Annotated in this window: 55 protein-coding genes and 1 pseudogene (1 of these 56 only partly in view); 43 read left to right on the top strand and 13 right to left on the bottom strand. The window is 38.6% G+C overall.

The genetic code is table 11. From position 1 onward, the window contains the following. The 8 genes in view from BTN98_RS12050 to BTN98_RS12015 are tightly spaced (at most 43 nt apart) and all read right to left on the bottom strand, a layout consistent with a single transcriptional unit that may run on beyond the window. Nucleotides 1-773 carry the 5' end (the start) of a glycosyltransferase family 2 protein gene (locus BTN98_RS12050; RefSeq protein WP_060996822.1) on the bottom strand. It extends 916 nt beyond the left edge of the window, so 773 of the gene's 1,689 nt are visible here — the first part of the coding sequence; its start codon is at nucleotides 771-773; the stop codon falls past the left edge of the window. Beyond that, complete coding sequence (locus BTN98_RS12045; protein WP_231730615.1) at nucleotides 770-1,129, bottom strand: ApeI family dehydratase; 360 nt, start codon at nucleotides 1,127-1,129, stop codon at nucleotides 770-772. The genes BTN98_RS12050 and BTN98_RS12045 overlap by 4 nt, the downstream gene beginning before the upstream one ends. 25 nt (nucleotides 1,130-1,154) lie before the next feature. After that, complete coding sequence (locus BTN98_RS12040) at nucleotides 1,155-2,558, bottom strand: AMP-binding protein (RefSeq protein WP_060996820.1); 1,404 nt, start codon at nucleotides 2,556-2,558, stop codon at nucleotides 1,155-1,157. Between the two features lie 39 nt (nucleotides 2,559-2,597). Beyond that, nucleotides 2,598-3,161 carry a COG4648 family protein gene (locus BTN98_RS12035; RefSeq protein WP_060996941.1) on the bottom strand — a complete coding sequence of 188 codons (564 nt, stop codon included), beginning with the start codon at nucleotides 3,159-3,161 and terminating at the stop codon, nucleotides 2,598-2,600. An 8-nt stretch (nucleotides 3,162-3,169) separates the two neighbouring features. After that, on the bottom strand, nucleotides 3,170-3,424 hold the full coding sequence (locus tag BTN98_RS12030; RefSeq protein WP_060996819.1) for an acyl carrier protein: 255 nt from the start codon (nucleotides 3,422-3,424) through the stop codon (nucleotides 3,170-3,172). A gap of 5 nt (nucleotides 3,425-3,429) precedes the next feature. Beyond that, nucleotides 3,430-3,687 (bottom strand): phosphopantetheine-binding protein, encoded by a 258-nt coding sequence (locus BTN98_RS12025; RefSeq protein WP_060996818.1) that lies wholly within the window; start codon nucleotides 3,685-3,687, stop codon nucleotides 3,430-3,432. Nucleotides 3,688-3,730: 43 nt separating this feature from the next. Continuing rightward, nucleotides 3,731-4,513, bottom strand: coding sequence for a lysophospholipid acyltransferase family protein (locus tag BTN98_RS12020; protein ID WP_060996817.1), 783 nt, complete (start codon nucleotides 4,511-4,513; stop codon nucleotides 3,731-3,733). After that, a complete protein-coding gene (locus tag BTN98_RS12015) occupies nucleotides 4,510-5,247 on the bottom strand; it encodes a beta-ketoacyl synthase chain length factor (protein ID WP_060996816.1) in 738 nt (245 codons plus the stop codon). The genes BTN98_RS12020 and BTN98_RS12015 overlap by 4 nt, the downstream gene beginning before the upstream one ends. 255 nt (nucleotides 5,248-5,502) lie before the next feature. Between BTN98_RS12015 and BTN98_RS12010 the strand changes: the two genes are divergently transcribed. Continuing rightward, a complete protein-coding gene (locus BTN98_RS12010; RefSeq protein ID WP_060996815.1) occupies nucleotides 5,503-6,570 on the top strand; it encodes a methyltransferase in 1,068 nt (355 codons plus the stop codon). Between the two features lie 16 nt (nucleotides 6,571-6,586). Beyond that, nucleotides 6,587-7,831: an NAD(P)/FAD-dependent oxidoreductase gene (locus BTN98_RS12005; protein ID WP_060996814.1), complete on the top strand. Its 1,245-nt coding sequence runs from the start codon at nucleotides 6,587-6,589 to the stop codon at nucleotides 7,829-7,831. Between the two features lie 75 nt (nucleotides 7,832-7,906). Here the strand turns inward: BTN98_RS12005 and BTN98_RS12000 are convergent, their stop codons facing one another. Then, the gene (locus tag BTN98_RS12000; RefSeq protein ID WP_060996813.1) at nucleotides 7,907-8,119 is read right to left on the bottom strand and encodes a VF530 family protein; all 213 of its coding nucleotides are present in this window, start codon (nucleotides 8,117-8,119) and stop codon (nucleotides 7,907-7,909) included. Between the two features lie 1,710 nt (nucleotides 8,120-9,829). On the opposite strand from BTN98_RS12000, the gene BTN98_RS11995 reads away from it, so the two are divergent. Genes BTN98_RS11995 through BTN98_RS11955 form a run of 9 tightly spaced genes read left to right on the top strand, consistent with a single transcriptional unit; the run spans nucleotide 9,830 to nucleotide 16,722 of the window. Continuing rightward, nucleotides 9,830-10,228 (top strand): ATP synthase subunit I, encoded by a 399-nt coding sequence (locus BTN98_RS11995; protein WP_060996812.1) that lies wholly within the window; start codon nucleotides 9,830-9,832, stop codon nucleotides 10,226-10,228. Nucleotide 10,229: 1 nt separating this feature from the next. Further along, nucleotides 10,230-10,997 carry a F0F1 ATP synthase subunit A gene (gene atpB / locus BTN98_RS11990; RefSeq protein ID WP_060996811.1) on the top strand — a complete coding sequence of 256 codons (768 nt, stop codon included), beginning with the start codon at nucleotides 10,230-10,232 and terminating at the stop codon, nucleotides 10,995-10,997. Between the two features lie 51 nt (nucleotides 10,998-11,048). Next, nucleotides 11,049-11,285: a F0F1 ATP synthase subunit C gene (atpE, locus tag BTN98_RS11985; protein ID WP_036791577.1), complete on the top strand. Its 237-nt coding sequence runs from the start codon at nucleotides 11,049-11,051 to the stop codon at nucleotides 11,283-11,285. Between the two features lie 52 nt (nucleotides 11,286-11,337). Further along, nucleotides 11,338-11,808, top strand: a complete 471-nt coding sequence (atpF, locus tag BTN98_RS11980) for a F0F1 ATP synthase subunit B (RefSeq protein ID WP_060996810.1) — start codon at nucleotides 11,338-11,340, stop codon at nucleotides 11,806-11,808. A gap of 14 nt (nucleotides 11,809-11,822) precedes the next feature. Continuing rightward, a complete protein-coding gene (locus tag BTN98_RS11975; RefSeq protein ID WP_060996809.1) occupies nucleotides 11,823-12,371 on the top strand; it encodes a F0F1 ATP synthase subunit delta in 549 nt (182 codons plus the stop codon). Between the two features lie 12 nt (nucleotides 12,372-12,383). Continuing rightward, a complete protein-coding gene (gene atpA, locus BTN98_RS11970) occupies nucleotides 12,384-13,925 on the top strand; it encodes a F0F1 ATP synthase subunit alpha (RefSeq protein WP_060996808.1) in 1,542 nt (513 codons plus the stop codon). Between the two features lie 57 nt (nucleotides 13,926-13,982). After that, nucleotides 13,983-14,855, top strand: a complete 873-nt coding sequence (gene atpG, locus BTN98_RS11965; protein WP_060996807.1) for a F0F1 ATP synthase subunit gamma — start codon at nucleotides 13,983-13,985, stop codon at nucleotides 14,853-14,855. A gap of 21 nt (nucleotides 14,856-14,876) precedes the next feature. Next, nucleotides 14,877-16,262, top strand: a complete 1,386-nt coding sequence (atpD, locus tag BTN98_RS11960) for a F0F1 ATP synthase subunit beta (protein WP_060996806.1) — start codon at nucleotides 14,877-14,879, stop codon at nucleotides 16,260-16,262. 16 nt (nucleotides 16,263-16,278) lie between these two features. Continuing rightward, nucleotides 16,279-16,722: a F0F1 ATP synthase subunit epsilon gene (locus BTN98_RS11955; RefSeq protein WP_060996805.1), complete on the top strand. Its 444-nt coding sequence runs from the start codon at nucleotides 16,279-16,281 to the stop codon at nucleotides 16,720-16,722. Nucleotides 16,723-16,946: 224 nt separating this feature from the next. Here the strand turns inward: BTN98_RS11955 and BTN98_RS11950 are convergent. Next, nucleotides 16,947-18,488: pseudogene (locus tag BTN98_RS11950) on the bottom strand (sodium:solute symporter family transporter). Between the two features lie 346 nt (nucleotides 18,489-18,834). Between BTN98_RS11950 and BTN98_RS11945 the strand changes: the two are divergent. The 4 genes from BTN98_RS11945 to BTN98_RS11930 all read left to right on the top strand — a co-directional run bounded on the left by BTN98_RS11945 (nucleotide 18,835) and on the right by BTN98_RS11930 (nucleotide 24,789). Beyond that, nucleotides 18,835-20,124: an MFS transporter gene (locus BTN98_RS11945; protein ID WP_060996803.1), complete on the top strand. Its 1,290-nt coding sequence runs from the start codon at nucleotides 18,835-18,837 to the stop codon at nucleotides 20,122-20,124. A 92-nt stretch (nucleotides 20,125-20,216) separates the two neighbouring features. Then, nucleotides 20,217-21,230 carry a nuclear transport factor 2 family protein gene (locus BTN98_RS11940; protein WP_060996802.1) on the top strand — a complete coding sequence of 338 codons (1,014 nt, stop codon included), beginning with the start codon at nucleotides 20,217-20,219 and terminating at the stop codon, nucleotides 21,228-21,230. A 158-nt stretch (nucleotides 21,231-21,388) separates the two neighbouring features. Continuing rightward, nucleotides 21,389-22,405 carry a LacI family DNA-binding transcriptional regulator gene (locus BTN98_RS11935; RefSeq protein WP_060996801.1) on the top strand — a complete coding sequence of 339 codons (1,017 nt, stop codon included), beginning with the start codon at nucleotides 21,389-21,391 and terminating at the stop codon, nucleotides 22,403-22,405. A 512-nt stretch (nucleotides 22,406-22,917) separates the two neighbouring features. After that, nucleotides 22,918-24,789: an acyltransferase family protein gene (locus BTN98_RS11930; RefSeq protein WP_065190123.1), complete on the top strand. Its 1,872-nt coding sequence runs from the start codon at nucleotides 22,918-22,920 to the stop codon at nucleotides 24,787-24,789. Between the two features lie 143 nt (nucleotides 24,790-24,932). Here BTN98_RS11930 and BTN98_RS11925 read toward each other — a convergent pair whose 3' ends face one another. Continuing rightward, nucleotides 24,933-25,157 carry a GntR family transcriptional regulator gene (locus BTN98_RS11925; RefSeq protein WP_082732095.1) on the bottom strand — a complete coding sequence of 75 codons (225 nt, stop codon included), beginning with the start codon at nucleotides 25,155-25,157 and terminating at the stop codon, nucleotides 24,933-24,935. A 229-nt stretch (nucleotides 25,158-25,386) separates the two neighbouring features. Here BTN98_RS11925 and BTN98_RS11920 point away from each other — a divergent pair, with 229 nt between their 5' ends. The 26 genes from BTN98_RS11920 (at nucleotide 25,387) to BTN98_RS11795 (ending at nucleotide 53,695) form a co-directional block, all read left to right on the top strand. Then, a complete protein-coding gene (locus BTN98_RS11920; RefSeq protein WP_060996799.1) occupies nucleotides 25,387-25,668 on the top strand; it encodes a hypothetical protein in 282 nt (93 codons plus the stop codon). A 153-nt stretch (nucleotides 25,669-25,821) separates the two neighbouring features. Next, nucleotides 25,822-26,034 carry a hypothetical protein gene (locus tag BTN98_RS11915; protein WP_060996798.1) on the top strand — a complete coding sequence of 71 codons (213 nt, stop codon included), beginning with the start codon at nucleotides 25,822-25,824 and terminating at the stop codon, nucleotides 26,032-26,034. Further along, nucleotides 26,035-26,223, top strand: coding sequence for a YadA-like family protein (locus BTN98_RS20840; RefSeq protein ID WP_082732097.1), 189 nt, complete (start codon nucleotides 26,035-26,037; stop codon nucleotides 26,221-26,223). A 614-nt stretch (nucleotides 26,224-26,837) separates the two neighbouring features. Further along, a complete protein-coding gene (locus BTN98_RS11905) occupies nucleotides 26,838-28,301 on the top strand; it encodes an MFS transporter (RefSeq protein ID WP_060996797.1) in 1,464 nt (487 codons plus the stop codon). Nucleotides 28,302-28,547: 246 nt separating this feature from the next. After that, complete coding sequence (locus tag BTN98_RS11900; protein ID WP_060996796.1) at nucleotides 28,548-30,410, top strand: potassium transporter Kup; 1,863 nt, start codon at nucleotides 28,548-28,550, stop codon at nucleotides 30,408-30,410. 93 nt (nucleotides 30,411-30,503) lie between these two features. Beyond that, nucleotides 30,504-31,970 (top strand): sensor histidine kinase, encoded by a 1,467-nt coding sequence (locus BTN98_RS11895; protein ID WP_060996795.1) that lies wholly within the window; start codon nucleotides 30,504-30,506, stop codon nucleotides 31,968-31,970. Continuing rightward, nucleotides 31,963-32,658: a response regulator gene (locus BTN98_RS11890; RefSeq protein WP_060996794.1), complete on the top strand. Its 696-nt coding sequence runs from the start codon at nucleotides 31,963-31,965 to the stop codon at nucleotides 32,656-32,658. The genes BTN98_RS11895 and BTN98_RS11890 overlap by 8 nt, the downstream gene beginning before the upstream one ends. Before the next feature lie 121 nt (nucleotides 32,659-32,779). Then, nucleotides 32,780-33,052, top strand: coding sequence for a hypothetical protein (locus BTN98_RS11885; protein WP_060996793.1), 273 nt, complete (start codon nucleotides 32,780-32,782; stop codon nucleotides 33,050-33,052). Nucleotides 33,053-33,054: 2 nt separating this feature from the next. Further along, nucleotides 33,055-33,240 (top strand): twin-arginine translocase TatA/TatE family subunit, encoded by a 186-nt coding sequence (gene tatA / locus BTN98_RS11880; protein WP_060996792.1) that lies wholly within the window; start codon nucleotides 33,055-33,057, stop codon nucleotides 33,238-33,240. A gap of 250 nt (nucleotides 33,241-33,490) precedes the next feature. After that, complete coding sequence (locus tag BTN98_RS11875) at nucleotides 33,491-33,832, top strand: hypothetical protein (RefSeq protein WP_060996791.1); 342 nt, start codon at nucleotides 33,491-33,493, stop codon at nucleotides 33,830-33,832. A gap of 229 nt (nucleotides 33,833-34,061) precedes the next feature. Beyond that, complete coding sequence (locus BTN98_RS11870; protein ID WP_060996790.1) at nucleotides 34,062-35,777, top strand: NAD-dependent malic enzyme; 1,716 nt, start codon at nucleotides 34,062-34,064, stop codon at nucleotides 35,775-35,777. 313 nt (nucleotides 35,778-36,090) lie between these two features. Continuing rightward, nucleotides 36,091-36,510, top strand: coding sequence for a D-ribose pyranase (gene rbsD, locus BTN98_RS11865; RefSeq protein WP_060996789.1), 420 nt, complete (start codon nucleotides 36,091-36,093; stop codon nucleotides 36,508-36,510). Nucleotides 36,511-36,635: 125 nt separating this feature from the next. After that, nucleotides 36,636-37,958: an L-fucose:H+ symporter permease gene (fucP, locus tag BTN98_RS11860; RefSeq protein ID WP_060996788.1), complete on the top strand. Its 1,323-nt coding sequence runs from the start codon at nucleotides 36,636-36,638 to the stop codon at nucleotides 37,956-37,958. A 53-nt stretch (nucleotides 37,959-38,011) separates the two neighbouring features. After that, nucleotides 38,012-39,028 carry an aldose 1-epimerase family protein gene (locus BTN98_RS11855; protein ID WP_060996787.1) on the top strand — a complete coding sequence of 339 codons (1,017 nt, stop codon included), beginning with the start codon at nucleotides 38,012-38,014 and terminating at the stop codon, nucleotides 39,026-39,028. A gap of 84 nt (nucleotides 39,029-39,112) precedes the next feature. Next, on the top strand, nucleotides 39,113-40,033 hold the full coding sequence (gene rbsK, locus BTN98_RS11850) for a ribokinase (RefSeq protein WP_060996786.1): 921 nt from the start codon (nucleotides 39,113-39,115) through the stop codon (nucleotides 40,031-40,033). 32 nt (nucleotides 40,034-40,065) lie between these two features. Beyond that, nucleotides 40,066-41,076: a substrate-binding domain-containing protein gene (locus BTN98_RS11845; RefSeq protein WP_060996785.1), complete on the top strand. Its 1,011-nt coding sequence runs from the start codon at nucleotides 40,066-40,068 to the stop codon at nucleotides 41,074-41,076. Nucleotides 41,077-41,273: 197 nt separating this feature from the next. Then, nucleotides 41,274-42,209, top strand: coding sequence for an alpha/beta hydrolase (locus tag BTN98_RS11840; protein WP_060996784.1), 936 nt, complete (start codon nucleotides 41,274-41,276; stop codon nucleotides 42,207-42,209). 338 nt (nucleotides 42,210-42,547) lie between these two features. Beyond that, the gene (locus BTN98_RS11835) at nucleotides 42,548-42,844 is read left to right on the top strand and encodes a SemiSWEET transporter (RefSeq protein WP_087820588.1); all 297 of its coding nucleotides are present in this window, start codon (nucleotides 42,548-42,550) and stop codon (nucleotides 42,842-42,844) included. A 209-nt stretch (nucleotides 42,845-43,053) separates the two neighbouring features. Next, nucleotides 43,054-45,495, top strand: a complete 2,442-nt coding sequence (locus BTN98_RS11830; RefSeq protein WP_060996783.1) for a polysaccharide lyase 8 family protein — start codon at nucleotides 43,054-43,056, stop codon at nucleotides 45,493-45,495. A 200-nt stretch (nucleotides 45,496-45,695) separates the two neighbouring features. Further along, a complete protein-coding gene (locus BTN98_RS11825) occupies nucleotides 45,696-46,985 on the top strand; it encodes an anaerobic sulfatase maturase (RefSeq protein ID WP_060996782.1) in 1,290 nt (429 codons plus the stop codon). Nucleotides 46,986-47,055: 70 nt separating this feature from the next. Next, a complete protein-coding gene (locus tag BTN98_RS11820) occupies nucleotides 47,056-48,675 on the top strand; it encodes a sulfatase family protein (RefSeq protein ID WP_060996781.1) in 1,620 nt (539 codons plus the stop codon). A 209-nt stretch (nucleotides 48,676-48,884) separates the two neighbouring features. Continuing rightward, nucleotides 48,885-50,327, top strand: coding sequence for a DUF2264 domain-containing protein (locus BTN98_RS11815; protein ID WP_231730620.1), 1,443 nt, complete (start codon nucleotides 48,885-48,887; stop codon nucleotides 50,325-50,327). Nucleotides 50,328-50,444: 117 nt separating this feature from the next. Beyond that, nucleotides 50,445-51,299 carry a tagatose bisphosphate family class II aldolase gene (locus BTN98_RS11810; RefSeq protein WP_060996780.1) on the top strand — a complete coding sequence of 285 codons (855 nt, stop codon included), beginning with the start codon at nucleotides 50,445-50,447 and terminating at the stop codon, nucleotides 51,297-51,299. Between the two features lie 190 nt (nucleotides 51,300-51,489). Next, nucleotides 51,490-52,470 (top strand): sugar kinase, encoded by a 981-nt coding sequence (locus BTN98_RS11805; protein ID WP_060996779.1) that lies wholly within the window; start codon nucleotides 51,490-51,492, stop codon nucleotides 52,468-52,470. Beyond that, the gene (locus BTN98_RS11800; protein ID WP_060996778.1) at nucleotides 52,457-53,101 is read left to right on the top strand and encodes a bifunctional 4-hydroxy-2-oxoglutarate aldolase/2-dehydro-3-deoxy-phosphogluconate aldolase; all 645 of its coding nucleotides are present in this window, start codon (nucleotides 52,457-52,459) and stop codon (nucleotides 53,099-53,101) included. The genes BTN98_RS11805 and BTN98_RS11800 overlap by 14 nt, the downstream gene beginning before the upstream one ends. 9 nt (nucleotides 53,102-53,110) lie before the next feature. Beyond that, the gene (locus BTN98_RS11795; protein WP_060996777.1) at nucleotides 53,111-53,695 is read left to right on the top strand and encodes a DJ-1/PfpI family protein; all 585 of its coding nucleotides are present in this window, start codon (nucleotides 53,111-53,113) and stop codon (nucleotides 53,693-53,695) included. A gap of 70 nt (nucleotides 53,696-53,765) precedes the next feature. Here BTN98_RS11795 and BTN98_RS11790 read toward each other — a convergent pair whose 3' ends face one another. Then, nucleotides 53,766-54,443 carry a type 1 glutamine amidotransferase domain-containing protein gene (locus BTN98_RS11790; RefSeq protein WP_060996776.1) on the bottom strand — a complete coding sequence of 226 codons (678 nt, stop codon included), beginning with the start codon at nucleotides 54,441-54,443 and terminating at the stop codon, nucleotides 53,766-53,768. Nucleotides 54,444-54,712: 269 nt separating this feature from the next. Further along, on the bottom strand, nucleotides 54,713-55,435 hold the full coding sequence (locus BTN98_RS11785; RefSeq protein ID WP_060996775.1) for a YebC/PmpR family DNA-binding transcriptional regulator: 723 nt from the start codon (nucleotides 55,433-55,435) through the stop codon (nucleotides 54,713-54,715). Between the two features lie 327 nt (nucleotides 55,436-55,762). Here BTN98_RS11785 and BTN98_RS11780 point away from each other — a divergent pair, with 327 nt between their 5' ends. Beyond that, nucleotides 55,763-56,491, top strand: coding sequence for an IclR family transcriptional regulator (locus tag BTN98_RS11780; protein ID WP_060996774.1), 729 nt, complete (start codon nucleotides 55,763-55,765; stop codon nucleotides 56,489-56,491). A gap of 45 nt (nucleotides 56,492-56,536) precedes the next feature. After that, a complete protein-coding gene (locus BTN98_RS11775; protein ID WP_060996773.1) occupies nucleotides 56,537-57,517 on the top strand; it encodes a formimidoylglutamase in 981 nt (326 codons plus the stop codon). Nucleotides 57,518-57,671 lie beyond the last annotated feature (154 nt).

Here is a 57,671-nt window from a genome sequence, read left to right as displayed (position 1 = left end):
GTGCCACGTTCGCTATTATTTGACCAGTGCAGTGAGCGTGAACGGCGACGTTTTAGTAACCTTGGTATACGCGGCAACATACCGCAGAATAATTTGGTATGCATCCAACTGATTTTAACGTTATCCCATAACGCATCAAAATGAGAAATTCCTCCTTTAGGATAGATAACTTTAGTATCTATAAACTGAATCTCGCCATTATTCCAATAGAAATACACCATTATTTCAGTATCAAATTCCATTCTCTGACTAAAATGACGCTGTGCTAACAGTGGGATTATTGGCTCGATAGGATAACTACGAAAGCCACACATACTGTCTTTAATATCGAATGATAGAGTTTCAACCCATACCCAAAAATGGGTGATATAGCGACCGTATAAGCGTGATTTAGGCACTGAATCGTCGTAAATCGGCCTACCTGAAATAATAGCGTTAGGGTGTTGATGCGATAGATGAAGTAGATCTTGTAATGCTTCAAGATCATGTTGTCCATCAGCGTCTATCTGAATCGCATGGCTATAATTATGCTGATGGGCATGGTGTATCGCTGCGATGACTGCACCACCTTTACCGCGATTTTTGGGTAAAGTAATGACAGTGACATTATTACGCTGTGCCTGTTGAGTAAGGATATCTTTGGTCGGCTGGTTACTGCCATCATCAATAATAATAATGGGATAAGCAAACGTGTCTAATGCATCAATAATAGCAGGTACAGTTTGGCCGTGGTTATAACAAGGGATAATAAAACAGGGATGAAACCAACTCATGCTGCAGCTCTCATGCTTATTCTGCCAGAAGAGTGAATGACTTGTTCGTTTTCAGGCGTTGTAGAACTAAAGCTAAAATGTAATTTTTGTTTGTCAACGATCCAATCAAGCGTCAGGTTGATGGTGCTGTTGGGTAAAATGGGTTGTTGAAATTTAATCACATCCATTCCTCCAAACGCGGTTGGCATATTTTGAAAACAATCCCGTGCAAAATGGACCGCCCAGTCAAGCTGGCTAACACCAGGTAACAACGCAAAGTTTGGAAAGTGGCCCTTAAAATCATCTAATTCACTATCGACACATAAAGTCATAACAGCATGATGGTCAACAATATGACGGTCAACTAAAGTCGGCATTGGTCTATTCATTGGTCGTTATTACTTATTGATTAGGAATGTTAAACAGATTTTCAAGATCACGAATCAGTCGTTTGCCTTGGCTATTTAAGGGAATTTCAGTCACTGGGCGAAAATGACGAGGAATAGCGATAGGCTCTATCCATTGGCGTAATTGTTGACGTAACAGTAACCAAAATTTACCTTTTCCCATCTGCTCTAGTTGCTCAACACCTTGTACAGTTAGAGTGATCACCGCACCAATGTGTATTCGTTGCTGATACTCTAACGGTAGGACTGCTGCTTCGTTGATCGATTCAAGTTGGCACAATCGCTGTTCAATTTCAGTGAGCGATATGCGTTTTTCTTCAATTTTAATGACGCGATCAGTGCGGCCTTTGAGTTCAAAATGATCATCGTCAACCAGTACACAGTGATCACAAGTCTGATACCAATGTTTGGCATCGACAAAAGGAGAGCAAATTTTTAAGCATTGCTCAACATTGAGCGCAATCTTAACCACCTTAAAACGTGACCATGGCGTGGTGGGCTGCTGTTGCTGGCGATAACCAATTCCCCCAGTTTCAGTACTGCCAAACACTTCAAAAGGCAGTGTCTTACATAATTGTCGACACTGTTGTGCCGCAAGAAAGGGCAGAGGGCCGCCAGATGAAAATATCGCCTTGTACGGTGTAGTTGTGACATGATTATTGAGGCGCTTTAATAATGCTGGACTACTGATTAAGGTGTTATTGGTTGAAGCTTGTGCAGTGACCTGTTCAGGATATTCAAGATTAAAGCAATCAAAACTACGTCCGCTACATAACGGCCACAGTACACGAAATAATAAGCCATAAATATGTTGATGCGAGACCGTACTGCAAATATGGCTGTGGCGTAATTGTTGACCCCAAATAGTTTCCAGTTGAGCGATTTCGTTATCCAGTAAATCGAGGGTTTTAATGATCGCTTTAGGAGTGCCACTTGAACCAGAGGTAAACAAAGTTAATTCAATATCAGTTAGCGTGAGTGCTGAAAAAAACACTTCAGCTACAGCTGGTTGCTGTGGCTCATTGAGTAAGGTTGAGATATTGATGGCGGCTAATGAGACACCAATAACCATTTCTGCATCATGTAACAGCACATCAAAATGCGCACTTAATTCAGCCAGTGCTGCGGGTTGATGATTGCTGGGTAATATCAGTTGCTTATTTGCATGAATAACCGCCATAAAAGCGACCGCAAACACGTAGCTATCTTTACAACAAACCGCAATCCGCGATTGTTCTATGTGTGCTAATTGCTGGCTTAAACCAAAAACATCAGCTCGAAACTGCGTCCATGAATGCTGGCTGAAACCATTAATTGCCACCGGATTAAGATGATGAGTAGGGCGTTGCATTAAAGTCGATAGTGAAATTAATGCAGCAGGTGTTATAGCTGTATCCATGACCGTTCTCGAGGGTTTATAATAAAAGTTAGTGCTTACTTAATCGGTGTTTTTACGGCGATACCACTGGCGAAATACCCACTCAGTGCCAAATAAGCTGCCTGCTAATATATAGCTGATAAAACCGTTATATAATGTCCAGATGTGTAATGACATCAGACAAGTAATGAAAGCAATAGTGCCATTGATAATAAAAAATACGCACCATATCTTCGTCACTTTACGGGTGTAGCTTACACCGCTAGCAGGTAAATCGGGTTCTTGTAAGCGTGCAATCCGCTCGATTAAGCTTTGTTGTTGCCATAAACTGCTACTAAATAGCCCTAGCATTAGTGCATTGACAATAACGGGGTAATAGAGCAACAACCCATGCTGCCGAAAAAGTGCACCTAATGTGACTAAGGTAATGCCTGCGCCACCGCTTAACCAGCCAATATATTTTAGTTCTTTAAGTTGCGTCTGCTTCGCTGCGATAATTCGAACAATAAAAAATACTGCCAATAAAGCACCAACGGTTACTATTCCCCAACGACTAATACCGTAATAAACGGCAACGGGGTAAGCAATTAACGCTAATGCTGACAATATTGTTAGCAGACGCATTATCATTATTAAGCCTTAAGTAAATCAGCAACAGCGATAACAACATCATTAACTGTACGTACCGTTTTAAACTCATCTGCTTGAATTTTTTTACCGGTCAAATTTTGTAAACGTACAACGAGATCAACGGCATCAATGCTATCAAGATCAAGATCTTGATAAAGATGTGAGTCTAAATGGATATCGCTAGCATCAAGCTCAAACAGCTCAACTAAAAGTGCTTTAACTTGGTCAAAAATCTGGTCGTTATTCATTTGAGTCATAATAATTACGCTTTGTTCTGGAAGATATAATCAGCAAGATTGGCCACAGATGCAAAATGTTGACGCGTGTTAGTGTCATCTGCATCAATAACAATATTGTATGTTTTCTTGATTGCTAGTCCAAGTTCGAGGGCATCAATAGAATCTAACCCGAGGCCATCGTTAAACAGAGGGGCATGGGTATCGATATCCTCAACGGTAATATCTTCCAAATTTAACACATCGATAATTAATGTTTTTAATTCTGTATGTAGTTGTTCCATATTACCTACTTCTGGTTAAGGTTAACGACAGTATAAATGTAGCTTAACTATCGGTTGGAAAAATAGCACTGGCTAAATGTTTATTAAGTTGTCGAGCTGCTGTAGTTGGAGAGTGATGCTCGGCTAAATACGGTGTGACACTGATTTTATTTTTTACTTCAATTAAAAAAAAGGGTTTTTGGTCGGGTATTTGATACCACTTTTGCTCTTTAGTTAAAAAGCTCGGCGATACCGTTATATGAATCACTCGTATATTAACCTGACTACGTATCGCGATTTGTGCCGCTCCACGCCGTAATTTTGCCGCTGCAGTGGTAGTTGTTCGAGTACCTTCTGGAAATATCAGTAATACATTACCTTGTTGCAAACGTTGATTACAGATATCTAATAGTGACTCAGGATCGCGGTTAGGAATATAACCCGCGGCCTTAACAATGCCCTTAATAAAAGGATTATGCCAAATAGCAGCTTTAACAAGGCAATCGCATTGAGGCAACTGCGATGCAATGAGTACATAGTCAATTAAGCTGGGATGATTGGCAACAATGACGCATTGCTTATCAGCTTGCAGTGCGGCTAAATTATCAAACCGATAATCAATCACTTTTAAAAATCGCATCGTACGACAAAAAAAATCAAACGTGCGCTGAATAATGGTTTGTACTTTCATTTCTCGTTGCTGAGCATTTTTACTGAGTCCTGATATTATCGGGAATACAATAAAAGTAAGCACTAATGCACCACAGCCAAACAGAGCAAAACAGCCACCGGTTGCAATAAGCCGCCAACATTTATTAAGCCACTGAGTGATAGAAACTGCTGTCATGATTGATGTTGCCACAGCCAGTGTTGATTTTGAGCCTCAATAGACCATTGAGTATTCTGATTAGCAAGATGCTTAATTATCGTCAGTGTTTGTGGATAACAACTCACAGTATGGTGGCGTTGAGTGGTTAATGTGGTTGTTTGTTGCCAATTTAACTGGTAGTTATGGCCTTTTGATACCACCATCGCGAGTGCAAAGCTTGGATAGTGATGATGTTCAAACTGTTGGTATGGTGTCGGTAATGGTTGATCAAAATCGACCACTAATACACGATGCTGTGGGTATTGATTGAGATAACAGGCGACTTCAATCAGTGCCATATGAAGGTTGTTCTCGCCGCCAGCTAATGATGTTACTGCGATGGGTTGCTTAGTGGCAATAGTGTATAAACCTGCTGCGGTATTATGGACTGATTGTGAAAAAGCAATCGGTGAAGCGTCATCACCATTAATAATATTGTTAATTAAATCGACGGTACGGTGTAATTCGCCATGACGACTGGCAAAAACAATATAATCGATACTATTTGATTCAGTGACCATCAAAGCGGCTTGCAGTGCCAATTTACTCAGTGGACTCATACGGCGGCGCATCATCGGGGGAATTTTATCTGCTGCTGGTGGTTGAGGATCTATTAGTGATGGGGTGTTAGCCCAACTCTGCCAATCTTGTTGGGTTGCTAAACCTGGGGCTAGGGCAATCCAATGGTCAATATTGAAATGAATGGTATTCATATACTCCACACAAACAGCGACATAATTAGGGCATTGTTAGCAATAAGACAAATAAAAATAAAGTTTATCATTAAATCAATTTGATAACTGTTTAATTTATCAGCATTAATTAAATCTTTTTATTTTGATGAGGTATTTTTTAGATTGTTGCTATTGTCGCAATTATTAATATTGTTTGTTTTTAAACAGTACATCTTGAAATCAGCCCATTAAAATAGCGATATCATTTATTTCCACTTTGATTATAGGCTCAGTGTGACAGGTTTTACTAACGATCCATTCAATGCATTAGCGGCGAAAACAGAAGCTCAAAAATTAGCTTTTTCGCCAATTGTTTTTCATACTGCTCGAACATTACGTGATTTAAAAATATTACAAGTATTGGATGATGCGGGTAAAAAAGGACTTAGTGCTGAGCAAATTTCCGTCGCGACCGAGGTCTCAGAATATGGTGTTAAAGTCTTATTAGACATGGCGTTAGGTGCTCATATTGTCACTTGGCAGCAGGACAGATATTGTTTAGCTAACCTTGGCTATTTTTTATTACATGATGGTATGACCAATGCCAATATGGACTTTACGGCAGATGTTTGTTACGCCGCAATGATGCATTTAACGGAATCTATTCAACAGGGTAAACCGGCTGGGCTTAAAGAACTCGGTGATTGGTCAACCATATACCAGGGGTTATCACAATTACCGTCTCAAGCGAAACAAAGTTGGTTTGCATTTGATCATTTTTATTCTGATCGTTCATTTCCGTTGTTATTAAATAAAGTTTTTACTCAGCCACCATTGCGAATTTTTGATATCGGCGGTAATACCGGCAAGTGGGCATTACAATGCTGTCAGCATAATAAAGATGTCGAAGTGACGATTATTGATTTACCTCAACAGATAGCTGTAGCCCTTGAACATGCACAGCAGGCCGGATTTTCTGAACGTATTAAGGGTTATGCCGTTGATATGCTTGATCGCAATCAAGCTTTACCTCAAGGGGCTGATGTGTGGTGGATGAGCCAGTTTTTAGATTGTTTTTCACCGATGGAAATTTTAAGTATTTTACGTCGTGTAAGGCAAGCAATGCGCCTTGATGCCAAAGTGTATATTTTAGAATTATTTTGGGATGCTCAGCGTTATGAAGCTGCCTCTTATTGTTTAAATGCGACCTCGCTATACTTTACTTGTTTAGCGAATGGAAATAGTCGCTTTTATCGTAGTGAAGATTTTCTAGAGTTGGTAGCAGAAGCTGGTTTTATTGTGACAGAACGCGAAGACGATATTGGCTTAGGCCATACGTTACTAACGCTACAAGCAGGATAAAATAAGGATAGTGATTGTGACTCAACAACAGCGTACGCAAGTCGTGATTATCGGTGCAGGCCCTTCTGGAGCTGTTGCTGCAGCATTATTACATCAACAACAGATTGACGTTATTGTGCTAGAAAAAAGCACCTTTCCACGTTTTTCAATTGGTGAAAGTTTATTACCTGCATGTATGGAGGTGATAGAGCAAGCAAAGATGCTTGATGCTGTTACGGCTGCGGGATTTCAGTTTAAAGATGGGGCAGCGTTTCGTCATCAAGATAGGTATACCACTTTTGACTTTAACGATAAATTCACAGTCGGACCTGCAACAACTTACCAAGTTCAGCGAGGACAGTTTGATAAAGTATTAGCTGATGAGGCGGTTACTCAAGGCGTTGAGATTCGTTACGAACACACCGTTGAAGCGATTGAATGCTTAGAATATAAGTCAGTGCTTACTGTCGCTAGAGCTGATAAAAAATCATATACATTAGAAGCTGACTTTGTATTAGATGCCAGTGGTTTTGGGCGAGTATTACCACGGTTACTGGCGTTAGAGAAGCCATCACACTTGCCACCACGCCAAGCTATATTTTGTCATGTTATCGATCATATTGATGGCGAAGATTGTTCGGTTGATTATGATCGTAATAAGATTTTAATATCCGTCCATCCACACTCTGCTGATGTATGGTATTGGTTGATCCCGTTCAGTAACGGTACCTGCTCACTGGGGGTGGTTGCTCCACCACAGTGGCTGGCCAGTTATGGTGATGATTCAATCGCAGTATTAAAACAGTTAGTTAATGAAGAACCGGGGCTAGCAACACTTTTAGCTGCGGCTGAATACCCAATAACAGCTGCAATCATTGAAGGTTATTCTGCTAATGTCACTCAATTGGCAACCTCTAATTACGCTTTATTGGGGAATGCTGGCGAGTTTTTAGATCCGGTATTTTCTTCAGGTGTCACTATTGCAATGAAATCAGCGCAATTAGCAGCCAAAGCATTAACGCGTTCATTCGCCGGTGAGAAGGTTGATTGGCAATGCGATTATGCACAACCTCTTATGTTAGGTGTTGATACGTTTCGTACCTATGTAGAAGGATGGTATTCAGGTGAGCTACAGCGTGTGATTTTTCATTCCAATCCTGATCGTAAAATTAAACAAATGATTTGCGCTATTCTTGCAGGTTATGCATGGGATACTAACAATCCGTTTGTGACTCAATCGCAACGTCGATTAGCGGTTGTTGCAGCCCTTTGTGCAGATTAAGTAATGACATCTAACTAGCCGTGATATTCAACATTCAATGAGTGATGAATATCGCGGCTTTTTTATTCGTGATAGTTAGCGGACCATATCAAGGTATAAGCTTTCAACTTTTGTACGTGCCCATTCGGTCTTACGTAAAAATTTGAGGCTTGATTTGATGCTTGGATCATCATTAAAGCAACGAATGTTAATCCGTGCCCCTAATTCATTCCAGCCATAATGCTCAACAAGTTCAATCAATACTTTCTCTAACGTAATGCCGTGTAGCGGGTTATTTTTCTGTGTCATGTTATATGCCGTCTTAGTGACTTATTTAAAGGTACGTCGTTATTAGTGCCTAGTGTAACTGACAATACGGTGATCCTCTATGTTGTTTTAGTAGTGGCAAGCAAAATTTGACATTCAAATATAAGCTAACAATATTAACAGCCGTAAAGGTATTTAATAATTTTAACGTTGAATATATGACAAACTAAATGGCACCGACTGAGAATAAAGGCGTTGCTTTATATAGAATAAGTGTTGCTTATTATGATGTTCAAATGAGTTGAATATTATAATGATGATGAAGTAACAACTTAATTATTGTTGGCCGTTTATTATTAATATGACTGTAATAACTTAATCGGTGGCTGTTTATTAATATTATTGGATTTTTTTCTTCGTAACAGAGCATATTTTTGATACTAATTTCCAGCTAAATTATTGGTTGGTAATTGCAAGAACTCACCATGAACCCTGCAAATAATAATGCCTTTTGTTCTTATGTTTATATATTCAAGTAATGAATAATTATAGCGCTACCATGAATTTATTTTGCACTGGCGATGAACTGTTTAGTGGTCTTCTTTGGCTGTTTTTTATACATTTAGAGCATCCTGAACCACGTAAATGTGCATCAGCTCGTTGACTAAAATCGCCATGAATAGCGCATGTTATAACCCTTTTGTGAAGTACTCCTGTATAGATGAAATGATCATATTTATAAAGGTTGTTATGAACTTGAGTTGTTTTCTTAATGTAGTTACTTTGTGATAATAAGTGCAGTGAAGCCCACGTTGGACCCCCTTTTCATGCTAGGTGTGCGTTTGGTGTTTGGTTAAAAATACCGTGAATCTGACAGTGGGTACTCCCTTTCTGTAATGTACCGTTATATACCAATTCTTGGTAAGTATATTTTTTGCCATGAATGGTGTTAGCGCACTCAATAAATTGACCAATAGTCAACTTTTTGGTGCCAGAACAGGCTTGGTAACCATATTCAGCGAGATGAACATCTGACCGTTGTTGAAAATTTCCATAGATTGGACAGGTAATAACACCTACCGTTTTGGCGTTTATGTAATCAAAAAAAGTATAACTGTATTTTTGATTATGGCGTTTTTTTGGCTTTATCGATGAAGATGATGGTACTTTTTTTATTTGGTTGATGTTGTTTAATTGAGTTGTTTTTGTTAACTGGAAAATAAAATATCAATAGCCAATGTTTTGTCAGTGGAAGGTAAATAATGCAATTTCTGATGAAGTAACGCTTTTTTAAACGAGGCTGAAGCAGGAATGATAAAAATACAATGTAAATAAAGATTAAAAAATGTTAATGATTACTTATGCGTAATACGCACATGATAATCTCGATCTTGAGTATCAACATCAAGAGCTAAAAATGGTAATCATTGTTTGCATTTATTTTGATGGCTATCACAAAACTGATCACGTAGATTTTGTGGTGCAGATGATAGGCTGAAAGATATTGAAATATAAGCCTATTAGTAAGCACCTCATAATATATAAGTTTCTATTATATATTTAATGGAGCTGCATAATTGAATGTTTATGATGATAAGACATTATTTTAGTAATTATTCAGTTTTATACTTCGATAAGATTTTTTGAAGTGTAAGTGCTGTTTTAATTAATTATTTTATATTATCTGTAATAAACACAATTAAGATAAGGAGTCGTAATAATAAAAGTACAGACGGTGTAGAGGATTTAAATATGAAAGCAGGCTCAGGGTGTAACGATATTCTTTCTGCAGCAAAAGTCATATTACTCGGACAGTTAATACTTGGATGTTTATTTACATTATTCATTTGTATTACAAATAATGCGTTTGGTGTGAAATCTGCAATTATAGGTGTAGCGATTGCTGTTATTCCTTCTTTGCTGGGGCTAGTGAGCGCAGCATATAAATTAAAGAAGAATGATGAAGTTAATATCAAATATTTAGCCAAGCTGAATTCATTAGTTAAATGGGTTTATACCGCGGTAATGATATTGGTAGTGGTTCGTTTTATACCGGTTAATAGCGAAATTATGTTGCTGGCTTATAGTGTTACATTTTTAGGATGCTTTTTAACTCCGATACTTAACAAACCTCAATTTAGGATGACGTAAGGTGGAATCAGTAACTACCGCTCACGATTATATTGAGCACCATCTAACATTCTTCACTGTGGGTAAGGGTTTTTGGAGCATTAACATTGACTCCATGCTCATGGTTTGGTTGTTAGGTTTACTGTTTATCGGTGTTTTTCGATATGTTGCATCACGAGGAACCTGTGGGGTTCCGGGTAAGTTGCAATGTTTTATTGAAATAACCTATGAATTTGTAAATAACCTTGTTAAGGAAATTTTTCAAACAAAAGACAAGTTAATTGGGCCATTGGCATTAACTATTTTTGTTTGGGTTTTTCTTATGAACACAATTGACTTATTGCCAGTTGATTTTATTCCAGCATTTGCTCGCTTACTTGGTTTTGAGCATTTCCGTGAATTACCTTCTGCGGATGTCAATGTGCCTATGTCGATGGCGATTGGTGTGTTTATGTTAATCATAATTTACACACTAAAAACAAAAGGATTGCGTGGTTTTATTAAAGAACTAACGACACAACCTTTTGAAAGTCCATGGCTTTACCCAGTGAATTTAGTTTTGGAGTTAGTAACACTAATATCAAAACCAATTTCTCTCGGTCTTCGATTGTTCGGCAACATGTATGCAGGTGAGATGATTTTTATCCTTATTGCATTAATGCCGTGGTGGATGCAGTGGGCGCTTAGTGTTCCATGGGCACTATTCCACATTCTTATTGTGTTCTTACAAGCGTTTATCTTCATGGTATTAACGGTTGTTTATTTGGCAATGGCCACAGAAGAACATTAATAAATTAAGTTCGATTTGAGTTTTAACTATTTAATAATTTTGGAGTCATTCATGGATATTGTAAGTGCAGTTCTTTATGTTGCTGGTGCACTACTGATTGGTTTAGGTGCGGCGGGTGCGGCTGCTGGTATTGGTAACTTAGCAGGTAAATACCTTGAAGGTGTTGCACGTCAGCCGGACCTTATGCCGATGCTACGTACACAGTTCTTTATCATGATGGGTCTTGTCGATGCGGTTCCTATGATTGGTGTTGGTATTGGTCTTTACATCATCTTTGCTGTGGCTTAATAGCCAGAACTACCGTTATAAATCATAACGTTATTTAAATAGTGAGGATGGTATGAATTTAAATGCAACCATGCTTGGTCAAGCAATTTCTTTTGTGATTTTTGTTTGGCTATGTATGAAGTATGTCTGGCCGCCGCTAACTGCGTTAATTGAGCAACGCCAACGTGAAATTGCAGATGGGCTTATTCATACAGAAAACGCAGCTAAAGAACTCGACATCGCAAAAGCGAATGGCGCAAAAGTTTTAGAAGATGCGAAGAAAAGTGCGAGTGAGTTAGTTGAGCAAGGTAATAAGCGCCGAGCACAGATTATCGAAGATGCCCACGCTGAAGGCGAGAAAGAAAAAGCCCGTCTTGTAGCGCAAGGTCAAGCAGAGTTAGAAAGCGAACGTAATCGCATTCGTCAGGAACTACGTGCTGAAATGTCCGATATGGTCATTGAAACGGCTCAGAAACTGATTAATCGCAATTTGGATACTGATGCTAACCGCGATCTTGTTAATAAACTTATCACGGAAATGTAACTGGAGAGCACATTATGTCAGATCCACTAACCATTGCTCAGCCCTATGCCAAAGCTGCATTTGATTATGCAGTTGCTAATCAGGCATTAGAACAATGGGAGCAAATGTTGACCATCGCAGCAACGGTTGCTAGTCAACCAATCATTGCTCAGCAGATTGAAGACAGCGAACAGTTAGGTGCTAGTGACTCAGAAGCGTTTACTGACATGTTCTTGGGCGTTTGTGAAGGTCTACTGGATGAACATGGCCAGAACCTGATCAAAGTAATGGCTGAAAATGGACGTCTAAATGTGATCGTTCAGGTTGTCGAACTGTTTCATGAGCTTAAAGATGATTATGAGCGCATGGTTACTGCGCATGTCACTACGACTGAGCCATTAAGCATTCAACAACAAGCCAATTTAGTACAGGCGCTGCAAAAGAAATTAAATCGCAGTGTTGAGCTTGATTGCCACATCGATGAAACGCTAGTAGGCGGTATGCTGATCAAAGCTGGAGAACTGGTGATTGACGGTACGCTTAAAAGCTCTATCAACCGACTCGCAACGAGCCTTCAGGTGTAATAGGTAATAGATATGCAACTAAACTCGAATGAAATTAGCGATTTAATTAGACAACGAATCGCCACCTTCAATGTGACAAGTCAAGCACGTAACGAAGGGACTATCGTCTCTGTAAGTGACGGTATTATAAATATCAATGGTCTTGCTGATGTTATGCAAGGTGAGATGATTGAACTACCTGGTAACCGCTATGCATTAGCGCTTAACTTAGAGCGCCACTCTGTGGGTGCGGTAGTGATGGGTCCGTATGCTGACCTTGCGGAAGGCATGAAAGTAACAGGTACTGGCCGTATTCTTGAAGTACCTGTAGGTAAAGGTTTATTAGGGCGTGTAGTTAATACCCTAGGCCAACCAATTGACGGTAAAGGCGCTATAGACAATGACGGTTTCGCACCGGTAGAAATCATTGCCCCTGGTGTTATTGACCGTAAGTCGGTTGATCAGCCTATCCAAACGGGCTACAAAGCGGTTGATGCGATGGTACCAATCGGTCGTGGTCAGCGTGAGCTTATCATTGGTGACCGTCAAACAGGTAAAACAGCGATGGCGATTGATGCCATCATTAACCAGAAAGATTCTGGCATCTACTCGGTATATGTTGCGATTGGTCAAAAAGCGTCAACTATTGCTAACGTAGTACGTAAGCTAGAAGAAAATGGCGCTCTACAAAATACTATCGTCGTAGTTGCATCGGCATCAGAAGCGGCTGCACTACAATACCTAGCCCCTTATGCGGGTTGTACTATGGGTGAGTATTTCCGTGATCGTGGTGAAGATGCGCTAATCGTATACGATGATTTATCGAAACAAGCGGTCGCTTATCGTCAAATTTCACTATTGCTTAAGCGTCCACCGGGTCGTGAAGCCTTCCCTGGTGATGTGTTCTACCTTCACTCTCGTCTATTAGAGCGTGCATCACGTGTAAATGCTAACTATGTTGAGCGTTTCACTAACGGTGAAGTAACAGGTAAAACCGGTTCATTAACCGCACTACCAATTATCGAAACCCAAGCAGGTGACGTATCAGCATTCGTACCAACAAACGTAATTTCGATTACTGATGGTCAGATCTTCTTGCAAACTAACTTGTTTAACGCAGGTTTACGTCCAGCCGTTGACCCTGGTATTTCGGTATCTCGTGTTGGTGGTGCCGCTCAAACTAAAATCATTAAGAAGCTGTCAGGTGGTATTCGTACCGCACTCGCGCAATACCGTGAATTAGCCGCATTTGCGCAGTTCTCATCGGATCTAGATGATGCAACCCGTAAGCAGCTTGACCACGGTGAAAAAGTAACAGAGCTGATGAAACAGAAGCAGTACGCACCGATGTCAGTGGCGGAGCAAGCACTTGCTATTTTCTCTGCTGAAAAAGGCTACTTGAACAGTGTTGAGTTATCACAAATTGGTGCATTTGAAGAAGCATTGATGGCATTTGCAAAAAGTCAGCACGCAGAGTTGCTTGCCTCAATCAATGAATCAGGTAATTACAACGATGATATTGAAGCAAGTCTGCATCAGCTTCTAAAAACATTCGTTGATACGCAGTCGTACTAAGTAACGCGAATACTTTCCGTCCGAACGACGCAGTATGAATGTAGATAGGAGCTAACCATGGCAAATGCAAAAGAGATCCGCACTAAAATCGCTAGCGTACAAAATACGCAAAAGATCACTAGTGCAATGCAAATGGTTGCCGCAAGTAAGATGCGTAAAGTTCAACATAACATGGAAGCAACCCGCCCTTACGCTGAAAATATGCGTAAGGTGATCGGGCACTTAACTTCCGGTTCGTTGGAATATAAGCATCCCTATCTTGAAGAGCGAGAAGTTAAACGAGTAGCTTACATCATTATTTCCTCAGACCGAGGATTGTGTGGTGGTTTGAACATTAACTTGTTCAAGAAAGCCATGGCAGATATGCGCCAATGGCGAGATCAAGGGGTTGATGTAGATACCACCTTGATCGGCTCAAAAGCAATTTCGTTTTTTCATCGCTTCGGCAACGTGATTGCACAAACATCAGGTATTGGTGACTCACCAAAACTCGAAGATATTTTAGGCCCGGTTAATGCCATGTTGGAGTTTTTCGACCAAGGAAAAATTGACCGTTTGTTCTTAGTTTACAACGAGTTTGTAAACACAATGGTGCAAAAGCCAAAGGTAACTCAGTTGTTGCCTAACCCAGAGCTTGAACAAGACGCGTCAGATGATGTGAATGAAAAAAGTCGTTGGGATTATATCTATGAGCCTGATCCTAAACCGATCCTAAATGAATTGATGCTTCGTTATATCGAATCACAAGTCTATCAAGGCACCGTTGAGAGTATCGCTTGTGAACAAGCAGCACGAATGGTTGCAATGAAAGCGGCAACAGATAATGCGGGTGAGCTGATTAATGATCTTCAGCTGGTATATAACAAAGCTCGTCAAGCAGCAATCACCCAAGAGCTAAGTGAAATCGTAGCTGGGGCACAAGCCGTTTAAACAGAATTTTAAGGACATCAAATGAGTACTGGTAAGATTGTCAAAGTCATCGGCGCTGTCGTTGACGTTGAGTTTGATCAAGATAGCGTGCCTCGAGTATATGATGCGCTTACCTTAAGTGACAGTGAGCATGCAGCACTTGTATTAGAAGTACAGCAACAAATTGGTAGCGGTGTCGTACGTTGTATCGCAATGGGTTCATCAGACGGTCTTCGTCGTGGTTTGGAAGTGGTTAATACTAATGCGCCAATTTCTGTGCCTGTAGGTGAAGAAACTCTTGGCCGTATCATGAACGTATTGGGTACCCCAATCGATGAGTGTGGCGACATTGGTGAAAAGAAAAAATATGCGATTCACCGCGCAGCACCATCATATGAAGATCAATCTAATAGCTCTGAGTTGTTAGAGACTGGCGTTAAGGTTATCGATCTTATTTGCCCATTTGCCAAAGGTGGTAAAGTTGGTCTGTTTGGTGGTGCGGGTGTAGGTAAGACCGTTAACATGATGGAGCTTATCAACAACATCGCCAAAGCACACTCAGGTTTATCGGTATTTACCGGTGTGGGTGAGCGTACCCGTGAAGGTAATGATTTCTACTACGAAATGAAAGAAGCTGGGGTACTTGATAAAGTTGCCATGGTTTACGGTCAGATGAACGAGCCACCGGGTAACCGTCTACGTGTGGCACTAACAGGTCTAACTATCGCGGAAAGTTTCCGTGATGAAGGTCGTGACGTACTGCTTTTCATCGATAACATCTACCGTTACACACTTGCAGGTACCGAAGTATCTGCACTGCTTGGCCGTATGCCATCAGCGGTAGGTTATCAGCCAACATTGGCTGAAGAGATGGGTGTACTACAAGAGCGTATTACCTCAACTAAAACGGGTTCTATTACGTCTATTCAAGCGGTATATGTACCTGCCGATGACTTGACTGACCCATCACCAGCAACAACCTTTGCTCACTTAGATGCAACCGTTGTACTGTCACGTAATATCGCCGCATTGGGTCTATACCCTGCGATTGACCCATTGGATTCAACTTCACGTCAGCTTGATCCATTGGTTGTTGGTCAAGAGCACTATGATGTTGCCCGTGGTGTACAAACGGTACTTCAGCGTTATAAAGAACTGAAAGATATTATTGCTATTTTAGGTATGGATGAATTATCTGAAGAAGATAAATTAACGGTATCTCGTGCACGTAAGATTGAACGTTTCCTAACTCAGCCTTACCACGTAGCAGAAGTATTTACTGGTCAAAAAGGTATTTTCGTTTCTCTTAAAGAGACTATCGCTGGCTTTAAAGGCCTATTAAGCGGTGAGTATGATGATATTCCAGAACAAGCATTTTTGTACTGTGGTAGCATTGAAAATGTACTCGAAAAAGCGAAAACCTTATAAGGCTTGAGGAGGCATTATGGCTATTGGCGTTACCGAGAACACGTTCCAACTCAATATCGTAAGTGCTGAGGGACCCTTGTTCTCTGGTCCAGCTCACGCGCTGGCAGTTTCAGGCTCCGATGGTGAGTTGGGTATTCGCCCTGGTCACTCTCCTTTATTGAGCCGACTAAAACCTGGTGTAGCAAGCTTCGTCACAGATTTAAAGGATCCCGAAGAAATCCTTTATATCTCAGGCGGAATAGTTGAAGTTCAGCCCAACGTAGTAACTGTACTTGCCGATACGGCAATGCATGGGAAGGACATCGATCAAGCCCGCGCTGATGAAGCTCGCCGCGCCGCCGAAGAAAACATCAACAAGCATGCTGATGATGTTAACTTCGCCATGGCGGAAATGGATCTGGCGAAAGCAATGGCACAATTACGTGCAGTTGAATTAACCCAGAAACAAATGCGCCGTTAAATCAGTTGGAATAATACGCTAACAGCACCTTGTGGCTAAATCACCATAGCGATTAAGGTGCGGTTATTGTCTTATGCTTACTGCTTGCTGTCTCTATAGGTCTCCAGCCTAATACCAAGGGACAAAATAATAAAGATACAGGATGTTATTTATTATTGGTGAACGTAAGTTTACCGTCACTATCTAAAGCCCCTGCACTGTACCGAGTGTAGGGGCTTTTTTTATTAATAATAGAATTTAAATATCCAGTTAGGGAGAATGGCACAAGTCAAAATCGTTAATAGCGCAAATAATAACAATCCGTAGTGGCTAGTTGTTGGTTTTTCAAATAATAACGTTGTTGTTGAATAAATTGTTGTTGTTGGGCTGTATTTTCTCCCCAGATATAACTGGTTAAAATACCGAAGAATATAAATGTAAATGTTCCAACAGGGGCAAACCACGGCCATGCAATATCTAAGTATCGAATAATAAAAATAGCTATTATGCTAAATATACTGCCAATGATGACGCCTTTTTCATTAGCATTTTTGAAAAAAAAGACCTAAAATAAATGACCCTAAACGAATCCCTACAAAAATCGAAGTTAGACTTGCAATTGTTTTAAGTACTGACTCATTTGAAATAGACATTAATGCAGGAATTATAACGAGAGTTGCAGCTCCAAGACTCATTTTTCGAGCGATATTGTCATAATGTATGTCTTGTTTATCTTTATGAAAAAAACGCTTATAAATATCAAATGTTGCCACTGTTGCTATTGAATTATAAGTAGAATCAAGCGTTGACATTGCTGCTGCGGCTAAGGCAGAAATAATCAAACCAATAATTATTGGATTGGTGTGATTAAATACAAAATCGAGAATAATTTCGTTACTATTTATAAAGGTTTTATTTTGATAAAAAATATTAAGTAATATACCGAATATTGAAAAAAACAAATAAATAAAGAAAGCGCCATAGCCACATAAAAGCATTGATTTTTGTGCTGTTTTTACACATTTAGTTGCTAAGGTTCGTTGAATAATTAATTGATTTGCACCATAGACACTAAGGTGTAAAAAACTGATCGCAATTACACCTGTCCATAGTGTAGTATCGACGCCTAAATCAAAATCAAGATTAATAATATTCAGTTGTTCTTTAGTTAATGAGATGCCTGTATTAATTTCCATTAAAAGACAGAACATAATTGCAAGGCTACCTATCACTAATATGGCTGATTGTAATAGGTCTGTCCAAATAACAGTTGATATACCGCCAGCATAAGTATAAAACGCAGTAAATAAGCTTATGTAAATAATGGCTTCTGAAATAGATATTGGAACGACTTGGATTACAATTAGAGAAATCGCATAAAGAACAACACCAGCAGAAAGACACTGTACTAAGATAAAAACCAAAGAATTAATCGTTCTAGCATAAACCCCAAATCGAAATTCTAGATATTCATAGATAGAGGTGAGCCTTAGTTTGTAGAAAACGGGCACAAAAAAGAGAACTGCAAAAAATATCACGATAGGATAGTTTAAATGCATACTCATCGCTTCCATCCCTGAACTATATACCCAGCCAGGCATACCAACAAATGTCATTGCACTAATATATGTAGCAAGAATAGAAATACCAGCAGAAAACCACCCAAATTGTTTCCCGCCAGTCGAAAAATCCCCCCCCACGCAATAATGTTTATTTACTAAATAACTGACTAATAATGTTAATAATATATATGTAGCAATGACTGCGAAACTTGAGTACGTAACCATTATTGGCTTTCCTACATTTCTAATATATTTAATCTTTGTTGTGATATTACCTGTAAATGATTTTAATCTTGATTTTTATCATTTTAATTGTGATTTTAATCACGAATGTTACGTTATATGCGTCTAAAAGATCACGTTGTTATTTATATGTAATATCTGTGACCTTGCTCGCTAAAATGGCATTATTGGGTACGTATTCATTTCAATCTCGACTTTGATCACGGATCTTTAACCATAGAAAATATTATTATCCACCTTGAAGTTAAGGCACTTTAAAATTTAATTAATTAATTTCAATGTGTTTTAATAAAATATAAATTTTATATAAATTAGAGGTTTATCGGTAATGAATGCCAAAAGACATATGAGCGAAGTTCCGATGATTCAAAGGGTAGCTGCCTATTTTGCAATTCTAGTTGGTTATTTTTTCTATTGTTATAACTTTGTTGTTATTGACTACGTACGCCCATATATTGTTGAAGCCTATGATGGTATTACCCTTTCTGACACAGCACAATTTTACACTTGGCAATCAATTGGTGCGTTAATCGGTGCGTTAAGTTGTGCTTGGGTTGCGAGTAATTTTGGTAAAAAATCAACGTTGATAGTGATCACCGCGCTTAATGGCGGTGCAACAATTATCAATATGTTGTTTACCGATTACGCAATGTGGGCGCTAATGCGTTTCATTATTGGTATGTCTCTTGGTGGTTACTTTACCGTTGCCGTTAGTTTGATGATTGGCTTATTTACGCCAACCGTTCGAGGTAAGTTAACGGCATTTGCTTCTTCAATGTTCTCAGTGGCATTAATGGTAATGGGTGCTTACGCTGCCTTTATTTCAAGTGTTGATGCACCATGGCAAAGTTTAATGTGGATCGGCGGTATTCCACCACTTGTTGCTGCAGTATTAATGATTTTTGTATTACCGAGCGATAAAAAAGTGATTGCTTATGGTGAAGAAGAACAATCACCATCAAGCAATGAACCAGTGAAAAAAGGCTCTTGGGGGGAAATGCTCAGTAAGCCATACCGTGTTGTGACTATCTCATGTTTATTATTAGCAGGTCTTAACTTTTATGGTTTCCAATTCTTTAGTGGTTTTGTTACTACCTATTTAAAAGAAGTGCGTCATTTCGACGGAGCAACAATTGGCGTTATTTTCTCTATCTCGGCTTTTGGTTCTTTATTTGGCGCGTGGATTTGGGGAGCTGTTGCCGATAAATATGGACGTAAAGTTAATGCATTTGGTCTTATTCTAGCCGGTATTATGGCATCAGTTTTCTTTGTTGCGCCAAGTAATATAATGATTGGTAGCCTAAATATGTTAGCGATTTTAGGTCTTATTTATAACTTTGGTTTATCGTCATCAGCAGTATGGGGGGGCTATTTCTCAGAGTTATTCCCATCGCATTTACGTAGCTATGGTGCAGCATTATTCCACGGTGGGCGAATTATCGGCATGTGGGCACCAATGGTACTTATTTTTATTCAGGAACGTACGAATTTAGAAACAGCAATGTGGGGATCACCTATTGTTTGGATCATCGCAGGTTTGTTGTGGTTCACACTGCCTGAAACATTAAAAGGTGGCATTTTCTATAAAGAAAAAACACCAAAAGCAGTAACAGCATAAGTTATTACTGCTCATTAATTAAATAGAATTATTTTATAAATTATAAACGATACTGACCAGTGCTTCAGATCGGATTAAATATGGAAATTATCATGTCAAAATATCAAGAAACTAAACGTATTGTTCGTGAATACTTTGCTGCAATGGAAAATGCAACGCCAGAAACAGTGGCTGAAGTATTAAAGTCATTCACTTCTGAAGATTACCTATGGCGCGGTGTTTATCCTTTCCGTGAGCAGCAAGGTGCAGAAGCAACTGCAGACGTTTTTTGGGCGCCTCTTATGAAGTCAATGACACGTATGCAACGTCGTCAAGATATCTTCATCGGTGGTACTAATGAAATCAGCGGTGAGCAGTGGGTGATGAGCATGGGTCACTTTATGGGCCTATTTGATGCAGAGTTCTTAGGTCTACGTCCTACGGGTAAGATCATGAACGTTCGTTATGCAGAATTTAACTGTGTTGAAAACGGAAAGATCACGAAAACAGGTTTATTTGTTGATTTGCTAGGCATGATGGATCAAGCTGGTTGTTATCCACTACCACCATCAACTGGTAAGCATTTCGTATACCCAGGTCCTCGTAACCACGATGGTTTATTATTTGATGATGCGCCTGAAGAAGAAGGTATAGCGACACTGGCTCTAGTGAACAAAATGGTTGATGATTTATCGGCTCTTAATGCAAGTGGTGCGATGGGTTGCCCTCCAGAAGTACTAGAGATGAGCTGGTCTAAGGATATGATTTGGTACGGCCCATGTGGTATCGGTGCATCTTATACTATCCCTCGTTACCAGCAACAGCATCAGTTGCCATTCCGTAATAATCTAAAAGACAAGCAATTTAATGGTCATGTTTGTCGTTTTGCTGAAGGTAATTTCTCTTGCTTCTTTGGCTGGCCAAACCTATCAAATACACCAATTGGTGGGTTCCTTGGTTTACCTGGTGGTGAGATCCGTGCAGACATGCAAGTTGTCGATGTTTATTACCGTGATGGTGATAAGCTATCAGAGAACTGGGTATTAATTGACTTACCATACTGGTTAAAGCAGCAAGGTCTTGATGTTTTTGAACGTACACAACAAATTATGAACCCAACATTATAATTTTGTTGTAATTCAATAAGAACCCGAGTTCAATAGCTCGGGTTTTTTTATGTTTTTGAGTTAAAACATGCCACTCTGGATTTATAATGAGGTTTATTTTAAAAGATAAATTATTATTATGAATATCAATTATTCGTTAATATTTCTATAAGAGTAAAATGAATTCAGTAAAACAAACTATCACATCAAAAGATGTCGCTAAACTTGCGGGGGTATCTCAATCCACTGTTTCTCGTGTTTTTATTGCAGGTAGTGCTGTTTCTGAAAAAACGAAGAATAAAGTTTATGAAGCAGCAAAAACGTTAAATTATCGGCCTAATGCTTTTGCTCGAAGTTTAACCACCAATGAATCTAAATTAATTGGTCTTGTTTTTCCTGATGCTGATTATCCTATTCATATGAAAACCTTACAGTTGATTTCTAGTGAACTACAACAGTTAGGTTATTCTACAGTGTTGATCCCTTGGATGGTTGATGACAATAATCAGCATTCGATCCCTAATATTTTTCAATATCGTGTCGATGGTGTTATTGCCGCTTCTGCAACATTGAATAAATCTTTATATCAAGAATGTGAGAAGTTTAATATTCCTATTGTTCAATATGCACGTGTTGTTGAAGATACTAAAAGTAGTTATGTTATTAGTGATAATTTCAGCGCAGGTCAGGTAGCGGCTCAACATTTTTATCAGTCAGGTGTTAATTCGGCGGCTTATTTAACTGGTGAAATACCGACGTTAACTAACGATGAACGAAAAAAAGGGTTCTGTAGTGAGTTTGAATATTTAACTGGTCAGCTCCCGATGATTATCGAAGCAAACTATGATTATCTTAATTCAATAAATGATATTCGCTGTTTTTTAAATAAAAAAAATCGACCAGAAGCTATTTTTTGTGCAACGGATAATTTAGCAATGGCTGTTATGGATATAGCAAGGTTTGAATGTAATTTGAAGATTCCTGAAGATTTACAAGTTATTGGATTTGACAATATTCCACAAACAGAATGGCTAAGTTATCAGTTAACAACATTCAAGCAAGATTTTAAAAGACTAGCCCAAGAAGCGGTTAAAATTATTGTTGATCAAGTGCAACAAGATAATAATAGTTTTATTAAATTAATGATTCCAGCGTCACTTGTAGAGCGCAAAACGACCAAAAAACATTGTGTATAAATAATTATTTTGTTTATGATCAAAATATATCGGCTTCTATGTAGTTAAGGGGCCGATCATCTCCATATCTGGTTGGCGTATATGTTTCTGATGGCATTAAAAAAGACAGCGTATATATTCACGAAGGATCATGGCCTGATTTATAATCTAGAACAGGTATGTGTAAAAATGGTGGGCCCAATGAATGGTTAATAATATAGTTAGCCTTATTTAAATATGACTATATTCTAGTTGTAAAATAAAATGAGGTGAATTATTTTTTAGTAATGACGACACATATAAAAATATAAAAATTATTACAGATATATATTGTTGTATTAAGGATAAATATTTCTTTTAGTATAAAGTTAATATGGAGTTGTTATAATAATATTTGATTCATTCCAAAAAAGGAATGTTTTGATAGGCTGTTATGTTGAATTTTAATGTCATATTTGTGTTAATGATGTTGCATTTGATGGATAAAGCTTTTAATAAATATATAATAGCATTTTTTTGCTAAAAGATTATATATGAACTTTAGACAAGATATAAATGGATTAAGAGCCATAGCTGTTATTGCTGTGGTAATATTTCACTTCAAAAGTACATTAATACCCGGAGGATTTGCTGGGGTTGATGTTTTTTTTGTTATATCAGGTTTTCTGATGACAAGTATTATATTTAGAGGGATAGGAAATAATAATTTTTCAATTCTTTCTTTTTATAAAGCACGTGCAATAAGAATAATACCTGCATTATTAGTTTTAAGTAGCGTGACATTTTTATTTTGTTGGTTTTTTCTTGTACCATTAAAATTTGAAGATTTAGGTCGTCATATTCTAAGTAGTATTAGTTTTTTATCTAATATTACATATTGGAAAGAATCAGGTTATTTTGATACATCATCTCAAACGAAATGGTTATTACATACTTGGTCACTGTCTGTTGAGTGGCAATTTTATATTATATATCCAATTGTTTTAGTTATTTTAAGTAAAATACTCTCTCTAAATCTAATTAAAAAACTTTTATTTGTAACCACCATCTTAGGCTTAGGGTTGAGTGCGTATGCATCATATTATTGGCCTTCGCCTGCATATTATTTATTCCCTACGCGAGCATGGGAAATGATGGCAGGCGGTTTAGTTTTTCTTTATCCAGTAAAATTAAATGAACCAGTAAAAAAATACACGAATATATTGGGTTTTGTTTTAATAATTTGTTCTTATGTTTTTATGTCAAAATCCGATATGTGGCCTGGATATTTAGCATTAATTCCGGTGCTAGGTAGTGCTTTGATTATATCGGCAAATAAGCAAGATAGTTTGATTACAAATAATAAGATAATGACAAATATTGGTTTATGGTCTTATTCTATTTACTTATGGCATTGGCCTGTCGTTGTTATCGGACATTATTTTAATATTGAGTATTGGACTGTTATTGGGATCCCATTATCAATCTTATTAGGCTACATGAGTTATACTTTTATCGAAAAAAATCGACTAAGTCTTAAAGCAATATTATTACCTTATATTATTATTGCTGGAATTTCTTATATTGTTATTTCGAATATTAGCTTGTTTTATAATATACCAAAAAATAAATTTGAAGCAATTGTTACAAATAAGGCTAAAGATAACAATGGAGCATATACTTGGAGTAGGCTCAGAAGTTTAAACAAAAAAGAACAATTTAGTCATGATGAAGGCAATAAAATGCTTATTATTGGTGATTCTCAGGCTGGTGATTTTGTAAATGCTATGTACGATGCTGGCTTTGCAGAAAAGTCTGAGATTATTTCACGGGTTGTAGAAGCTGATTGCGGATTTTTCTATTTAACGCCAAATCAACAACAAAAGGCTTTTTCTGATTCACCAACGATTAAAGATAATCAAATGTGGCAGAATAAGTGTCAAAGCTTCATAAGACATGTTGATGATGGTAATGTTGTTGAACAAGCTAATATTATTGTTCTTGCCATGTATTGGCGTGATGACAATATGCAATGGATCTTACAATCAATTGAAAATATTCGCAGTAAAAATCCGCGCGCAAAAATTTATGTCGTTGGTGGTAAGTCATTTAACCGTCAGATTTCGACATTAGCTTATGATGCTTATCGTAATAATATCGATATTGTTAATTATGCGGCAAACAATATTGCTCAAAATAGTAAAGAAGATCGTGCCATACAGAATAAGATCTTTGAATCTAAAGCTAAATTGATAAATTATAACTACACATTTATTAATATGACTAATCTAATGTGTGATAGTCAAAAGTGTAATGTTATTGATGATAATGGTCATTCTTTTTACTACGATAGACGCCATACGACTCGTGACGGAACGAAATATATAGCGAAAAAATTATTAGAAAACAAATTTTTATTATTTTAATAAAATGGAAAAGCTGAGAGCTTTATTCTCAGCTTTTTAATATATATTACATAGTGTAGTTTGAAAATTGGTTTAACTACTGGCGAGATAGTGCTTATGATCGTAATTATTTTATTAACCTATCAAAATGGACATAAATCTTATTAAGAGGCTAAAAACCAACCTCGACGTTCTTTTCTATAAATGATTCCCTGAGCTTCTAGTTCTAATAGTGCGTGCTTTACGGTTAGCCGACTAGCATTAAAAATTTCGCTTAACTCACGTTCGGATGGAAGTCGTTTTGATTGTGTAGAAAAGAGACCGCGTTCAATTTGTTGGAGTATCGTTTCACAAATAAGAGAGGGTGAAGGTGATAGTTGTTCGCTCATTATAGGCATTGCTCATTTTTGTAAGTTGCTGGTAAATTTATCAGTACAGATAGCATAGCAATGGTATGTCATTATTATGTCATTACTATTTTAGTTAATTGCTTTAATCACTATTTATTACCATCAATATAAATAGAGTTTAGATGGTATTTGTTTTGTGAATATTATTTTTTATTAAATGGCTTTTTTTACTTCTCTCTAGATTATGGTCGCATACAATAATTAGAGAATGAAAATTCTACCGTTTGTTTTATGCTCAACCTTATTAAGTACATCTGCTTTTGCTGCAAGCACAAATATTATTAACACTCCAAATGCTGGCGTTCAAGACCCTGCTGTTAATGATCATATTGAAAGTGATAATATTGTGGTCGGTAAAGATTCAACATTTTCCGGGAGGGGTAACTTGATCATAGGCTCTAGTAGTACGGGCCAAGATGAATCTGTTGCTATCGCAACCAACAGCACAGGTATTGTGACTAATAATGCCAAGGAAAGGGGCTATTACTAGTAATCGTGCCGATATTAATAGCAATAGAAATACAATTTCGACTAATACCGCTGCGATTGATCGTAACATCACCAATATTAATAATACGGCTCATATTCATTCAAATAGGGTGCATGTTCAAACAATCCCTCAGAGATAACGAAAACTAAGCAATTGGCGACGACGAACAAAAATAATAGTAATAAAAACACTGATGGTATTAATACTAACCGAACTAATATCCAACATAACTCTGATCGTATTGATAATATTGATACAAATAATAAAAATTATGTTGACAATAAATTTAATCATTTAAAAAAAGATATTTATCAAGTTAGAAAGCGTGCAGATGCAGGAACTGCTTCTGCGATGGCAATGACTTAAATAGCAGCGCCATTAAATGGTTATAAATATAATATTGGTATCGGTATTGGTGCATATGGCGAACAAGCAGCAACGGCGATTGGTGCTAAGTTTAGAGTCAATCAGAGTACGACTGTTGGTTTAACATCATCTTATGACTCTCAGCATAACTTTGGTACGTCTATTGGTGCTAATTGGTCATTTAACTAACCATTGTTAGTAATTTGATGAAAGGAAATATGCTTTTTTGCTGTCGAGGCTATTAATTATTGCGAGGCATTTTAGTCGTAGAGCATGGAGTTTTTGATAAAATTAGTCATGCGATTCAATTAGTAACGGCTAGGTTGATATTTTATTACTATTATCAAAGCAAATTATATTTTTTATTAACAATAAATTGGAAGATTATTGTGCTGGATGGTCTTTTTTTCAGCGTTCAAAATCAGAGGTCACTCTCTAACTGGATTAATTTTCATTGAAAAATAACTAATATTGGTTGATTATTGATTAATGGACCTATAATAAATAGTAATTTATATTTTATTTTTGATCTTTAAATATCAAAAAACATAAAAAAGCATATTTATCTGCACTGTGTTTTTTATTGGATTTTTTTTGTAACCTATTGTTTTTTAATTTTTATTTTAGACTGGTGTTTTTTGTTTTGAATGTTATTTATAGGTATCATAACCTACAGTGCTTAGTGACGGTTAATTACATTCAGAAAATAAATTTCATCTTTGGTTGTGATATATGTTTATATATTGCCAACTTTAATACTGATATTCGTCTGAATTAAGACAATAAGCATTGTTGATTTTAACATGAATCAAAAAATAGAGATTCAACCGCAAAATACGATCCAGAGTTATATTGATGAGATATCAATAAGTAATCCAGTTGCTAATAAATATTCAATGTCAATGACACGTGTGCAATGGCGAATTTGGTTGTTAGCAACATTTGGAAAGTTTTTTGAGGGTATGATTGTTTTTATGATGGGGTTAACCCTACCATTATTGACCCTACAATTTCATTTAACAGAGCTACAGAAAGGTATAATTAGTTCCTCGATTCTGTTTGGTATTTTAATTGGAGCAAGTGCTCTGGGTGGGCTATCTGATCTTTATGGACGTAAGAAAATGTTCATTATTGAGATGGCTTTACTCTCTATCTGCTTGATAGGCATGGCAACTAGCCAAACCTATTTGAGTATTTTAGTGTTTAACTTTGGCATTGGCTTAGCTTTAGGGTGTGATTACCCTACGGCGCATTTAATGATATCTGAAAGTATTCCGTCTAAGAACCGCGGTAAGCTGGTTTTGGGGGCGTTTGCATTTCAGTCTATTGGTGTTTTACTGGGTATTTTAACCGGTATTTTTGTATTGACGTATGTTAACGACATCAATGCATGGCGAATAATGTATATTATTGCTTTGATTCCATCATTAGCGATTACGATTGCACGTTTCTTTATTCCTGAAAGTGCGCATTGGCTATTGTCTAAAAATCGTAAAGCGGATGCGGAAAAATCATTGAAGCGGTTATTACATCGGTCGCAACAATCGTCGATGCCAATTGAAGAAACGCCGTGTGATGATGTTGAATTATCGTCATGGTTACATGGTTATAAGCGGTTATTTAAAGAAAAATATCGTGCTAAAACTATTTTGGCATCAGTGCCTTGGTTTATTCAAGATCTTGGTACTTATGGTATTGGTATTTTTACACCGGTTATTTTGGCATCGGTACTTGATCCTCATCAGGCAACAGGCGGAGATGCACTTCAGAATACGATTGCTAATACGATTTATTTAGCCAAAGGTACTGCAGTTATTGACTGCTTACTTATTGTTGGTGTTATTTGTGCAATTATTTTTTCTGAATCAATTGGCCGTATGAAGCTGCAAATTTATGGCTTTATTGGTTGCGCTGTTGGCTTATTGTGTGCGGCTATTTCAGTAAAAATGCATGGTGATTATCAGATGTACCTGCTGTTTTTAGGCTTTATGTTATTTAACTTTATGAATAACCTTGGTCCGAATGCACAAACATATTTGATATCTGGTGAAGTGTTTCCAGTAAAAATTCGAGCTAAAGGTGCGGGTTTTGCAGCATCTGTTGCTAAGTTTGGTGCTATTTTAACAGCTTTTTTATTCCCTATTTTGCTACATGAAATAGGTGTGTTCTCACTTTTATTGTGTTTAGTTATGACGTCACTGTTGGGCGCATGGGTAACACATAAGTACCGCTTTGAAACATCAGGAAAAAATATCGAGAATTTGTAAATACGGTATTAGCCTTTGAATTATTAAGCACCAGTCAGTTACTGATTGGTGCTTTTTTAGTTTTTATCGATAGCTGATAGTTACTTCGTGATGGTTAAATGGTAACCAATCTTTACACATTTTTTATATTTGATGCTGGAAAATATACCCTAACTTTATATTACCCTTGTTAATCTGCCCACCTCGTTGAATGAAGAAGGCCTTATGTGTTGCAGTGGTTAAGAGCAAACACATATGTAACAAGTTATGCAAAATCAAAAACAGTCACTATTAGTACTAACGTGCTTATCTGTTGGGATTGTATATGGTGATATTGGCACTAGCCCATTATATGCCTTTAAAGCGATGTTTAGCGGCTCACATGCATTGGCGATTGATCCTGCTAATGTTTTTGGTGTGTTGTCGCTTGTTTTTTGGACTTTTGTTATTACCGTTTCGATCAAATATTTGGCCGTTGTTACTCGTGCATCTAAACGTGGTGAAGGTGGTGTGCTGACGTTAACAGCGTTAGCACATGGTGCCGCTCCTAAACGTAGTAAAAAAATCATTATATTTTTAGGTATGTTAGCTGCTGGTTTTTTCTTTGGTGAAGCTATTATCACGCCGGCAATGTCAGTGCTATCTGCAGTTGAGGGCATCACTGTAATTAATCACAATTTACAACCGATGATTATTCCCATTGCAATCACAATTATCTGTGTACTATTTGGTATTCAAAAATATGGCTCAGGCAGTATTGGACGCTTATTTGCTCCCGTAATGCTACTGTGGTTCAGTTGTATCGGTGTATTGGGGCTGATTAGTATTATTGCTAACCCTCGGGTGTTATTGGCGTTAAATCCGCTCTATGGCATCGAGTTTATTGTTAATCATGGAATAGAAACCCTATTTACTCTTGGAGTGGTGGTACTCGCTGTGACTGGTGTTGAAGCGCTCTATGCTGATATGGGTCACTTTGGTATTAAATCGATTCGTCTGGCATGGTTTTTTATTGTGATGCCATGCTTAGTGCTGAACTATTTTGGTCAAGGGGCGTTAGTATTGGCAAATGCGAATACTGCAACCAATCCATTCTTTTTGCTGGCACCGACGATATTACGTTTGCCGTTAATTATATTAGCGACGTTTGCGACGGTTATTGCTTCTCAAGCCGTGATTTCAGGTATTTATTCGCTGACACGCCAAGCGGTTAATTTAGGTTACTTACCACCGATGAGGATTTATCATACCTCGCATCAAGCCCAGGGGCAGATTTACGTGCCATTGGCTAATTTACTGCTGTTCATTTTAGTTATTACGGTAGTGCTGACATTTGGTAGCTCTGAGCGTTTAGCCGCTGCATATGGTATTGCGGTCACCGCAACGATGTTGATTTCATCGATATTTACGCTAGTGGTAGCGCGTCATTTATGGCGTTGGTCACGATTAATGACATTACAATATGGGCTATTAATGCTCACTTATGATGCTTTGTTATTTACTGCAACATCATTGAAATTTATGGATGGTGGTTGGTTACCACTAACCATAGGTGCGATGGTGTTTATATTGATGGTCGTGTGGTATTTAGAGCGGCAACGATTAGGGTTACAGCTTAAACAACCTTTGTCTGCTGAAGCGATGGTAAGTGAACTTGAGCAAAAACAATGGACGCGAGCATCAGGTACAGCCGTATATTTTTCACGAAATGAAGCACAAGTACCTTCATCATTAATCAATAATCTTAAATACAATGAAATTTTGCATCAGCGAAATGTACTGTTAACGTTTAAATACCCTAACCAACCACGGGTGCATCCATTAAAGCGCATGGAGGTGACTCAATTATCTGCAACCTTCTGGCAAATGATCGTTTATGTTGGTTATCAAGAGTCACCGGATATTGAACAAATTTATACGGTTTCGCGAAGTAATGGCTTTGTGCTACATCCAACGGATACATTGTTTTTTATGTCATCAGAGCGAATAAAAGTCAAACCAAGTTCTTGGTGGCATGATGTAAAAGCGCGGTTATTTATTTTACTAAGCCGTAATGCGCTGCGAACATCTGAACGACTGCATGTGCCGCAAGATAGATTGATTGAGATTGGGGTCCATGTGGAAATATAACCGTTTAATTTTACTAACAGCCGTTATTGTAATTAATAATGTGAGTGTTGGTGTTAGTTTAATGATGCCGAATTGTAATAGTAGAAATGAGAAATGAATAACCCGTTATCGTGGTTTGATGTAACCAAAACCAGTATTTTATTATTGTTATATGTATTAGTGACATACCTCGGAGTTGCCTTTCGGGATATTATCATTGAAACAGATACTGCAATGCTGCTGTTACTGCTGAATATTGTTAGTGGTGTGTTGTTACGCAAACGGGTTGCGTATGTGATCACCGCTGCAAGTATTGTCGCTTTTCATTTCTTTGTTTTACCTGAGCATAATTCGTTTCGGTTTCAGAATTATCAACATATCATTACTTTTTCAGTGATGGCATTTAGTGGTGTGTTTGCAGTCAAATTAACCCAATCACAACAGCGAAAAATTGAAGAAAATCAAATTTTACGAGCAGAGTTAAATAGTAATTATGATTTAGCCTCCATCCTCGCGGCGCTCAATGAAAGTCATGCTATTGCCGAAGCTTCACTTGTCCATCTTGAGCAATATTTTCAAATGCGAGCCCAAATATGGCTGTTTTCTCCCCAGCTACATTGCCTTGCGACGCATCAGAAGCTGTCTAAAGCGACTTATCAACCGTTAATTGAACGTTTCAGGAGACGACAGCAACAACATATTGAATATCTCTCGCCATCGTTGAGCTTACATCCATTATATGGGCAGTCTGGTATGTTTGGGGTATTGCTGATTGATGCATTATCAGAGCGGGTATTTAATCCTATTTTGAGTACGCTAATTAGCTTATCGTTAGCAAGATCTGAAGCAAATACAGCGTTAACAGCAGCCAAAGAAGCCAATCAATTGGAGCAAATGCGCAATACATTATTAGCAGCGGTATCGCATGATTTAAAAACACCATTAGGATCGATCATAGGCTCTGCGACTACACTGAGTGATACTAGTCTTCGTTTGCCACAACAAACGCAACAAGAATTATTACAGTCGATTGCCGAAGAAGGTTACAGTTTAAATCGTAGTTTAACTAAGCTGCTTGATATCAGTCGTTATAGCATTAAAACTTTGGTTCCTAACTGTGATTGGGTTGAACCTGAAGAGGTGATTGGTAGTGCGATTAAACGGGTTGAACAAGTCATAAGATCGCACCCGATTCAGTTATGTGGTGACACCATATTAGTGTCATTAGATTACACTCTAATTGAACAAATTATTGCTAATCTTATTGAAAATGCAGCTAAATATAGTCCAGTTGGTAGTGTGATTGATATTCAAACTAATTATCGACGCGGTCATTTTATTATTGAAATTGCAGATCGTGGCTGCGGGGTTGCGCCAGAAGAACGACTGCGTATTTTTGAGCGTTTCTATCGTTCAGAGCAAGTGAAAGTAAAAGGAACGGGGTTAGGTTTAGCTATTTGTCAATTAATTGTTGCTGCACATAATGGTGAGATAAGTGTGATATCACGTGCTAGCGGTGGTAGTGTATTTGTAGTGAAAATTCCTTGTGAAAAGTACGAGCTAACGGATATTTATGAATAATGATAGTAAGATTTTAATTATTGAAGATGAAGCACCTATCCGTCGCTTTCTTGATATTTTAACCACGGGACATGGCTATCAGGTTAAAACTGTTGAGACTGCACAAGAAGGTCTTAAACAAATTATCACATGGAGCCCACATTTAATATTATTAGATCTAGGATTACCTGATGCCGATGGTCTTGATTTTACTAAAGAGCTACGTTCATGGACTGAAACACCGATTATTGTTATCTCTGCTCGTGATAAAGAAGCGGATAAAGTGCTTGCGCTTGATGCTGGCGCAAATGATTATTTAACAAAGCCTTTTGGTAGTGGGGAGTTGTTAGCAAGAATACGAGTGGCATTACGGCTTAATGTTACCATGAACTCAGTTGAGATCAGCCAGCATCAGTTTGGAGATGTCGTATTAGACTTAGCAATGCAAACTGTCACCAATGCAGGTGAAGTAATTAAGTTAACCCCAAAAGAATACAGGATCTTCACTTTATTAGCTAAAAATATGGGTAAGGTATTGACCCATAAACAGATATTAAAAGAAGTTTGGGGCGGGAATTATACCGAGCATGCTCACTATGTACGGATTCATATTGCACAACTGCGACATAAAATAGAACGTTCTCCTGCCCAGCCACAGTATATTATTACTGAAAATGGGGTGGGATATCGGTTAATTAGTGACGATTAAATCGTAACGATATAAATGAATGTCGTTTATAAAAAATTTATATCTATCATGATAATCTTTACATAAACATTAGATTAAAATTTATACCATCAATTGAGTTGGACTCATTGAAGGTATAAATATGTTTATTGAAGTAAAACTTGGTCTCGCTGTTATATTTTTCATATGGATGCTAACGCGTAGCCTTTATAAAAAAGCAACCTGGTTACAATTAACCATTGTCGGTTTACAGATCTTTTCAGTGCTTCTTTTAATTGAATTATCAATTACCCACTATTTTCCTGAATTTCTGGAAGCGAAATGGTTTATTGGGGTTTTTTTTGCTGCTGTATTTATCATTGCAGCTGCTAAAGAGCGTTATTTGTCTAAAAATGAACAACAAGAGATTAATTAAAAATGGGTGAAATTAGCATCGGTAAGCTACTTATTGTTGCCGTTATTTTTGTTTTATTATTTGGTACTAAAAAACTTCGAACATTAGGTAGTGATCTTGGCTATGCACTGCGTGGTTTTCAACATGCAGTCAAAGATGAACCACAATCAAACACTGAAGCAGCTGCCAAATCGACAGATAATCAATAATCAGCCCCTTAACGTTATGGTAGGTGTGAGTTACATAATGGCGATGTAACTCACACGTTTTCTTGACCTTCCCCTTTGTGTAAGCTTTATGATAATACTTTATTGATATGCTGATAAAGAGAGCCAAATATGAGTTGCTGTAATAAAGCCCCTAAAGGTGGCGCAAGTTTAGGGTTATTATTAAAGTTAATTGGTGGAATTTTCGTGGTGTTATTAATTGCTTCTTATTGGCAATAAATAAGGTGCAGTAATGAAACCGATAGTAAAAATTGAGCCTCATCAGCGTCGTTGCAGTATTGATGGTTCGACAACAGCGCTAGCATCGATGCTCATCACACTAAATGCTAATCAATATATTATGCCTGCTACAATCAAAACGGCGCATACATTGCGAGTTCAATATGATTTTAGATACATTGAATTTCAACAAATATTAACCATTATTACAGCTACTGGTGTGAACTATAAAAATGGTTTTTTTCAGCGTTTAAAATACCAGCTTTATAGTGATGCCGATCTACAAGCGCGAGATAATCTTAAAATCGCGCCATTTTGCTGCGATAAAGTGGCAATTAGACGGGAAAACTTATAATTGTTACGTGTTTTTTCATAAACGGTTATTTGTTATTTTCTATAGTTAATAAGTCGGTGGTGTTTTTTTAACCAGATATAATTAACAATGCGACTGTTCACATTTTTGTGCTGCGGTTAGGTATACACTCTAGTTCACATGGTGGCTTTGTCATGATGAACAACAATGTTAATCGTTGTTAGTGATAATAAAGTATACCGGTTATTGTTGTTATACACGGAGACTGAATATGACTATCGGTAAGTACCTCAGATGGAAAGATGCGCAAGGGAAAGTGTTTCGTCCAGTGTCGTTAACCGGCACCGAGTTACTCAATGATCGCACTTTAAATAAAAGTACGGCGTTTACTCAAGAAGAGCGCGAAGCTTTTCAACTAACAGGGTTATTACCGCCACGAGTACAAACATTTGATGATCAGCTTAACCGAGTTTATGACGGCTTTCGTAGTGCATCAACAGATATTGAAAAATACCTGTTCTTACGTTCATTGCAAGATCGTAATGAAACCCTCTTTTATGCGCTGTTATCGCGTCATGTAGAAGAAATGACGCCGATTATTTATACCCCAACTGTCGGTAAAGCATGTCAAGAATTTAGCCATCGCTATCAAAAAGCCCGTGGATTATATATTACAGAAGAAAACATTAATGCCATGGGTGAGATGTCGCGTCATTTTATGGGCAAAGACATCAAAATTATTGTTGTAACTGATAGCCAAGGTATTTTAGGTATTGGCGATCAAGGTGTTGGCGGGATGGGTATTCCGATTGGTAAGTTATCACTCTATACGTTAGGTGCTGGAATCCACCCCGCCCATTGTTTACCAATTGCGTTAGATGTCGGGACTGATAACCAAGAGTTACTCGATGATCCGATGTATTTAGGCATTTCACGTAAACGACTACGTGGCGATGCTTATAAGCGCTTTATTAAAGCTTTTGTAAAACAAGTCAAACGTCATTTTCCAAAAGCAGTCTTGCAATGGGAAGATTTCAGTAAAGCCAATGCGTTTAATAATCTGAGTGATTACGAAGACAGTTTGCCGTCGTTTAATGATGATATTCAAGGTACGGGCTCGGTTGTATTAGCGGGTATCTTAGGAGCATGTAAGATCAAGCAAGAGCGCTTAGTTGATCAAACCTATGTTATTTATGGTGCTGGCGCTGGTGGAGTCGGTGTTGCTGATCAAATCTATGCAGGGTTACTTAAAGAAGGATGTACTCATCATTCGGCACGGGCAAAAATTTTCATTCTTGATTCTCAAGGGGTAGTGTTTGATGATCGTGATGGCTTAGAAGATTATAAACGTCGCTATGCTAAACCCCGTTCAATTTCAGCAGATTGGCATGCTGCTGAATTAGGAAAAATAAGCTTAACAGAGTTAATCAATAATCATCCAGTGACGGTATTACTGGGGGCGAGTGGTATTGGTGGCTCGTTCACAAGCGAACATATTCAAAAGATGATGGAATATACACCAAGGCCAATTATCTTCCCGTTATCAAATCCCACCGCTAATTGTGAAGCCATTCCTGAAGCGATTTATCATTGGAGTGATGGTCAAGCAATTGTGGCAACAGGTAGTCCATTCTCTGATGTTGAGTACAATGGTCATCAATACCGTATTGGACAGGGTAATAATGTGTTTATTTTCCCAGGGGTTGGATTGGCATCGATTGTGTCGCAAACGGAAAAAATCACTCAAGATATGTTTACAACCGCTTCTTATGCACTTGCTGAGTGTGTCAGTGATGAAGATATAGCGATGGGTTGTATTTATCCTAGAATCAGTGATTTGAAGACTGTTTCGATCTATGTTGCGCATACTATTTTAACCCAAATGCAAGCGACGGATGCGTGTAGCTATTTGCGGAATAAAGATCTGAAACAAGTATTAGCTGAGCATATGTGGGAACCGGTATACCTTCCTTATCGACGAGTATAAACTCACAAAATTTTAATGATTTTTAAAGCCATATTTTAATCAAATATGGTTTTTTTGCTTTTTTCTATTTTATTTTTCCATCTCGGTATCGAAACGTTTCGCTGGTAAAAATGTGAGCAAAATAACTTTTTTAAGCCTGTTTTTAGGCTTGAAAGCGATCATTCTCACAGCTTATATATTTCACTATGGTGAATTTTTTACAGCGGTTTATTATTCACATCGAAACGTTTCGATAGCGTTTCCTGTCAATTATAAACATCAATTCCAAGACAGATAAATGAGTCATATAACGTGTAACGAGAAGGTCAATTAAATGAAGAAAAGCACTCTAATTAATGCAGAACTTTCGTACCTTGTGGCAACGCTAGGACATACCGATGAAATCACTATTTGTGATGCAGGCTTGCCAATACCTCAACATGTACAACGTATCGATCTGGCATTAACCCATGGTGTACCGAGTTTTCTCGATACCGTGAAAGTTATTTTATCTGAATCACAAATTGAAGCAGTGTTGATGGCAACTGAATTTGCAAAAGTCAGCCCTAAGCACCACCAAGCATTACTCGCTGTGCTTGATCAAGAGTGTTTAACAACGGGTAAATCAATTCAAATTGGTTATTTATCCCATGAAGAATTTAAACAACGTACTGCGCAAAGCCGTGCAGTGGTAAGAACCGGTGAATATACGCCGTATGCCAATATTATTTTCCAAACAGGTGTGGTGTTTTAAGGCATAAATCGAACATCTGGTTCGTTAGTCTATATCGAGTGTTGCTCTATATAGATAAGGTCTACCTAAATATAAACAAATATCGCCTACGCTAGGTGGCGTGGTGATTTTATGGAAGATATATTATGTTTATTAAGAATAATACAATTCAACAGGCGGATGGTTTTTTAAATAAAACGCCAATATTCCAATTTTTATTATTATCGTCAGTGTTTGCCCTTTGGTCTGCGGCTGCAGCGCTTAATGATGTATTGATTACCCAATTTAAATCCATTTTTGAACTGTCTAATTTTGCTTCAGCGTTGGTACAATCGGCATTTTATGGTGCTTATTTTTTAGTCGCCATCCCTGCATCGATGGTTGTTAAAAAATCCTCTTATAAATTGGCAATACTACTCGGTTTAGCGTTATATATTTTAGGTTGTTTAATGTTCTTTCCAGCATCCCATGCTGGCACCTATACCATGTTCCTAGCGGCAATTTTTTGTATTGCGATTGGATTGTCGTTCCTTGAAACCTCATGTAATACTTATTCTGCGATGATTGGTGAGCCTGAGCGTTCGACACTACGATTAAACATTTCTCATACCATTAACGCGATGGGCTACATCATTGGTTTGTTACTTGGTAAACATCTTATTTTCCAAGAAGGTGTTGATGTTGGTCATATGATGGCGACCTTGACGGGCCCTGAACTTGCCGCTTTTAAAGAGCAAGTATTACAACAAACATTAGAACCTTATAAGTGGTTAGTGGGTGTAATAGCAACGATTGCGGTTTTAATTGCAGTGACTGAATACCCTAATTGTAAAGCGGCGACAGACAGTAAAGATAATCAGCCTTCGTTTGGTGAAACACTGGCTTATTTAATGGGTAATAAGCGTTTCTTTAAAGGTATTGTAACCCAGTTTGCTTATGTTGGTATGCAAGTAGCGGTATGGTCATTTACGATTCGTCTAGCGTTAGAGTTAGATCATAATATGGTTGAGCATGATGCGGCTAATTACTTATTGTATGCCTTCATCATGTACTTCTTAGGTAAGCTACTCGCGAACTACTTATTTACCAAAACCTCACAAGAAAATGTATTAATGGGCTACTCAGCCGTCGGTTTTGCTTGCTTGATGTATGTAACTTTTGTGCCTAACTTCAGTGCTGTTTGGGTTGCTGTAGGAACATCTGCGTTATTTGCACCTTGCTGGGCAACGATTTTTGCTTCAACGCTACAGTCTGTTGATACCCGTTACACAGAGACTGCAGGTGGTTTTGTGGTGATGTCTATTATTGGTGGTGCGGCTATTCCGGTGATTCAAGGTTTACTGGCCGATAATATTGGCCTTCAGTCTTCATTCATTGTTAGTGCGCTGTGTTTCGCGGTGGTATTCGTTTACTTCATGAATGAAAAGCAATACAAGCAACGATTCAATTTTGTGGCTGCTAAGGCGTAATGTTCAACTGTGACCACTCAATGATGGGTGGTCAATTTTGTGAGGAATAAAAGATGTTTACCTTACCGTTATCTAAAGAAAACTTTACCAAGCAAAGAACGTTGATCGCTCAATCTGAACATTTTGAAATTCATAGCTTCCTGTATAACTCAGGCGTACATGCCGTTGAAATTAAAAATGCCAAAGGTCATTTAGTAATACTGCCTTTTATGGGACAGATGATTTGGGATGCACAGTTTTTAAATACTGACTTGTGTATGAAAAATATGTTCTCTGAACCTAAATTCGCCAAAACAATTGTCGAAACTTATGGTTGCTTTGCTTTTCACGCTGGCATGATCCGCATGGGCTGCCCATCCCCACAAGATGATCATGCACTACATGGTGAAATGCCTTGTGCCACTATGGATAGTGCGTGGTTAGAAATTAATGATGATAGTGTTGTTATCAAAGGCAGTTATGAATATGTAATGGGGTTTGGTGATCATTACTTAGCAACACCTTCAGTAAAGTTGAATAAAGACGCCAGTGTATTTGATATTCAAATGGTGGTGAAAAACCTTGCTAGTGTAAATATGCCGTTGCAGTATATGTGTCATATCAATGCGACCTATGTTGAAAACGCCGTGATGACACAAAACATACCTGATGCAGCATTAATGTTACGTGAAACAGTGCCTGCACACGTACAACCGACATCGCAATGGCTGGCATATAACGACAGTTTAAAAACATCAGCACCTATTTCAATGTTAGATAAGCCTGACATGCATGATCCAGAGATAGTGTATTTCATGGATGATATTGCAGGTTATGCTGATCGAGCCGTGTTTAGAATGCAACTCAGTGACGATAAATTTATGCAGACTGAGTTTGATACCCATGAATTTAATTGTGCTACGCGGTGGTTATTATGTAATGGCGATCAACAAGTCGCGGCATTTGCATTACCAGCAACTTGTCGACCTGAAGGCTTTTTAGCGGCTAAAGAGTGTGGCAGCTTGCTGTATCTTCAACCACATGAAGAACGTTGTTTTACTGTGCGTACTGGTATTTGTCCGGTTGTATAACTGATTGCTGATTATAAAAAATCAAAAGCATCTATTTTTGTTATCTTGTATTAGAAAAGCTCACGAAGAGCCAAGGAAAATCCTATGAATAAGTTAGTGGTATTAGGTAGTGTTAACGCTGACCATGTTCTGCAAGTCCCTTCTTTTCCACGTCCGGGTGAGACGCTTCATGGGCGTAACTATCAAGTTATCCCTGGCGGAAAAGGAGCAAATCAAGCGGTGGCTGCGGCACGTTTACATGCCGATATTGGCTTTATTGCTTGTGTAGGAGATGACTCGTTTGGGATTAATATTCGTGAAAATTTCAAAATCGACGGTATTGATATCACAGCTGTGAAAATGCAACCAAACTGTCCAACTGGCATTGCAATGATTCAAGTATCAGACAGTGGTGAAAACAGTATCTGCCTGTCTGCAGAAGCGAACGCTAAGCTAACAGCGACTGCAATTGAGCCTGATTTAGAGCGTATTCGTCAAGCTGAGTATTTATTGATGCAATTAGAAACCCCGTTATGTGGGATTGAAAAAGCCGCTCAAGTGGCGAAGGCTGCTAATACTGCCGTGATTCTAAATCCAGCGCCAGCGCGCGCTTTATCTGATGATTTATTAGCGTGTGTGGATATTATCACGCCAAATGAAACCGAAGCCGAAGTGTTAACAGGGATCACGGTGACAGATGCTGATAGTGCTCAACGCGCGGCTAATGTTTTGCATGCAAAAGGCATTAAAACCGTGATGATCACCCTTGGCGCGAAAGGCGTGTGGCTAAGCCAGAATGGTAATGGTGATATTATTGCGGGATTTCGTGTTGAGGCGACGGATACAACTGCCGCAGGTGATACCTTTAATGGCGCATTCGTGACTGGTTTGTTAGAAGGTTTACCTTTAGAATCAGCAATTAAATTTGCTCATGCTGCCGCTGCTATTTCGGTTACTCGTTTTGGTGCGCAAACCTCGATTCCAACTCGTGATGAGGTTGATGATTTTCTGGCTCAGCAATCATAGTGTAAGTAAGTACTCAACAAAGGAAAAATAACATGGCAACGATGAAAGATATCGCAAAATTAGCTGGAGTTTCTACATCCACTGTCAGCCATGTTATTAACAACACCCGCTTTGTAAGTGATGAAATATCAGCACGGGTTAATAATGCCGCTAAAGAGCTTCATTACAGCGGACCATCTGTATTGGCGCGTAGTTTTAAAGTTAATCGCACCAAAACCTTGGGCATGTTAGTGACAACATCAACCAACCCTTTTTTTGGTGAAGTAGTAAAAGGTGTTGAGCGTAGCTGTTATCAACAGGGGTATAGCCTTATTTTGTGTAATACCGAAGGTGATCACCAACGGATGCGAGAATCAATTAATACCCTATTGCAAAAGCGTGTTGATGGCTTAATTTTGATGTGTTCGTCATTAGAAGGTGAGCAGATCGATGTGTTTGAGCATTACCCTGATATTCCCGTTGTGGTGATGGATTGGGGCTCAATGCTATTTACTAGCGACAAGATTCAAGATAACTCGCTGCGGGGTGGCTATATGGCGACTCAATATTTGATAGCTGCTGGCCATACTGATATTGGTTGTATTACCGGGCCTTTGATTCGTTACCAAGCGCAAATGCGTTATGAGGGCTATAAACGGGCGATGAATGAAGCGAAATTAAGTTTTAATTCAAGCTGGATTGTCGAATCTGATTTTGAATGTGAAGGTGGCTATACTGCCTTTATGGAAATGTATCAGCATGGCCGTTTACCGAGTGCAATTTTTGTGGCTAATGACATGATGGCAATGGGGGTTATCAATGCGGCTAATGAATGTGGGGTTAATATTCCTAATGATTTATCCGTGATTGGTTATGATGACATCCATATAGCAAAATTTATGTCACCGACATTGACCACCATCCATCAACCAAAGTATCGCTTAGGACAGGCTGCAGTGGAAACCTTACTTAAACGGTTAGATAATCCAGCCAGTGATACTCAAACAATTCAACTAGAGCCTACTTTAGTCACTCGTAATAGTGTGAAGATTATCGCGAATTAATCTGTCGTATCAGCCAATATTGAATAACAGAATATGTTACTAAGATGATAAGTTTCCCCACTTATCATCTTTTTTTTGCTCTAATAGTATCAACTAACACCAATAGATTATAATTTAGATATCGGTATATTACTGATGATATTGTTGTTTTTCATGTCATGACTCAATAAATAACGTTGTGAAAGGAGATCTGGCAATTGAAACGTAAAATAGATGATGCATTAGCAGTGTGGCTCGATGAATTTAATCTGCAATTGGCAGCATTAAATGCAACAGGTGCTCCATTGAGTGCAACACGCGCACGGCAAGGATTAGCCACTATTACCCAGTCATTGGTTACTGATATCCCTTATATACCAATGGTTAACGATGCTGCTATTGAACATGTACCGATTAGGGTTTATCACCCACAACCTCAGCAGCCGTTACCTATTTTGATGTATTTGCATGGTGGCGGCCATGTTGCAGGTAGTATTGCTGTTTATGATCCTATTTGTCGTAAATTGGCACTAGCCACCCAGCATATTGTGGTTGCCATTGATTACCGTTTAGCGCCTGAACATCCTTATCCTGCAGCTGTGAATGATGGTTATTTGTGTTTGCAGCAGTTATTGCCTCAATTGGATCGAATGGGGGTTAATTATTCACCACAAGTTTCTATTGGTGGCGATTCTGCAGGGGGGGCACTTGCAGCTACATTGTGTGCATTGGCTCAACAAGACAATGCAATATCGATTCATAAACAAGTACTTATTTATCCAAGCCTTGATTACACCTTATCTTTACCCTCAACAGTGATTAATGGCCGCAATTATTTTCTGCAGACAGATAAAATTGAGTGGTATTTTGAACAATATTTTGCAGCTAAAGATGATAGATATAATGCCTCGCCATTATGGCTAGCGATTAGTGAACATTTTCCGGCAACATTAGTGATCACGACCGAGTTTTGTCCCTTACGTGATGATGGTCGCTATTATTATCAGAAATTATGCCAGCAAGGCGTCAGTGCTCAGCATTATCATGTGCCGAATATGGTGCATGCTTTTTTAAATTTAGAAAATGTAGTACCGACTTATTGTCAGCAAGTATACGAGAGAATAAATACGTTTTTAGCTATAGATGAGGCGTAAAACAAATAAAGTCGTAAGTAATAATTGGAAAGATAACTTACGACTTAATGCTGAAAAGAAATAAGTTTCATTATTCAAAAATTGATTCTAGTAGTGAATATAAGCCACGCAGTAAATCCATATAACACCTTCCATAGTGAGCTATCTTGTTGGTATACATTGTCATTTGTTCTAAATCTAGAATAGTGAGATTACACATTAAGTCAATGGCAGTTGAGTGAAAAAAGTGTATATTGTGAATATTGATCACTATTTGTTATTAAATGGTAATCAATGGTTTTTTTTCAATATCTTTTGAGTTGTATTAATCACAACATCGATGTACATGAGGATTATGGATGATAACTCGTTTTAAGCGTTTAGCTGCAGCATTTGAACCTTTTATGTTATTGATGGGAGTTGTTGGTCCATTAGCCACATTGCCACAGTTATATAAATTATTTTTTTCTCATAGTGAGCATGCTTTAGGATTATCGTTAACTACATGGGTGCTTTATGCGCTCCTCGCCGCATTATGGGCCGTGTACGGTTTTGTTCATAAAAATCCACCTATTTGGGTTGGTAACAGTCTTGGATTTTTAATGGATATGGCAATGGTAGTAGGCATTTTTTGGCATACAGGTGGTACGTTTTAACGTTATTTATGGTTGCTGTATGTAACTAGTTCAACAATGGCCATTGTTTTCGCTTTGACAGATATGCAACTTTCAGTTGTGATATTGTGGCTAAAAGTAAAATAAGGGCCATTTTTCGATCAAAAAATAGTGATGCCAGTGCTTTTTTGCTTTCATTTTATCCTTTATCGTAATTAAACGAAAATTAATAACGGAAGGATAAAGGAATAATGAAACATGCTAATTTAGCGGTATCTATTGCCGTGGCGTTATCGATATTGATCGTACCTACCTCTGTATTTGCTCAACCTAACACGACCTCGATAGTTAATCATCAGCAATCACAGCCGTTAGTTGAGTATCAAGCATTACGCCAACGTTGGGCGGCGAGCTTTCTTGGTGATGTTACTATTCCCTTTGATGACACCTTAAAACAAACCGTTATTACAACCAATAATGCCGCAGATAGATATTGGTCATCAATGTTAACTGCTCCTACTCGCACCAGTTTGTGGAGTGATGTGGTATTAGATGCGCAAACGGATACCGGTAAAAAAGTATTAGGGGCAAATATACGTACTTCTTATCAACGCTTATTTGACATGGCAAAAGCTTACCATTTGCGTGATGGGCAGTTACAGAATAATGCTGAATTACTGAGTGCCATTATTGATGGCATGGCATTTCTAAATCAACATTATTATAAAGTTGGCGTAAAAGAATGGGGCAACTGGTGGCATTGGGAACTGGGTACACCAAAAGATATTCATAATATTTTAGTGTTGTTATATGACCAATTACCGCCGCAATTAATTACCGCTCACACGCAAGCAACTCGTTATTTCACGCCAGAAGCCACCCATTTAGGTGCAGGGCCTGGTGCTGATGTGTCAAGTAATCCTCATTACCGTTTATCGACGGGAGGTAATCGCACAGATAATACTCAAGTGGTTATTCTGCGTGGTATTCTGGATAACAATAGCGCTGAAATAGAAGCTGCTATCGGCGCTTTATCGCCTGTTTTAGCAGAAGTGACAACCAGTGATGGCTTTTATAGTGATGGTAGTTTTTTACAGCATTATGATATTGCCTATAACGGCACTTACGGCAATGTATTACTCAGTGGTCTTGGCGCACAATTAGATTTAGTCGCTGGATCGCCTTGGCAAGCAACCGATCCTGTACTTAAAAATATTTATCCGATTATTTTTAAAAGTTACGCGCCATTATTAGAGCGCGGTAGCATGATGGAATTTGTCAATGGACGTGCAATATCTCGACCAAAAGAACAAGGCCATCATGTGGGCCATTTAGTCATAGCATCACTATTGCATTATATTGATGGTGCTGATCCTCAGGTAAAAGCACTGTTGCAAAATCTTATCAAAACTCAAATTACTCAAGACACATTTTTCGACTTTTTTACCTCGATTAAGCATGTCGGCAATTATCAAAAGGCTAAAGTCTTAGTTGCAGATCCTGAGGTAAATGGTGAACAACTGCAAGGATTCTTTAACTATCCAGCGATGGACAGGGTTGTCTATCGTGGTGATGATTGGAGTTTCAGTTTAGCCATGCACTCTAGTCGCTTAGGTAATTTTGAGTGTATGAATAATGAAAATAAACAAGGGTGGTTCACCGGTGATGGCATGGGTTACCTCTATAATGGTCAGCTTGATCATTACCATAATTATTGGCCAGCAGTAAACCGTTACCGCCTTGACGGTACAACAGTTGATAACCAAGTGATGGCTGATTGTGATGGTCAACGTAATCAAATTAAAGGTGGACGTCAAACACAAATGGATTGGGTTGGCTCGCTACGTTTTGATGATATTGGTGCTGCGGGAATGATGTTCAGTAATTGGAATAATACCTTAACGGCTAATAAGTCATGGTTTATGTTTGAAGATGAAATTGTGATGCTTGGTTCTGATATTAAGTCGACGACACCAGCAGATATAACCACCACGGTAATGAACCGAAAATTAGCTGATGTCGGTAACAATAAGCTGTTTGTTAATGGTAAACGCTGGCAACCACAGTTAAGCCATACTATGAAGTTACGCACATTAACTCTGACTAATAGCAAGCTTGATGACAGTGATATTAGCTATGTATTTCTAAAACCAACAACCGTCACCGTTGAGCAGCAGATACAAACGGGAGATTGGAGTGATATTGGTGTACATAGTGGACAAGTTAGCGCCAATTTTGTTACTGCAACTATCGCACAAACGGCTGAAAATGATCACTATGCCTATGTATTAATGCCTAATGCGGATAAAGAAGATGTACAAGATTTCATTGAGGAAATGCCGATTAAAGTACGTCGTAATGATAAGTTAGCCCATATTGTCACTCATAAAGAACAAGCTATAACCGCTGCTAATATATGGACAGATCAAGGTGTCAAAGTCACTAACCAGCTTAGCGTATTTTCAAAAATGGCGCTGATGGTTGAAAAAGATGATCGTGAGTTAAAGCTTGCGGTGAGTGATCCGTTACAAACACAAACAATGTTACATATCAGGCTGCATAAGCCGGTTGAAATTGAAACTGATATTGAGCAACGATTGCAGCTCGATGGTCAGGGAAATCTGATGATTAATGTCGATGGGTTAGTTGGCCAAAGTTATACCTTTACGCTAAAAAGAGTTGCTGCTGACTAATTATTGAGTCACTGATATAGCCGTCACTAAATAGATAATACAATTTCTATTGGTGACGGTTTTTTTTCATTTGGTGTTTTTTGGATAAAAAACTTACGTTAGCTTTCATTTTATTTTGTTTGTGATCTTAGCCGCTTTAATCTTTCATTTTCTTTCGTATGATACCTTATCAGTATTTCGAAAGCATTTAAAGGGTAATTATGGCGCAGTCCTCATTTCCGTCTCAGCAAGCACGTTTTCATATGATGGCTAAGCCAACCAGTTATCGCTGTAATTTAAAATGTGATTATTGTTTCTATTTAGAAAAAGAAACTGTTGTCGGTAATACCAGTGCTAACCGTTGTAGCTCGACTGTAAATACTGCGACTTCAAGTGCTACTGTGGCGAGTAGTGATCAAATGTCAGATGCAACCCTAAAGCGTTATGTTCGTCATTATATTGCCAGCCAAAATAGTAACGATATCGATTTTTCATGGCAGGGTGGAGAGCCGACGCTCGCGGGATTAGACTTTTATCGTAACGTGGTTAAATACCAAGCCCAATATGGCGCAGGGAAAAACATAACCAATAGTTTTCAAACTAATGCGGTAGCTATCAATCGTCAGTGGGCGCAATTTTTTGCAGAGCATAAGTTTTTAATCGGTGTCTCAGTTGATGGTACGCCAGATGTTCATGATAAATATCGTATATCTGTTAATGGTAAACCTACTTTTGAACGGGTTAAAAAAGCGATTGAATTACTTTTAGAATATCAGGTTGAATTTAATATTCTAACGGTTATCAATGATCAAAATTGGAATAAAGGCCGTGAAACCTACCGCTTTTTAACTTCATTAGGCGCCCGCCACTTACAGTTTATTCCTATTGTTGAAGTTCAACCTCAATATCAAGCCAATAGTAGTGGTCATTATTCACCACAAAAAGACGCACTATTAACACATTTTTCTGTGCCTGCTGATGGTTATGGTCAGTTTATGAGTGAGGTGTTTGATGAGTGGTTACAGCACGATGTTGGTACGGTGTTTGTACGCATGTTTGACAGTATTTTAGCGACATGGCTTGGTTATCCCGCTTCTGTGTGTGTGCAGTCAAAACAGTGTGGTCAAGCGATGGTGATTGAAGCCAATGGTGATATTTATTCGTGTGATCACTATGTTTATCCCGCTAATAAACTGGGCAATATTGCTAGTACCGATCTGGTTAAGTTAGCCACCAGTAAACAGCAACAACGGTTTGGAAATGCGAAATCGCAAAAATTGACCCAACAATGCCAGCAATGTGAGGTCCATGGTTTGTGTTATGGCGGTTGTCCGAAACACCGCTTGGTGACTGTGGCAGGCGAAAAGCATAAACAAAATTATTTGTGTCGCTCATACCAACAGATCTTCCGCCATACCGCACCTGCAATGCATATGATGAGTCAGGCGATTCAGCAAGGCGGAACTGCGGTAGATGCATTGCCTTATTTGACCCAATTACGCTCAGCATAATATTGATCATTAAATTGAATTTTAAGACGTATTGCTGTGTGTTACAGCAGTATATTACCAGGAGTATACAATGAACCTGTCCTCGACGAAGAAGACAATAATTGCAAGTTTTGTGGCTGCTGCTTGCATGGCCTCTACTGCTGTAGCAAACGCAGCTCCAACAACGGCCATTGAGAAACAGCCCAATGTGTTATTAGTGGTTATGGACGATCTGGGGACAGGTCAATTAGATTTTGCATTAGACAGTTTGAATAAAAAAACCTTAGCTGAACGCCCAGTCCCCGTTCGCTATCAAGGTGATTTTGATAAAATGGTCGATGCAGCTAAGCGGGCGATGCCAACCGTTGCAAGTCTCGCTCAGCAAGGCGTGAAAATGACCAATGCTTTTGTAGCTCATCCGGTTTGTGGCCCTTCTCGTGCTGGTATTTTTACTGGCCGTTACCCAACCAGTTTTGGTACTTACAGTAATGATGATGCCCTGCAAGGTGTGCCGCTAGATATCAAATTATTACCGGCATTATTTCAAGAAAATGGTTATAACACCGCTAATATTGGTAAGTGGCACAATGCTAAAATTAGCAGTAAAAATGCCGTTGCAGATAATAACAAAACCCGTGATTACCATGATAACCAAATACCGGTAACCCCAAAAGAATATGCGCCAGAAAGCCGTGGCTTTGATTACTCTTACAGTTTCTACGCATCTGGATCTGCGTTATGGAATTCACCTGCTATTTATCAAAATGGTAAAAATATTCCAGCGCCAGGTTATTTAACTCATAACTTAACTAATGAAGCGCTGCAGTTTATCGAGCAAAGTGGTGACAAACCGTTCTTTATTAACCTCGCTTTTAGTGTGCCGCATATTCCATTGGAAGAAGCGTCACCTGCGAAATATATGGAGCGTTTTAATACCGGTAATGTTGAAGCCGATAAATATTTTGCTGCGATCAATGCTGCCGATGAAGGTCTTGGACAAATAGTTGAACTGCTTAAGAAAAAAGGTGAATTAGACAATACACTGATATTTTTCTTATCTGATAATGGCGCAGTGCATGAATCGCCAATGCCAATGAATGGTATGGATCGTGGCTATAAAGGCCAGATGTACAATGGCGGTGTACGGGTACCATTTGTGGCATATTGGCCGAAACATATTCCTGCTGGTGGCACTAACGATACTCTGATCTCAGCATTAGATATTCTTCCTACAGCATTGACTGCTGCGGGCATTAAGATCCCTGCTGAAATGCAGCTTGATGGTAAAAATATTTTGCCGGTGCTTGAAGGTAAAACGAAGCAATCGCCGCATCAATATATTTATTGGGCAGGCCCTGGTGCGAAGCATTATAGCGAAGAAAACGATGCGTTCTGGCATGGCTACTGGAAATGGATCACCTATGAATCTAATGACATTCCTAAAAACCCAAATTTAGAAAAGTTATCTAAAGGTTCATGGGCGATTCGAGATCAGAATTGGGCATTGTATTTCTATGATGATGGCACTAACAAAGTGAAATTATTTAATGACAAGCTTGATCCAAGTGAATCAAAAGATCTGGCTCAGCAATACCCACAAAAAGTGAAGCAAATGAAGCAAGCTTTCTATGAGTGGATCAAAGATAAACCGAAACCTGTGGCATGGGGACAAGATCGTTACCAAGTGCTAACAGAATCAGCAAAAAGTTAATAACAGCTAAAATATTCGCACTGCCATTATGTTGAAGTTATATCAATATGATTGTGGTGCGTTATTGTTCATGGAGGATAACAATAATGAATGATGTACAAGCCACTACCACAGTCCCTGATGCTAAATTGAATATCGAGCTCACGTCTCTCAACACGGTACTGCCACCGCCTTATAAAGCGAAACATATTTCAGTAACTGAGCGGCCAATGATTGCGTATGAACATCCAACCGCTGCGATGTATATGCAATTATTTAAACAGCGACTAGTACGTTTAAAAATGAAAGCGACAACTTACTCGATAAATGATGCAGCAATAGCGGAATATTTTACTAAACCTGAACTAAGCATTGAGAACAAATGCCAATACTTAGTGCGTTATGTTGCTGAAGCGTTTGAACATTATTCGGTGTGGGATTATAGCCATGCTTATTATCCAGGACGCCCAAGTCAACAAAATGCTCGCACAGATGCAATGGAAGGCACTAGCCGAGTATTACCGACTTTAGCTGCATGGTTAAGTCAACATGGTGCACAAGCCTTAATTGGATTGAATGATAAGCCACTAAATATTGTTGCAATGTTACGTCAGGCTTTTTTAGCGGGCACTGATCCGCATCATGCTGGCTATTGGGGACAACTACACGATTATGATCAGCGTATTTGTGAAAGTGCTGATTTAGCGTTGGCACTATGGTTAAGTCGTGAACATGTTTGGCAACACATGACGGCAGTAGAACAAACGCAAATCATCACTTGGTTTAAACAAGTTAACCACTGTCAAACTGTTGATAATAATTGGCATTTATTTCCGTTAATGGTGCAATTGGTTATTAAAGCACTCACCGGCGAAGATAGTGTTGCTTATGATAAGTACCAACGAATTAAAGAGTTTCATGTAGGTGACGGTTGGTTCCGCGATGGTGCGAAAGGTAATTATGATTACTACAACGCATGGGGATTTCATTATTCACTCTATTGGCTCGATCAAATAGATTCAAATTTTGATAGCGATTTTATTCGTCAAACCTTAGCGGATTTTGTTACTCAATATCGCTATTTATTTACTGCTGAAGGCCTACCTTTCTTTGGTCGTAGTGCTTGCTATCGACTGGCGGCTGCAGCGCCTTTGATTATGGCCGTTGATCAACGTAGTGAGGTTATTTCTGCAGGTGAAGCTCAACGCGCATTTGCGACCAGTTTAGAATATTTTATCAGTAATGGTGCTATGCAACATGGCGCACCAACCCAAGGACTGTTTGGTGATGATACCCGCCTGGTTGATAACTATAGTGGACCTGCAAGTAGTTTTTGGTCACTGCGAGCGCTGAATATAGCTTTATTTTGTGGTGAACGCTGTGGTTTGTGGGATGCAGAACAACAACCGTTACCCGTCGAGCAAGGTGATTTTAATTTTTCATTGCCTACGATTAATGCGCAAGTGATGGGTGTTTTCGAAACGAAAGAGGTGGTGGTAGTCTTTAAAAATGACTATCTCAGCGAACAAAGCCCATTATCGCGGCGATTAGAGCCTCAATCCTCGCGTCATTACTGGTTAGAGAAGATCCTTGGGCGAGCAGAAAGACCGAAAAATAACTTATTGCGTAAAGGTATTACCTGTTATTCATCAAAGATGTCACATTTCTTTTGATTTCATTTTGTTATTTATTTTCGATTTGAAAGTGATTATGTGATTCAGATCTTTTTATTTGTTTTTGTTTTCGAATATTATCCAAATCGAAAGTTAACGGAATGTTTGAGGTTTTTTATGTTTTTGGTTTCTTCGCGTGAAATGCTGTTGAAAGCGCAGCTAGGTGGCTATGCCGTTCCTGCTTTTAATATTCATAATCTTGAGACAATTCAGGTAGTACTTGAAACGGCAGCTGAGATGCGTTCTCCAGTTATTCTTGCCGGCACGCCAGGTACTTATTCTTACGCGGGTACTGATTACTTGGTGGGTATATGTCTTAAAGCTGCACATATTTATCAAACGCCAATCGCACTGCATATGGATCATCACGAATCATTCAGTGATATTCGTACCAAAGTAGAGGCTGGTATTAAATCTGCAATGATTGATGGGTCTCATCATAGTTTTGAAGGCAATATCGATATTACTCGTAAAGTGGTGCAATTTTGTCATGGATGGGATTGTTCAGTTGAAGCTGAATTAGGCCGTTTAGGTGGTCAAGAAGACGATCTTATTGTGGAAGATAAAGACGCACTTTATACCGACCCAGATGCTGCGATCGAATTTATTAATGCGACTGGCATTGATTCATTAGCGATTGCAATCGGTACTGCGCACGGCATGTATAAAGAGCAGCCACAGTTAGATTTTGATCGACTAGGCATTATTCGCAGTAAAACAGATACACCGTTAGTGCTGCATGGCGCTTCAGGTGTGCCAGATGAAGATGTACGTCGTTGCATTGAATTAGGTATTACCAAAGTGAACGTTGCTACTGAACTTAAAATTGCGTTTGCTGATGCTGTGAAACAATATTTTATTGAGCATCCACAAGCGAATGATCCACGTCATTATATCATTCCGGGTAAAGCGGCAATGAAGCAAGTGATTCAAGATAAAATTCGTGTATGTGGTAGCGAAGGAAAAGCGTAATTAACCACAAACGAGAACCTCTCGCCATGGATGACACAATGTAATACTGACTCCCCCTAAAGTGCCTTACTTTATTCAGTATTACATTTATAACTTTGAGTGATGATGTTTTTTGGCCATGATTGCGCTCCTATCTCAAGCACTCATGGCCTTTTTCTGCCAGCTAATACTAGCCAGTAGGTGAAGAAAAATGACATATTCGAATTTAGCGATAAAGCACAATATAGCCATTATGGGTGAGTGCATGATTGAACTAAGCGGCGCGCCTTTTGCGACTCAACAGCAAAATTTTGGTGGCGATACGCTTAATACCGCAATTTATCTTTCTCGATTGCTACCGCAAAGTTCGCCTTGTTATATCACAGCACTTGGTATCGATAATTACAGCCATGCGATGATTGATGCATGGCAACAAGAAGGCATTGATTGTCGTTTTGTGATGCGTGAACGCGATAAATTACCAGGTATGTATGCGATTGAAATTGATTCGCAAGGAGAGCGTAGTTTCCACTATTGGCGTAATGATTCTGCAGCACGCTATATGTGTGAGCATGCGCAGTTTTCACAAATTATGGCACAACTAAAAAGCTATGATTTGATCTACCTCTCAGGGATATCTTTGGCGGTTTTACCTGAGCATGGCAAAATTAAACTTATTGAAGCTCTTGCTAGTTTAAAAGCAGGTGGTTGTAAAATTGCAGTTGATTCTAATTATCGGCCGCGATTATGGAATGGTGCTACGCATGCAAAAACATGGCTATTAGAATTATATCGTCTAGCTGATATTGCATTAGTGACTGCTGATGATGAAGATTTATTGCGTGGTGATGTGAATACACCAGCAACGGTTATTGCTGATCGTTTGCACCGTTTAGGTGTTGATCAAGTGGTAGTGAAACTAGGCAGTAAAGGCGCAATGTGGTCATGTGCAGGTCAACATGGCTTTGTTGATGGTAATAAGATTGATGATGTTGTCGATACTACCGCCGCAGGCGATTCTTTTAATGCGGCTTATATAGCGGCATGGGCACAAGGTTTACCAATGGCTGAATGTTGTCAGTGGGGGAATAACCTTGCAGCACAAGTGATTCAACATCGTGGGGCAATTATTCCACTGCAATGTACCCAATATTTAACGGATTTAATGAGTAGTAATTATGATGACAAATGAATGGATTGATCGTTTGCGTGCATTGCGAGTAATGCCTGTTATACAAATTGAAAATGCTGCTGATGCGGTACCACTTGCTAAAGTATTAGTTGAAAATGGCCTACCTGCTGCGGAAATCACCTTTAGAACGGCTGCTGCAGCTGAATCTATTCGTTTAATTCGCGCTGCTTACCCACAAATTGTATTGTGTGCTGGGACAGTATTAACCACCGAACAAGTCGATGCTGCAATTGCAGCAGGGGCTGATTTTGTGATCAGTCCAGGGTTTAATCCAACCACAGTAAAATATTGTTTAGCCAATAACATTAAAATGATCCCTGGGGTTAATAATCCAAGTTTAGTTGAACAAGCATTAGAATTGGGTGTGAGTACACTTAAATTTTTCCCTGCTGAAGCGTCAGGTGGCATCAATATGCTTAAATCATTGGTTGGGCCTTATAGCCAAATTCAATTGATGCCGACAGGTGGCGTTACACCGCTAAATTTAAGTGATTATTTAGCTATTCCTCAAGTGATTGCTTGTGGCGGTACTTGGATAGCACCAACAAGTGCTATTACGCAGCATGACTGGGATTTGATTGCCGCCAATGTACGCGAAGTGTGTGCAATGATTGTTCAGGCGAAGGCATAAGGATTAATTATGACCAATGTAAAGCATGTCGCGGTATTGCTTGCCGATGGTTTTGAGGAAGGCGAGGCGGTAGTTTTTATCGACATTATGCGCCGTTTAGATATTAAAGTAGACGTGTTGTCTTGCATGGAAACCACCACACTAAATACTTATTTTGAAACCAAAATTAGTGCTGATTATGTTCTCGCGAATAAGTTTGATTGTACTTATGATGCTGTGATGATGCCCGGTGGACCACAAGGTACTGATAATTTGTCAGCCAATGCCAATGTTATTGCTTTTTTAAAGCGTCATATTGAAGCCAATAAATATATTTGTGCATTATGCTCATCAGGCGCAAAAGTACTTGCTGCGCATCATTTATTACAAGGCCGCACGTATACAACCGGAGATAAACTCGCTGAAAAATTCGACGACGGTGAATTTATTAAACAGAAAGTAGTCGTTGATGGTCAATTTATCACTGGGCGTGGTTTAGGAGTAAGCTTTGAATTTGCGTTTACAGTTGCACGTTATTTATTAGCCGATAATCACCAAAAAGTTGATTGGCAAGCAAGCCATATTTATTTTGATCATTGGCCTCTGAATAATTGACAATAACGTTTATTATCTGAATGTTAAAAGCCTAGCTAGAAAGAGATCCAATAGCTAGGCTTTTTAAATTCTATTGTAATTGGCGAATTATTTCCGCAGCTACAGCTTGAGCAGACGCTGGATTTTGTCCGGTGATGAGATTTTTATCAACGACAATATAACTCTGCCAATCAGCGCTTTTACTATAATGTGCCCCTTGGCTGGTTAACATATCTTCAAGTAAAAAAGGCACAACATCCGTTAATCCAACCGCAGCTTCTTCACTATCACTAAATCCAGTGACATTTTTACCGTTGATTAATGGGCTGCCATCAGGATTTTTAGGCGATTTTAATGCGGCCGGTCCATGGCAGACCAAGCCTGTCGGTTTATTGTTTTGATAACACCATTCAATGATTTTTTGTGATGCTGCATTGTGTGATAAATCCCATAGTGGTCCATGTCCACCAGGATAAAATACAGCGTCATAATCGGCAGGATTAATAGTCGACAATAACAATGTATTAGCTAATTGAGTAATGGCATCAGGATCATTTTTAAAACGCAGCACCGATTCAGTTTGAAGTTCCGGTGTATCACTTTTTGGATCTATCGGTACTTGTCTGCCATTAGGAGAGGCGAGAGTAACGGTGTAGTTGTTATCTTTAAAGGCATAAAACGGCACTGTAAATTCATCTAGCCATAGGCCAGTTTTAGCCGTAGTTTCGCCTAAATTCTGATGAGATGTTAATACAATTAAAATATTCATATTTATCCTTGAACTCCCGTTTAAATAAGCCATATTCATTGAACATAAATTAAAATCACAATTAGTTATAGGCTTAAAAAATTACAGCAACAAGTGAAATAGCGATGTTTTTTGTCAATATTATATCTAGCTAATTATCCAAATAATGGCATTAGCGAAGGGGGAGTTTAAAGACCAATTACAGCAGTATATTAAGCGAGATGGTTGATAAGTATACATAAACAAAAAGGCCACCGGAGTGACCTTTTTGTAGGAAATAGCAGTCTAACTTAGTCTGCCATTTCAGCATTGTGGTAAACGTTTTGCACGTCATCACAATCGTTTAGTGCATCAAGGAATTTCTCAAACATTGCAATGTCGTCACCAGCCAATTCGGTCATTGTCTGTGGAACGAAAGCAATTTCTTCAGAATCAATCACAACATCCGGCATGGTTGCTGCAAGTGCATTTTTAACTTTGAAGAATTCAGTATGAGGAGCATAAACGGTAATTTCGCCATCTTCACAAGTGATGTCAGTAACGTCAACGTCTTCCATCATTAGATTTTCAAGTACAACTTCTTCGTCAGTACCTTTAAATTCAAATACTGCTTGGTGCTCAAACATGTGACCAACAGTACCAGGGCTACCGATTTTTGCATGGTTCTTAACGAATGCTTGACGAACGTCCATGAAAGTACGGTTGTTGTTATCTGTTAGACAGTCAACGATAACCATGCAGTTGCCAGGGCCAAAACCTTCGTAACGTGCAGTTGAGTAATCTTCACCGCCGCCGCCTTTCGCTTTATCAATTGCTTTGTCGATAACGTGGCTTGGTACCTGATCCTTTTTCGCTTTCTCAATAAGACGGCGAAGTGCTAGGTTGCTATCTGGATCTGGACTGCCGTTCTTAGCACAAACGTAGATCTCTTTACCGTATTTAGAGTAAACCTTGATCTTAGCGCCTTGGGTTTTTGCCATAGACAATTTGCGTACTTCGAACTTTCTTCCCATGAGGAATCACTCTCTTTTACTGTTTTAGACGGTCAATTATGCAAATATTTTACCAGTACCCCCTTATTCTGGCTAGTTAGATCTGTATTTATACGAAGTAAAGTCGATTTTTTTTATGTTTACGTTGAAATAATAAACGCTGCTTAACAACACTAACACGAGGTTTTATTTTTGGAGTGAAAGATTTCAAATATAGGCTAACTTCTCGCAATGTAATAAAAAATAGAGATTAAATCCTATATTTTCTCATTATATAAGAATGGTGCTTGTTGTTAGTGATAGAATTAGTTACAAATAATCATCACACAAATTAGAGATAACCTACCTGTGACTCATTCACTCAGTGCTAATGAAAAATTGTTGCAAGTGCTTATTCACATTGCGGCGTCAAATGTGCCGTTACAAGCACAACAACTCAGTGCCGAAATGGAAATGCCAATAAGTAGCGTATATCGCTATTTAGCATTACTTCGTGATTGGAATTTAATTGAAGAAAATCATGGTCGTAATACTTATAGTGCCGGCCCTGCAGCATTACAACTTCAGCGTAATTTTGAAATGAATTCACCGTTACCTGATGGCGTAAGACCTATTTTAAAGCGTTTACAACAGCAAACTGGCGAGATGTCAGCTTATATGGTTGCGGTGGGATTTAATGCTTTATGTGTTGACAGTATTGATAGTCCCTATGCGTTGCGTTGTAGTTATGAGAAAGGACAAAGTCAGCCATTGATCCGTGGCGCCTCGGCGAAAGTTATTTTGGCTTATTTACCATTGGCACGCCAATTAACGATTTTAGAACATTACGATATTACCGAGCAGCAACAGATAGATAGTTGGATTTCTGAATTAGATCTTATTAAGCAAGATGGTTTTGCTATTAGTACATCAGAAATTGATGTTGGTGTTTCTGGTGTCAGTGCACCCGTGTTTGTGGGTAATAAAGTGGTTGGAGCTGTCAGTGTTATGGCGCCAGCAGAGCGTATTAATAGCCGTAAAAATAAGATTGTAATGTGTGTATTACAAGCAGCAAGAGCATTACCACCACAACACTAGAGTGTGTTGTTTATAAAGGCAAATGAAGGTAGGGAAGATAGGCGTATGTTAGTAGATCAATTAAAAAAGTTATTTAAAAATGAGCCTCAAAAACCGATGTTATATCATCGTAAACATACGCTCATCAGCCCTTATACTCAACAATGCCAACCCGGTGTGATGTTAGTGGGTGTTATTTCAGATCTTAATGTTGATTGGGGCCGTGGTCGACAAGGTGCAAAAGAAGGTCCAGCCAGTATTCGGCGTATACTTCCGCGCACCCATCCACAAACGGCATTACCTTTTTATGATGCCGGTGATATTGAACAAACCGCTGATGACCATAGCTTTGCGGCAGTAAGTCACAGGCAACATCAAGTGTTGTTGCGTGGTCTACGTGAGGGGCATTTTCCAGTTGTTCTCGGTGGTGGGCATGAAATATCAATTGCCAGTTATCAAGCATTGTCTGATTTTAGTGCTGAGACACAGTTATCATCAACAATAACAGATACACAACCAACGCTTACGGCTCCTCGTGTTGGGGTGATTAATTTTGATGCACATTTTGAGCTAAGACCATCACTGTCGTTACGGGCAGGCTCTGCATTTCATGCAGCATGGTGTTATAGCAAACAGCAGCAACGCGATTTTGATTTTCTTGGTTTAGGTATTTGCGATCATGCTAATTCACAAGCGATGTTTAAATTAGCACAAGACCTTGGCTGCCAGTGGCTGTTAGACAATCAAATGACGGCTCGCAATAAAAAACAGATTCAGGCGCAATTAGACAATTTTATCGATAATGTTGATTGTATTCAGCTAAGCATAGATTTAGATGTGTTTTCGTCATCAATAGCACCAGGGGCTAATATGACGCGTATGCATGGCGTGAGTTTATCAATGGTTGAATGGGCAATTAAACATATAATGGCAACAGGAAAAGTTAAAATTGTCGATATTGCTGAATTAAATCCTGAGTATGATTACGATAATCAGACGGCAAAATTAGCCACTAAGCTAATTCAAACCATTGTTCATTTTGTCTAAACCCTATTTATAAATGGGTAACAACATGAAAAAGATAGTTTTATCGTCTCAAAGGTTGTTTTTTAATGGTTTTGATTAAAAACAATATAAACGATAATAATATTATTGTTTTTGTAAAAAAAAGACTTTACAGCCAAGGCTAATCTCGCTATTA

The sequence above is a fragment of the Photobacterium aquimaris genome (assembly GCF_002954455.1).
GTDB classification, from domain to species: domain Bacteria; phylum Pseudomonadota; class Gammaproteobacteria; order Enterobacterales; family Vibrionaceae; genus Photobacterium; species Photobacterium aquimaris.
This window is presented reverse-complemented; position numbering and strand designations above follow the sequence as displayed.

Coding starts and splice junctions, on each gene's coding strand:
- BTN98_RS12045 (WP_231730615.1), bottom strand. CDS start 1,129: ATGCCGACTTTAGTTGACCGTCATATTGTTGACCATCATGCTGTTATG.
- BTN98_RS12040 (WP_060996820.1), bottom strand. CDS start 2,558: ATGGATACAGCTATAACACCTGCTGCATTAATTTCACTATCGACTTTA.
- BTN98_RS12035 (WP_060996941.1), bottom strand. CDS start 3,161: ATGCGTCTGCTAACAATATTGTCAGCATTAGCGTTAATTGCTTACCCC.
- BTN98_RS12030 (WP_060996819.1), bottom strand. CDS start 3,424: ATGACTCAAATGAATAACGACCAGATTTTTGACCAAGTTAAAGCACTT.
- BTN98_RS12025 (WP_060996818.1), bottom strand. CDS start 3,687: ATGGAACAACTACATACAGAATTAAAAACATTAATTATCGATGTGTTA.
- BTN98_RS12020 (WP_060996817.1), bottom strand. CDS start 4,513: ATGACAGCAGTTTCTATCACTCAGTGGCTTAATAAATGTTGGCGGCTT.
- BTN98_RS12015 (WP_060996816.1), bottom strand. CDS start 5,247: ATGAATACCATTCATTTCAATATTGACCATTGGATTGCCCTAGCCCCA.
- BTN98_RS12000 (WP_060996813.1), bottom strand. CDS start 8,119: ATGACACAGAAAAATAACCCGCTACACGGCATTACGTTAGAGAAAGTA.
- BTN98_RS11995 (WP_060996812.1), top strand. CDS start 9,830: ATGAAAGCAGGCTCAGGGTGTAACGATATTCTTTCTGCAGCAAAAGTC.
- atpE (WP_036791577.1), top strand. CDS start 11,049: ATGGATATTGTAAGTGCAGTTCTTTATGTTGCTGGTGCACTACTGATT.
- atpF (WP_060996810.1), top strand. CDS start 11,338: ATGAATTTAAATGCAACCATGCTTGGTCAAGCAATTTCTTTTGTGATT.
- BTN98_RS11975 (WP_060996809.1), top strand. CDS start 11,823: ATGTCAGATCCACTAACCATTGCTCAGCCCTATGCCAAAGCTGCATTT.
- atpA (WP_060996808.1), top strand. CDS start 12,384: ATGCAACTAAACTCGAATGAAATTAGCGATTTAATTAGACAACGAATC.
- atpG (WP_060996807.1), top strand. CDS start 13,983: ATGGCAAATGCAAAAGAGATCCGCACTAAAATCGCTAGCGTACAAAAT.
- atpD (WP_060996806.1), top strand. CDS start 14,877: ATGAGTACTGGTAAGATTGTCAAAGTCATCGGCGCTGTCGTTGACGTT.
- BTN98_RS11955 (WP_060996805.1), top strand. CDS start 16,279: ATGGCTATTGGCGTTACCGAGAACACGTTCCAACTCAATATCGTAAGT.
- BTN98_RS11945 (WP_060996803.1), top strand. CDS start 18,835: ATGAATGCCAAAAGACATATGAGCGAAGTTCCGATGATTCAAAGGGTA.
- BTN98_RS11940 (WP_060996802.1), top strand. CDS start 20,217: ATGTCAAAATATCAAGAAACTAAACGTATTGTTCGTGAATACTTTGCT.
- BTN98_RS11935 (WP_060996801.1), top strand. CDS start 21,389: ATGAATTCAGTAAAACAAACTATCACATCAAAAGATGTCGCTAAACTT.
- BTN98_RS11930 (WP_065190123.1), top strand. CDS start 22,918: ATGAACTTTAGACAAGATATAAATGGATTAAGAGCCATAGCTGTTATT.
- BTN98_RS11925 (WP_082732095.1), bottom strand. CDS start 25,157: ATGAGCGAACAACTATCACCTTCACCCTCTCTTATTTGTGAAACGATA.
- BTN98_RS11920 (WP_060996799.1), top strand. CDS start 25,387: ATGAAAATTCTACCGTTTGTTTTATGCTCAACCTTATTAAGTACATCT.
- BTN98_RS11905 (WP_060996797.1), top strand. CDS start 26,838: ATGAATCAAAAAATAGAGATTCAACCGCAAAATACGATCCAGAGTTAT.
- BTN98_RS11900 (WP_060996796.1), top strand. CDS start 28,548: ATGCAAAATCAAAAACAGTCACTATTAGTACTAACGTGCTTATCTGTT.
- BTN98_RS11895 (WP_060996795.1), top strand. CDS start 30,504: ATGAATAACCCGTTATCGTGGTTTGATGTAACCAAAACCAGTATTTTA.
- BTN98_RS11890 (WP_060996794.1), top strand. CDS start 31,963: ATGAATAATGATAGTAAGATTTTAATTATTGAAGATGAAGCACCTATC.
- BTN98_RS11885 (WP_060996793.1), top strand. CDS start 32,780: ATGTTTATTGAAGTAAAACTTGGTCTCGCTGTTATATTTTTCATATGG.
- tatA (WP_060996792.1), top strand. CDS start 33,055: ATGGGTGAAATTAGCATCGGTAAGCTACTTATTGTTGCCGTTATTTTT.
- BTN98_RS11875 (WP_060996791.1), top strand. CDS start 33,491: ATGAAACCGATAGTAAAAATTGAGCCTCATCAGCGTCGTTGCAGTATT.
- BTN98_RS11870 (WP_060996790.1), top strand. CDS start 34,062: ATGACTATCGGTAAGTACCTCAGATGGAAAGATGCGCAAGGGAAAGTG.
- rbsD (WP_060996789.1), top strand. CDS start 36,091: ATGAAGAAAAGCACTCTAATTAATGCAGAACTTTCGTACCTTGTGGCA.
- fucP (WP_060996788.1), top strand. CDS start 36,636: ATGTTTATTAAGAATAATACAATTCAACAGGCGGATGGTTTTTTAAAT.
- BTN98_RS11855 (WP_060996787.1), top strand. CDS start 38,012: ATGTTTACCTTACCGTTATCTAAAGAAAACTTTACCAAGCAAAGAACG.
- rbsK (WP_060996786.1), top strand. CDS start 39,113: ATGAATAAGTTAGTGGTATTAGGTAGTGTTAACGCTGACCATGTTCTG.
- BTN98_RS11845 (WP_060996785.1), top strand. CDS start 40,066: ATGGCAACGATGAAAGATATCGCAAAATTAGCTGGAGTTTCTACATCC.
- BTN98_RS11835 (WP_087820588.1), top strand. CDS start 42,548: ATGATAACTCGTTTTAAGCGTTTAGCTGCAGCATTTGAACCTTTTATG.
- BTN98_RS11830 (WP_060996783.1), top strand. CDS start 43,054: ATGAAACATGCTAATTTAGCGGTATCTATTGCCGTGGCGTTATCGATA.
- BTN98_RS11825 (WP_060996782.1), top strand. CDS start 45,696: ATGGCGCAGTCCTCATTTCCGTCTCAGCAAGCACGTTTTCATATGATG.
- BTN98_RS11820 (WP_060996781.1), top strand. CDS start 47,056: ATGAACCTGTCCTCGACGAAGAAGACAATAATTGCAAGTTTTGTGGCT.
- BTN98_RS11815 (WP_231730620.1), top strand. CDS start 48,885: ATGATTGCGTATGAACATCCAACCGCTGCGATGTATATGCAATTATTT.
- BTN98_RS11810 (WP_060996780.1), top strand. CDS start 50,445: ATGTTTTTGGTTTCTTCGCGTGAAATGCTGTTGAAAGCGCAGCTAGGT.
- BTN98_RS11805 (WP_060996779.1), top strand. CDS start 51,490: ATGACATATTCGAATTTAGCGATAAAGCACAATATAGCCATTATGGGT.
- BTN98_RS11800 (WP_060996778.1), top strand. CDS start 52,457: ATGATGACAAATGAATGGATTGATCGTTTGCGTGCATTGCGAGTAATG.
- BTN98_RS11795 (WP_060996777.1), top strand. CDS start 53,111: ATGACCAATGTAAAGCATGTCGCGGTATTGCTTGCCGATGGTTTTGAG.
- BTN98_RS11790 (WP_060996776.1), bottom strand. CDS start 54,443: ATGAATATTTTAATTGTATTAACATCTCATCAGAATTTAGGCGAAACT.
- BTN98_RS11785 (WP_060996775.1), bottom strand. CDS start 55,435: ATGGGAAGAAAGTTCGAAGTACGCAAATTGTCTATGGCAAAAACCCAA.
- BTN98_RS11775 (WP_060996773.1), top strand. CDS start 56,537: ATGTTAGTAGATCAATTAAAAAAGTTATTTAAAAATGAGCCTCAAAAA.